At 42.1% G+C, this 54,066-nt stretch carries 51 protein-coding genes; 46 read left to right on the plus strand and 5 right to left on the minus strand.

Annotation, left to right across the window (positions count from 1 at the left end):
- Positions 1 to 235 precede the first annotated feature (235 nt).
- The 36 genes from G5B11_RS11165 (at position 236) to G5B11_RS11340 (ending at position 45,431) form a co-directional block, all read left to right on the plus strand.
- Positions 236 to 418, plus strand: coding sequence for a tyrosine-type recombinase/integrase (locus G5B11_RS11165; RefSeq protein ID WP_226845253.1), 183 nt, complete (start codon positions 236 to 238; stop codon positions 416 to 418).
- A gap of 584 nt (positions 419 to 1,002) precedes the next feature.
- Positions 1,003 to 1,962, plus strand: coding sequence for a DUF6017 domain-containing protein (locus G5B11_RS11170; RefSeq protein ID WP_173728248.1), 960 nt, complete (start codon positions 1,003 to 1,005; stop codon positions 1,960 to 1,962).
- A 24-nt stretch (positions 1,963 to 1,986) separates the two neighbouring features.
- Entirely contained in the window at positions 1,987 to 2,205 is a 219-nt protein-coding gene (locus G5B11_RS11175) for a DUF5348 domain-containing protein (protein ID WP_055201173.1), read from the plus strand.
- A 93-nt stretch (positions 2,206 to 2,298) separates the two neighbouring features.
- On the plus strand, positions 2,299 to 2,781 hold the full coding sequence (locus tag G5B11_RS11180) for a PcfB family protein (protein ID WP_173728222.1): 483 nt from the start codon (positions 2,299 to 2,301) through the stop codon (positions 2,779 to 2,781).
- Complete coding sequence (locus G5B11_RS11185; protein WP_173728224.1) at positions 2,778 to 4,568, plus strand: VirD4-like conjugal transfer protein, CD1115 family; 1,791 nt, start codon at positions 2,778 to 2,780, stop codon at positions 4,566 to 4,568. The genes G5B11_RS11180 and G5B11_RS11185 overlap by 4 nt, the downstream gene beginning before the upstream one ends.
- Positions 4,561 to 4,731: a hypothetical protein gene (locus G5B11_RS11190; RefSeq protein WP_173728226.1), complete on the plus strand. Its 171-nt coding sequence runs from the start codon at positions 4,561 to 4,563 to the stop codon at positions 4,729 to 4,731. Before G5B11_RS11185 ends, G5B11_RS11190 begins: the two co-directional genes overlap by 8 nt.
- 194 nt (positions 4,732 to 4,925) lie before the next feature.
- Complete coding sequence (locus G5B11_RS11195; protein WP_173728228.1) at positions 4,926 to 5,141, plus strand: Maff2 family protein; 216 nt, start codon at positions 4,926 to 4,928, stop codon at positions 5,139 to 5,141.
- A gap of 12 nt (positions 5,142 to 5,153) precedes the next feature.
- On the plus strand, positions 5,154 to 6,023 hold the full coding sequence (locus tag G5B11_RS11200; RefSeq protein WP_027090294.1) for a VirB6/TrbL-like conjugal transfer protein, CD1112 family: 870 nt from the start codon (positions 5,154 to 5,156) through the stop codon (positions 6,021 to 6,023).
- A gap of 23 nt (positions 6,024 to 6,046) precedes the next feature.
- Positions 6,047 to 6,511, plus strand: a complete 465-nt coding sequence (locus tag G5B11_RS11205; protein ID WP_012744297.1) for a PrgI family protein — start codon at positions 6,047 to 6,049, stop codon at positions 6,509 to 6,511.
- Positions 6,393 to 8,849, plus strand: coding sequence for a VirB4-like conjugal transfer ATPase, CD1110 family (locus G5B11_RS11210; protein ID WP_027090295.1), 2,457 nt, complete (start codon positions 6,393 to 6,395; stop codon positions 8,847 to 8,849). Before G5B11_RS11205 ends, G5B11_RS11210 begins: the two co-directional genes overlap by 119 nt.
- Before the next feature lie 18 nt (positions 8,850 to 8,867).
- Entirely contained in the window at positions 8,868 to 8,978 is a 111-nt protein-coding gene (locus tag G5B11_RS11215; RefSeq protein WP_118342920.1) for a DUF3789 domain-containing protein, read from the plus strand.
- A gap of 18 nt (positions 8,979 to 8,996) precedes the next feature.
- A complete protein-coding gene (locus G5B11_RS11220) occupies positions 8,997 to 11,798 on the plus strand; it encodes a CD1108 family mobile element protein (RefSeq protein ID WP_044905510.1) in 2,802 nt (933 codons plus the stop codon).
- Positions 11,779 to 12,141, plus strand: a complete 363-nt coding sequence (locus G5B11_RS11225; RefSeq protein ID WP_012744294.1) for a DUF4315 family protein — start codon at positions 11,779 to 11,781, stop codon at positions 12,139 to 12,141. The genes G5B11_RS11220 and G5B11_RS11225 overlap by 20 nt, the downstream gene beginning before the upstream one ends.
- The gene (locus tag G5B11_RS11230; protein ID WP_023922641.1) at positions 12,095 to 13,525 is read left to right on the plus strand and encodes a CD1107 family mobile element protein; all 1,431 of its coding nucleotides are present in this window, start codon (positions 12,095 to 12,097) and stop codon (positions 13,523 to 13,525) included. The genes G5B11_RS11225 and G5B11_RS11230 overlap by 47 nt, the downstream gene beginning before the upstream one ends.
- Entirely contained in the window at positions 13,526 to 15,598 is a 2,073-nt protein-coding gene (locus tag G5B11_RS11235; RefSeq protein WP_173728231.1) for a DNA topoisomerase 3, read from the plus strand.
- Between the two features lie 68 nt (positions 15,599 to 15,666).
- Entirely contained in the window at positions 15,667 to 21,996 is a 6,330-nt protein-coding gene (locus G5B11_RS11240; protein ID WP_173728233.1) for a SpaA isopeptide-forming pilin-related protein, read from the plus strand.
- A gap of 81 nt (positions 21,997 to 22,077) precedes the next feature.
- Positions 22,078 to 22,218 carry a hypothetical protein gene (locus G5B11_RS11245; RefSeq protein ID WP_005344203.1) on the plus strand — a complete coding sequence of 47 codons (141 nt, stop codon included), beginning with the start codon at positions 22,078 to 22,080 and terminating at the stop codon, positions 22,216 to 22,218.
- A 6-nt stretch (positions 22,219 to 22,224) separates the two neighbouring features.
- Complete coding sequence (locus tag G5B11_RS11250) at positions 22,225 to 23,313, plus strand: DUF5688 family protein (protein WP_173728235.1); 1,089 nt, start codon at positions 22,225 to 22,227, stop codon at positions 23,311 to 23,313.
- Between the two features lie 76 nt (positions 23,314 to 23,389).
- On the plus strand, positions 23,390 to 23,698 hold the full coding sequence (locus G5B11_RS11255; RefSeq protein ID WP_023922639.1) for a hypothetical protein: 309 nt from the start codon (positions 23,390 to 23,392) through the stop codon (positions 23,696 to 23,698).
- 3 nt (positions 23,699 to 23,701) lie between these two features.
- The gene (locus G5B11_RS19850) at positions 23,702 to 31,384 is read left to right on the plus strand and encodes a DEAD/DEAH box helicase family protein (protein ID WP_173728237.1); all 7,683 of its coding nucleotides are present in this window, start codon (positions 23,702 to 23,704) and stop codon (positions 31,382 to 31,384) included.
- A 76-nt stretch (positions 31,385 to 31,460) separates the two neighbouring features.
- Positions 31,461 to 34,217 (plus strand): YodL domain-containing protein, encoded by a 2,757-nt coding sequence (locus tag G5B11_RS11265; RefSeq protein ID WP_173728240.1) that lies wholly within the window; start codon positions 31,461 to 31,463, stop codon positions 34,215 to 34,217.
- Between the two features lie 299 nt (positions 34,218 to 34,516).
- Positions 34,517 to 34,723: a hypothetical protein gene (locus tag G5B11_RS11270; RefSeq protein WP_012744284.1), complete on the plus strand. Its 207-nt coding sequence runs from the start codon at positions 34,517 to 34,519 to the stop codon at positions 34,721 to 34,723.
- Complete coding sequence (locus G5B11_RS19855) at positions 34,701 to 35,891, plus strand: CHAP domain-containing protein (RefSeq protein ID WP_008703824.1); 1,191 nt, start codon at positions 34,701 to 34,703, stop codon at positions 35,889 to 35,891. Before G5B11_RS11270 ends, G5B11_RS19855 begins: the two co-directional genes overlap by 23 nt.
- A 158-nt stretch (positions 35,892 to 36,049) precedes the next feature.
- On the plus strand, positions 36,050 to 36,262 hold the full coding sequence (locus G5B11_RS11280) for a helix-turn-helix domain-containing protein (protein WP_008703822.1): 213 nt from the start codon (positions 36,050 to 36,052) through the stop codon (positions 36,260 to 36,262).
- Positions 36,263 to 36,267: 5 nt separating this feature from the next.
- On the plus strand, positions 36,268 to 36,969 hold the full coding sequence (gene vanR, locus G5B11_RS11285) for a VanR-ABDEGLN family response regulator transcription factor (RefSeq protein WP_004853366.1): 702 nt from the start codon (positions 36,268 to 36,270) through the stop codon (positions 36,967 to 36,969).
- Complete coding sequence (locus G5B11_RS11290) at positions 36,956 to 38,041, plus strand: sensor histidine kinase (RefSeq protein WP_008703821.1); 1,086 nt, start codon at positions 36,956 to 36,958, stop codon at positions 38,039 to 38,041. Before vanR ends, G5B11_RS11290 begins: the two co-directional genes overlap by 14 nt.
- Positions 38,042 to 38,175: 134 nt before the next feature.
- On the plus strand, positions 38,176 to 39,033 hold the full coding sequence (locus tag G5B11_RS11295; RefSeq protein WP_158421990.1) for a hypothetical protein: 858 nt from the start codon (positions 38,176 to 38,178) through the stop codon (positions 39,031 to 39,033).
- Positions 39,034 to 39,037: 4 nt separating this feature from the next.
- The gene (locus G5B11_RS11300) at positions 39,038 to 39,751 is read left to right on the plus strand and encodes an ABC transporter ATP-binding protein (protein ID WP_004853372.1); all 714 of its coding nucleotides are present in this window, start codon (positions 39,038 to 39,040) and stop codon (positions 39,749 to 39,751) included.
- Positions 39,741 to 40,925, plus strand: a complete 1,185-nt coding sequence (locus G5B11_RS11305; protein ID WP_117456454.1) for an ABC transporter permease — start codon at positions 39,741 to 39,743, stop codon at positions 40,923 to 40,925. Before G5B11_RS11300 ends, G5B11_RS11305 begins: the two co-directional genes overlap by 11 nt.
- A 27-nt stretch (positions 40,926 to 40,952) precedes the next feature.
- Complete coding sequence (locus G5B11_RS11310) at positions 40,953 to 41,456, plus strand: hypothetical protein (RefSeq protein WP_015514509.1); 504 nt, start codon at positions 40,953 to 40,955, stop codon at positions 41,454 to 41,456.
- A 43-nt stretch (positions 41,457 to 41,499) separates the two neighbouring features.
- A complete protein-coding gene (locus G5B11_RS11315; protein ID WP_173728242.1) occupies positions 41,500 to 42,456 on the plus strand; it encodes a D-alanyl-D-alanine carboxypeptidase family protein in 957 nt (318 codons plus the stop codon).
- A gap of 65 nt (positions 42,457 to 42,521) precedes the next feature.
- Positions 42,522 to 42,920 carry a winged helix-turn-helix domain-containing protein gene (locus G5B11_RS11320; RefSeq protein ID WP_015514508.1) on the plus strand — a complete coding sequence of 133 codons (399 nt, stop codon included), beginning with the start codon at positions 42,522 to 42,524 and terminating at the stop codon, positions 42,918 to 42,920.
- A gap of 441 nt (positions 42,921 to 43,361) precedes the next feature.
- Entirely contained in the window at positions 43,362 to 43,964 is a 603-nt protein-coding gene (locus G5B11_RS11325; RefSeq protein ID WP_173728244.1) for a hypothetical protein, read from the plus strand.
- A 42-nt stretch (positions 43,965 to 44,006) separates the two neighbouring features.
- Positions 44,007 to 44,591, plus strand: coding sequence for an SOS response-associated peptidase (locus tag G5B11_RS11330; protein ID WP_012744277.1), 585 nt, complete (start codon positions 44,007 to 44,009; stop codon positions 44,589 to 44,591).
- Between the two features lie 23 nt (positions 44,592 to 44,614).
- On the plus strand, positions 44,615 to 45,073 hold the full coding sequence (locus G5B11_RS11335) for a YaiI/YqxD family protein (protein WP_158421993.1): 459 nt from the start codon (positions 44,615 to 44,617) through the stop codon (positions 45,071 to 45,073).
- A gap of 118 nt (positions 45,074 to 45,191) precedes the next feature.
- On the plus strand, positions 45,192 to 45,431 hold the full coding sequence (locus G5B11_RS11340; RefSeq protein ID WP_244092991.1) for a hypothetical protein: 240 nt from the start codon (positions 45,192 to 45,194) through the stop codon (positions 45,429 to 45,431).
- 15 nt (positions 45,432 to 45,446) lie between these two features.
- Here G5B11_RS11340 and G5B11_RS11345 read toward each other — a convergent pair whose 3' ends face one another.
- Together G5B11_RS11345 and G5B11_RS11350 are read right to left on the minus strand one after the other, a co-directional pair.
- On the minus strand, positions 45,447 to 46,826 hold the full coding sequence (locus G5B11_RS11345; RefSeq protein ID WP_015514505.1) for a relaxase/mobilization nuclease domain-containing protein: 1,380 nt from the start codon (positions 46,824 to 46,826) through the stop codon (positions 45,447 to 45,449).
- Positions 46,793 to 47,116 carry a MobC family plasmid mobilization relaxosome protein gene (locus tag G5B11_RS11350; RefSeq protein ID WP_012744273.1) on the minus strand — a complete coding sequence of 108 codons (324 nt, stop codon included), beginning with the start codon at positions 47,114 to 47,116 and terminating at the stop codon, positions 46,793 to 46,795. Before G5B11_RS11350 ends, G5B11_RS11345 begins: the two co-directional genes overlap by 34 nt.
- Before the next feature lie 252 nt (positions 47,117 to 47,368).
- On the opposite strand from G5B11_RS11350, the gene G5B11_RS11355 reads away from it, so the two are divergent.
- Positions 47,369 to 47,743, plus strand: coding sequence for an MmcQ/YjbR family DNA-binding protein (locus G5B11_RS11355; RefSeq protein WP_117539102.1), 375 nt, complete (start codon positions 47,369 to 47,371; stop codon positions 47,741 to 47,743).
- A complete protein-coding gene (locus G5B11_RS11360) occupies positions 47,740 to 48,174 on the plus strand; it encodes a flavodoxin family protein (RefSeq protein WP_117649061.1) in 435 nt (144 codons plus the stop codon). Before G5B11_RS11355 ends, G5B11_RS11360 begins: the two co-directional genes overlap by 4 nt.
- 57 nt (positions 48,175 to 48,231) lie before the next feature.
- Here the strand turns inward: G5B11_RS11360 and G5B11_RS11365 are convergent, their stop codons facing one another.
- Both G5B11_RS11365 and G5B11_RS11370 read right to left on the minus strand, forming a co-directional pair.
- On the minus strand, positions 48,232 to 48,432 hold the full coding sequence (locus G5B11_RS11365; RefSeq protein WP_005344265.1) for a helix-turn-helix transcriptional regulator: 201 nt from the start codon (positions 48,430 to 48,432) through the stop codon (positions 48,232 to 48,234).
- A gap of 56 nt (positions 48,433 to 48,488) precedes the next feature.
- Positions 48,489 to 49,220 carry a helix-turn-helix domain-containing protein gene (locus G5B11_RS11370; RefSeq protein ID WP_008688138.1) on the minus strand — a complete coding sequence of 244 codons (732 nt, stop codon included), beginning with the start codon at positions 49,218 to 49,220 and terminating at the stop codon, positions 48,489 to 48,491.
- Positions 49,221 to 49,414: 194 nt separating this feature from the next.
- Here G5B11_RS11370 and dinB point away from each other — a divergent pair, with 194 nt between their 5' ends.
- From dinB to G5B11_RS11395, 5 genes are all read left to right on the plus strand, one after another.
- Entirely contained in the window at positions 49,415 to 50,662 is a 1,248-nt protein-coding gene (gene dinB, locus G5B11_RS11375) for a DNA polymerase IV (RefSeq protein WP_055059657.1), read from the plus strand.
- A 14-nt stretch (positions 50,663 to 50,676) separates the two neighbouring features.
- Positions 50,677 to 50,889: a DNA-binding protein gene (locus G5B11_RS11380; RefSeq protein ID WP_147599756.1), complete on the plus strand. Its 213-nt coding sequence runs from the start codon at positions 50,677 to 50,679 to the stop codon at positions 50,887 to 50,889.
- A 12-nt stretch (positions 50,890 to 50,901) separates the two neighbouring features.
- Positions 50,902 to 51,141, plus strand: coding sequence for a hypothetical protein (locus G5B11_RS11385; RefSeq protein WP_005344271.1), 240 nt, complete (start codon positions 50,902 to 50,904; stop codon positions 51,139 to 51,141).
- Between the two features lie 250 nt (positions 51,142 to 51,391).
- Positions 51,392 to 51,964 (plus strand): hypothetical protein, encoded by a 573-nt coding sequence (locus G5B11_RS11390; protein ID WP_008688147.1) that lies wholly within the window; start codon positions 51,392 to 51,394, stop codon positions 51,962 to 51,964.
- 9 nt (positions 51,965 to 51,973) lie between these two features.
- On the plus strand, positions 51,974 to 52,345 hold the full coding sequence (locus tag G5B11_RS11395; protein WP_055059686.1) for a hypothetical protein: 372 nt from the start codon (positions 51,974 to 51,976) through the stop codon (positions 52,343 to 52,345).
- Positions 52,346 to 52,421: 76 nt separating this feature from the next.
- Here the strand turns inward: G5B11_RS11395 and G5B11_RS11400 are convergent, their stop codons facing one another.
- On the minus strand, positions 52,422 to 52,628 hold the full coding sequence (locus tag G5B11_RS11400; protein ID WP_008688150.1) for a DUF6219 family protein: 207 nt from the start codon (positions 52,626 to 52,628) through the stop codon (positions 52,422 to 52,424).
- 179 nt (positions 52,629 to 52,807) lie between these two features.
- Here G5B11_RS11400 and G5B11_RS11405 point away from each other — a divergent pair, with 179 nt between their 5' ends.
- The 3 genes from G5B11_RS11405 to G5B11_RS11415 all read left to right on the plus strand — a co-directional run bounded on the left by G5B11_RS11405 (position 52,808) and on the right by G5B11_RS11415 (position 53,924).
- The gene (locus G5B11_RS11405; RefSeq protein WP_008688152.1) at positions 52,808 to 53,125 is read left to right on the plus strand and encodes a helix-turn-helix domain-containing protein; all 318 of its coding nucleotides are present in this window, start codon (positions 52,808 to 52,810) and stop codon (positions 53,123 to 53,125) included.
- Between the two features lie 150 nt (positions 53,126 to 53,275).
- Positions 53,276 to 53,488 (plus strand): sporulation initiation factor Spo0A C-terminal domain-containing protein, encoded by a 213-nt coding sequence (locus G5B11_RS11410; protein WP_029732086.1) that lies wholly within the window; start codon positions 53,276 to 53,278, stop codon positions 53,486 to 53,488.
- 4 nt (positions 53,489 to 53,492) lie between these two features.
- On the plus strand, positions 53,493 to 53,924 hold the full coding sequence (locus tag G5B11_RS11415) for a hypothetical protein (RefSeq protein WP_055059653.1): 432 nt from the start codon (positions 53,493 to 53,495) through the stop codon (positions 53,922 to 53,924).
- Positions 53,925 to 54,066: the final 142 nt, after the last annotated feature.

Genomic DNA, 54,066 nt, shown 5'->3' on the forward strand with positions numbered 1-54,066 from the left:
TTGGGAATTCAGAAGTTCGATACAGAGAAGCTGCGTGAGATTATCAAGGTGATCCATGTTCATAGTCAGGATGAAATTGAAATCGAATGGAATTTTGACGATATTTTTTCGGAACAGAGGTAACTTGAGCAGGACAAGAATGACTTATCAGAAGATAATAAAGGTGCTGGGACTACCTGATGGGAGCGTCGGATAGTTTTCGGCAGAAAAAAATAAAATTTTTTTTGTCCTATACTTGACACATCCACATGTATGTAGGCATACATATTGTTCTAATATGGCGAAAGCTGGAATGAATCCGAAAGCACTCCAATATTTAATGGGACATTCTGATATAGGGGTTACATTAAATGTATATACGCATCTGGGATTAATTGATGCAAAAGAAGAGATGAATAGGATTGCAAAACTGGCATAGTATGATAAAATAATAGAAAAAAGAATTAAAAATAATCTGATTATAAGGTTCTTAGAAAGCCTGTTTTCTAGGCTGATTATTACTAAGAAGTTACTAAATTTGGATAAGAAAATATACGAATTTATGCTGGGATATACAGGAAAATGACAGGATTGAAGATTATCAGAAAATGCTTGCGAACAGCGTAAATACAGCATTTCAAGGAGTTTTAAGCAATGATAAGTGTGTTATTTGTCTGCCATGGAAGTACACTAATCGAGCGCGGAAACCCTTGATATTCCTTGACTTTTTGAAGCTAACAGAAAAAATTTACTACTTATTTACTACCTATCAAAATTATTGATTGCCTTGCCACGATATAAATAAAATTGAACATTATTCGCATGAGCGACGTTACCTTATCCCAACCGGGAAACATGGAACGCCGCTATTTTTTTGCCCTCATGTTACGCAGTAAGGGCAAACAAAGCCTTGATTTATGCGGTTCTTAGAGCGCGGAAATGAGAAAGACAAGGGTTGATACCTTTTCCCTCAAAATCGCGTTTCTACTGCGTAACAAATCCAACCAAAGGAGTGATGAAGCTATGGCAGTTTTCCGCGTGGAAAAGAACAAAGGTTATACGGTTATGAGCAACCACCATTTACGCAACAAGGAGCTTTCCTTAAAGGCAAAGGGCTTGTTGTCGCAAATGCTCTCACTTCCCGAAGATTGGGACTACACCCTTGCAGGGCTGTCCCTTATCAACCGGGAAAGTATCGACGCTATTCGTACCGCTGTATGGGAGCTTGAAAAAGCCGGATATATCACAAGGCGGCAGGGACGCGACGAGAAAGGCAAAATGACCGCTATCGAGTACACCATTTACGAACAGCCACAGCCCCCGGCATTGGAAAATCCAACAGCGGATAAGCCGATATTGGAAAATCCGATACCGGATAACCCGACGTTGGAAAATCCAACGCAATTAAATAAAGAACTATTAAAGACTAACTTACCAAAAAAAGAAAAATTAAATACAGATATATCAAGTACCCATTCCATTCCTTTCCGTTCCCTAAATCCCTCTCCCTTAGAGGACGCGGCACAGCCGCCGGAACGGAAGCGAAAGGAAGCGACAGACGCATACCGAGTATATGAGGAAATTATCAAGGACAATATCGAGTATGAGCATTTCATCAAGCACACTGACTTTGAAAAAGAACGCTTGGACGAGATTGTGTCCCTTATCCTTGAAACGGTCTGCACCAGCCGAAAGACTATCCGTATCGCCGGGGACGATTACCCGGCAGAGCTTGTGAAAGCAAAGTTTATGAAACTCAACAGCAGTCATATTGAGTTTGTCTTTGCTTGTATGAGTGAGAACACCACCAAAATCCGCAACATCAAGCAATATCTGAAAGCGGTGCTGTTCAACGCCCCAAACACCATTGACAGCTATTACACCGCCCTTGTCAACCACGATATGTACGGCGGGCGCACTATCCAGTCGGCAAGAAGCAAGGGCATACCCGACTACACCTGCAACGAGGACGAAAGTCTATAAACCAACCCAAAGGAGGATTTTATGATGACACAGAAAACAGGAGCTTTGATTTTTGATGAAACCGCTGACCGCTACGACATTCGCTTTGACCTTAACGACTATTACGGGGGCTTGCATTGCGGCGACTGCATGGAGGTTTTTGTACGCGGCAAATGGAAGCCAACCCGCATGGAGTACGGGGACAACTGGTATCTTGTGGGTATTCGGGCGGCAGACCTTTCCGGGCTGCGGGTACGGATTTAACAGGGCGGCGTGAAAGCGGACGCTCTTTTTTCATGCCCGCCCCGCTTCCCGACGGCGGGCATACCACCATAGAAAGCGAAAGGAGGACACCCATTGCAGGAGGAAACCAACGAAAAGACCATAGCCCTTTACATCAAGACCGGGAAACTGACCGCGCAGCAGCTCCAAAAGGCTATGAAAGCCCTGCTTGCACAGATGAAAAAGCAGCATGACAAACAGAAAATCCCGCATGGAAAGCAGACACTAAAGCAGCTTATGAAGCAGAACGCGGGCGTTTCAAACATTGAAATCACAAAGGACAATATCAAAGCCTTTGAGAGTACGGCGAAAAAATACGGGATTGATTTTGCCCTAAAGAAAGACAGCACCGAAACCCCGCCCCGTTATCTTGTGTTTTTCAAGGCACGGGACGCGGACGCACTGACCGCAGCTTTCAAGGAGTTTTCCGCAAAGAAGCTGACGCAGGAACAAAAGCCCTCTATCCGCAAGCTGCTTTCCACTCTGAAAGATAAGGCGGCGGCTCTGAACGCACAGCGGGACAAAGTAAAAAACAAAGACAGGGGGATTGCAAGATGAACGCTATCAACTGGAAAAAGCTGCTGCTTCCCAACATTCCCTATCTGCTCTTTGTGTATCTTTTTGATAAAGTCGAGCAGGCGGTACGCCTTGCGCCGGGGGCTGACCTGTCCGGCAAGGTGCTGTCGCTTGGGGAGGGCTTTTCTATGGCTTTTGCAAATCCGCTTCCGAGCCTTGCCCCTATGGATTTACTGATAGGGATTTTCGGCGCGGTGCTTATCCGGCTGATTGTCTATGTCAAAGGCAAGAACGCAAAGAAATACCGCAAAGGTGTAGAATACGGCTCTGCCCGTTGGGGAACTGCCGAAGATATACGTCCCTACACCGACCCGGTATTTCAGAATAACGTGCTGCTGACACAAACGGAACGGCTTACCATGAACAGCCGCCCGAAGCAGCCGAAGTATGCAAGGAATAAAAATATCCTTGTTATCGGGGGAAGCGGCAGCGGCAAGACGAGATTTTTTGTAAAGCCGAATTTAATGCAAATGCACAGCTCATACGTTGTAACCGACCCGAAAGGAACGGTTTTAGTCGAGTGCGGGAAGCTCTTACAGCGGGGCGGCTACCGGATAAAAGTGCTGAACACGATTAACTTCAAAAAAAGCATGAAATACAATCCTTTTGCCTATCTCCGCAGCGAGAAAGACATTTTGAAACTGGTAAATACCTTGATTGCCAACACCAAAGGGGACGGGGAAAAAGCCGGGGAGGATTTTTGGGTAAAATCGGAACGGCTCTTTTACTGCGCCCTTATCGGCTACATTTGGTACGAAGCCCCGGAGGAAGAAAAGAACTTCACGACGCTGCTTGAAATGATAAATGCGTCGGAAGCCCGCGAGGACGACCCGGAATTTCAGTCCCCCGTTGACCTCATGTTTGAACGGTTGGAGGAAAAAGACCCGGAACACTTTGCCGTCCGGCAGTATAAAAAATTCCTGCTGTCTGCGGGAAAGACAAGAAGCTCTATCCTCATTTCCTGCGGTGCGCGGCTTGCCCCCTTTGACATTAAGGAGCTGCGCGACCTTATGGAAACTGACGAAATGGAGCTTGACACCATAGGCGACCGCAAGACCGCCCTGTTTGTTATCATTTCCGACACCGACGATACATTTAACTTTGTTGTGAGTATTCTTTACACGCAGCTTTTCAATCTGCTTTGCGACAAGGCAGATGATGAATACGGCGGCAGGCTGCCCGTCCATGTGCGCTGTCTGTTAGACGAGTTTGCAAATATCGGGCAGATACCGAAGTTTGAAAAGCTCATAGCCACTATCCGAAGCCGGGAAATCTCCGCGTCGATTATCTTACAGTCGCAAAGCCAGTTAAAGGCAATCTATAAGGACAACGCCGATACCATAGTCGGCAACTGCGATACCACCCTTTTTTTAGGCGGCAAGGAGAAAACCACCCTCAAAGAAATGTCGGAAATCTTGGGGAAAGAAACCATTGACAGCTTCAACACTTCCGAGAACCGGGGGCGCGAGGTATCGCATGGGCTGAACTATCAGAAGTTAGGCAAGCAGCTTATGACGGAAGATGAAATTGCAGTCATGGACGGCGGGAAATGTATTTTACAGCTTAGAGGGGTGCGCCCGTTCTTCTCTGATAAGTACGATATTACAAAGCACCCCAACTATAAATACCTGTCCGACTATGACAAGAAAAATACCTTTGATATGGAAAAGCATTTAAGGCGCAGACCCGCCCTTGTGAAGCCGGACGAACCCTTTGACTATTACGAAATCAGCGAAGCAGATTTGCAGGAGGACACCGCCCATGAATAGACGTATCCGAAAGAAACAGGATAAGAAAATCACAGAAGCCATAAACGGGCTTATTTTCATTGCTGAGCGACGGGAGCAACAGCGACAGGCAGCTATCCGGCGATTTGTAAAGCGGTGTGAAGCCCTGTATGAGCAGCAGCGAAAGGAGGAATTGACGCAGTAACAAAGAAACAGAAAACTTACAGAATACGCGCCCCTACTGGAAAATCCATAACGCCCATACTTAAAAACTGAATACCGCCGCGCGGCAGACACATAGGCAGCGCGGGGACTTATGACCGCGGCAGTTACAAAACTGACCGCCGTTTTTTATGCCCTTTTATGGGGCAAGCCGCATTTGCGGCAGAAAGGAGCTTTATGGAATTTTTTAACTCTGCTATCGACGTATTACAGACCCTTGTTATCGCACTGGGCGCAGGCTTAGGCATTTGGGGCGTTATCAACCTCTTAGAGGGATATGGAAACGACAATCCGGGTGCAAAATCACAGGGCATTAAGCAGCTGATGGCTGGTGCCGGAATCATGCTGCTGGGAACTACCCTGATTCCACAGCTGGCAACATTGTTCTCTTAAGAGGAGTAGTAGATGAACACCATCATTGAGAGAATTACGGAAGCGATAAAGGATATCCTGATCGGGCTTATCAAGTCAAGTTTGGATAACATGTTCACGTCTGTCAATGAGCAGGTGGGAACCATAGCCGGGCAGGTGGGACAGACACCGCAGGGATGGAATGCAGGGATTTTTAATCTGATTCAGAATTTATCCCAAACAGTGATTGTCCCCATTGCGGGACTGATCATCACCTTTGTCCTGTGCTATGAATTGATCACGATGGTAACACAGAAAAACAATTTCCATGAATTTGAGACTTACAATATTTTCCTCTGGATCTTCAAAGCGTATGTAGCTATTTATCTGGTGACAAATACGTTCAATATCACGATGGCGGTCTTTGACGTTGGCCAGCATGTGGTCAACAATGCCGCCGGAGTAATTTCCGGAAACACAGCAGTGGACGCATCGGAAGCAATCACAAGGATTGTGGATGCACTGGAAGATATGGAACTGGGGGATTTGTTCCTGCTATCCATGGAAACGATGTTGATCAGTGTTACCATGCACATTCTGTCAATTATCATTACGGTAATCTTGTACGGCAGGATGATAGAAATTTACCTTTATACTTCCATAGCACCAATTCCGTTTGCCACTATGACGAATAAGGAATGGGGCAATATCGGAAACAACTATTTAAAAGGCTTGTTCGCACTGGCATTTCAGGGATTCTTCATGATGGTCTGTGTGGGAATTTATGCAGTTTTAGTAAATGCAATGACCATATCCAGTGACCTTCATGCAGCAATGTTTTCAGTAGCGGCTTATACCGTGATTCTTGCATTTTCATTATTCAAGACCGGAAGCCTTAGCAAATCAATATTCAATGCCCACTAACGGGCAGGAAAGGAGCGCATACCATGGCGTATGTACCAGTACCAAAAGACCTTACCAAGGTCAAAACAAAAGTAGCGTTAAATCTGACAAAGCGGCAGTTGATTTTCTTTTCACTTGCCGCAGTTGTGGGAATTCCGTTTTATCTGTTCATGAGAAAACCAATCGGTTCCAGTATCGCTGCCATTCTGATGGTAACGATCATGCTTCCGTTTTTCTTCATGGCGATGTATGAAAAAGACGGGCTTCCCTTTGAAAAAGTGGTGGCAAATATCATTCGACAGAAGTTTATATGTCCAGCGGTAAGACCATATAAGACAGAAAATTTTTATCAGGAGATTTCCACCCTTGTAAAAAAGGAGGGTGTGCCGGATGGCAAAAAAGACAAAGCAGGAGGCTCAGCAGGAGCGTCTGTCCCTGGCGGAAAAAAGAAACCGTCAGGAAAGAAGAAACAAAAAAAGCAGAAAAGAAAGAGAACAGGAAAAGCGTAGGAAGAAGCAGGAACGGGATCGTAGGAAACAGAAAAACATTCCTACAACTGCACAGCAGAGTATTCCGTATATTCGGATGCTGCAGGATGGTATCTGCCAGGTGACAAAGACCTTTTTCTCTAAGACAATTCAGTTTTATGACATCAATTATCAGCTGGCTTTAAATGAGGATAAGACCACGATATTTGAGAATTACTGTGATTTTTTAAATTACTTTGATTCTTCCATCAGTGTGCAGCTGTCCTTTATCAATCAGCAGGTGGATGTGGCTGAATTTGAGAAAAGTATTGATATTCCGGATCAGAACGATGACTTCAATGCCATTCGTGAGGAGTACCGGACCATGTTGAAAAATCAGCTTTCCAAGGGAAACAATGGTCTGGTGAAAACCAAGTATATCACTTTTGGAATCGAAGCAGAAAGCCTGAAGGTGGCAAGACCAAGGCTTGAAAGGATTGAAGCCGATATCCTGAACAACTTTAAAGTTCTGGGAGCACAGGCACATTCCTTAAATGGTCTGGAGCGACTGGAGATTCTGTATCATGTGTTCAACCAGGATCGGATTGAACCATTTAAGTTCCAGTACAAGATGCTGCCGGAAACAGGATTAAAGACCAAAGACTTTATTGCACCAACTTCCTTTAACTTTTCCAAGAATCAGACATTTCTGATGGGAAAGACCATGGGAAGCGTGAGTTATCTGCAGATCCTGGCACCGGAGCTTACAGACCGGATGCTTGCAGATTTCCTGGATGTGGATGACAGCATCAATGTCAATATTCATATCCAGTCCATTGACCAGAGTTCTGCGATCAAGATGATCAAGAGCAAGATTTCAGATTTGGATAAGATGAAGATTGAAGAGCAGAAGCGGGCGGTACGTTCCGGGTATGACATGGATGTGCTTCCATCGGATCTTGTGACCTACGGGGAAGAAGCAAAGAATCTGCTGGAAGATTTACAGTCCAGAAATGAGCGTATGTTTCTTGTGACAGTGTTGGTGATGAATACCGCAAAGAAGCGTCAGAAGCTGGATAACAATATCTTCCAGGTACAGGGTATCGCACAAAAATACAACTGTTCCTTAAAACAGCTGGACTATCAGCAGGAAGCAGCATTGATGTCCTGTATTCCACTGGGAGTCAATCGAATTGAGATTCAGAGAGGGCTTACCACATCGGCAACAGCGATCTTTGTGCCATTTACGACACAGGAACTGTTCCAGGAAGGGGAAGCTCTTTATTATGGATTGAATGCATTATCCAACAACATGATTATGGTTGACCGGAAGCGTCTGAAGAACCCGAATGGACTGATTCTTGGTACACCTGGTTCCGGTAAATCCTTCTCAGCAAAAAGAGAAATTACGAACTGTTTCCTGATTACGGAGGACGATATTATTATTTGTGATCCAGAAGCCGAGTATTATCCACTGGTGCAGGCACTGCACGGACAGGTCATCCGGATTTCACCGGTATCAGACCAGTATATCAATCCGATGGATCTGAACCTGAATTATTCAGAGGAAGATAATCCGCTGTCCTTAAAGGCAGATTTTATTCTGTCCCTGTGTGAACTGATTGTCGGTGGAAAGAATGGACTGGAACCGGTAGAAAAGACGATCATTGACCGTTGTGTGCGGCTGGTCTATCAGGAATATCTCGCTGATCCGGTGCCAGAGAAGATGCCGATACTGGAGGATTTATATAATCTGTTGCGGAAACAGGAAGAGCCGGAAGCACAGCGTCTGGCAACTTCATTGGAGATTTACGTTACAGGTTCCCTAAATGTATTTAATCATCGCACAAATGTGGACATCAACAACCGTATCGTATGTTTTGATATCAAGGAGCTTGGAAAACAGCTGAAGAAGATCGGGATGCTGATTGTGCAGGACCAGGTATGGAACCGAGTGACGATCAACCGTTCCGCTCATAAATCCACCCGTTACTATGTGGATGAATTCCATCTTCTCTTAAAAGAAGAACAGACAGCAGCCTACAGCGTGGAAATCTGGAAGCGATTCCGTAAATGGGGCGGTATTCCGACAGGAATTACCCAGAACATTAAGGATCTTTTAGCTTCCAGGGAAATCGAGAATATTTTTGAAAACTCTGATTTTATCTATATGCTCAACCAGGCATCCGGTGACAGGCAGATTCTGGCTAAACAGTTGAATATTTCACCAACCCAGCTGTCTTATGTAACCAACAGTAATGAGGGTGAAGGACTTCTGTTCTATGGAAATGTGATTATTCCGTTTGTAGACAGATTCCCGAAGAATTCCCTTTATAAGATTATGACAACCCGCCCGGAGGAAACAGCCGAAGCAGGGTAATACAGGAGGAGTAAAACAATGTTACAGGTAATTTCATATGGATTGACATTTTGTGGCGGTGCTGTATTTGGCATCGCTATTCTCTGTTTATTACAGGCAGGGAAAGGGTATCCGAAGAAGGAGGAGTAATCAGTGGCAGAACAGAGAATGAAAGTCAGGGATAAGAAAGTCCAGAAAATGACCAAGGATGGTCTGGTGGAAGAAAACCTGACGGATAAATCTTCTGTTCGTGTCAGTAACCGTGCCAGTGATGTGCAGATGGGAGGAAAACAGGGGGAAAAAGAAGTAAGCCTTGTGGATAAGTCTTCCCGCCAGTCTGAACGGAGTGGGAAAAATATTCGTCCCTCTGTGCAAAAATCCAGAGATGCACCGGAACTGATACGGGCAGAGAAGCAAAGTGAGGATCTTGGACAGAGTAGAAAACAGCAAAATAGAAAAAGAATCCGTGCTGAAGTCGGAAAAGAATCCAGACTTGCAGAAAAATCCGAAGCCGGACAGTCAGGGAGACTGAAAGAAAAACGTGCGGATCTATCAGAAAACAGAGGAGACAGCCGGAGAAATCAGACCGGTGGTAGCAAAAAGCCAAAACAAAAACAGCGTTTGAAGTTTGCTTATGAGGAAACTGGTGCTTCTGTGAAAAATGATAAAGATATGGAGAAATTGAACCAGATGGATACGGATGGAGTCAATTTCCGACATCAGAAACAGAAGGAAAAAGCCAAAAAGTTTTCTTATGAGGAAGCAAAAAAGAAGAAGGAAGCAAAGCAGCATTCCAAGAAGGCACAGGTCTATCAGGCAAATGATGGAGAAGCTCCTGGAAAGAAGAAATCCCGCTTGAAGTTTGGCGAAGGGGAATCTGTGAAAACAGAAAAAACTTCTGTTGTCAAGAAAGCAGGAAGTGCAGCTTCCGCAGCATTGCACCGTGAGATCAGCAAAAATGAAGACGATAATGCGGCGGTAGAAGGTGCCCATAAGTTAGAAGAAAGCGGCGAAGGTGTTTACCGGCTGGAACAGAGAAGTGCCAGACGCAGGAAACAGAGGGCATTCAGAAAAAGAAGCAGACTTGAAAGACAGGAAGAGAAACAGACACAGGCGGCAGCCCGTCAGGAACAGAAGAAACTGAAAAAACAGATTCAGAAGCAACAGATCAAACGGGATTATGCCAAAGCGAAGCGAAGTGAACAGACAGTAGGAACAGCTACAAAAGGTACGATTGATTATATCAAGAAGATTGGCGGCAAAGTCACCAACTTTTTTAAAGAAAACCGGAAGGTGTATATCAGTGTAGCAGTTCTGATCGGATTGATGTTTCTGATCATAACGAATGTCACGTCATGCTCTGCAGTGTTTTTACAAAATGTGATCACTTACACCGGAACCAGTTATCTGTCATCGGATCAGGCAATCCGGGAAGCGGAACTGTATTACACACAGCTGGAAGCTAATCTGCAGGAGCGGATCAACAATATGGAATCTGAAGAACCAGGACATGAGGAATACCGATATAACATCGGACCTATTGAGCATGATCCGTTTATCCTGATTAGTTATCTGTCTGCAAAGTATGAAGAATTTACTTTTGAACAGGTCAAGCCGGAGCTGGACGCCTTGTTTGCAGAGCAATATCATTTAACTACTGAAGCAGTCAATGAGACTGTAACGGAGACAGCAACAGTAAGAGTTGGAGAATCTTTGGGACAGGTTGTGACCAGTGGATATTGTAACTGTCCAATCTGTTGTGGTATTTGGAGCGGAGGACCGACTGCCAGTGGAGCATATCCAACTGCCAATCATACCTTAGCGGTAGATGCTTCCAATCCGTTTGTTCCAATGGGAACAAAGGTAGTTATGAATGGTGTCGAATATACCGTAGAAGATACCGGAGCTTTCGCAAGATACGGTGTACAATTTGATGTCTATTATGACAGTCATGCGGCAGCATCTGCACATGGACATCAGACCTGGGAATGTTATCTTGCAGATGATAACGGAAGCAATGAAGTCGAAGTGACCAGAATCAGAGATGTGGACACGCTGAATGTAACATTGACCAGTGGAAACCTGATGTCAATCTGTCAGGACAGGTTGGGATTTTTCCAGAAAGAACTGTTCAGTGCCTACAACGATACCAAAGGCAACCTGCAGATGTTTGCAACACCGGTTGATTTTAACTGGTATTCCAGTGTGACCAGCTATTATGGATATCGGATTCATCCAATATCAGGAGCAAATCAGTTACACAATGGTATGGATATCGGAGCACCGGAAGGGACAAAAGTAATGGCAGGGCTGACCGGAACGGTTACAACTTCTGCTTATAACGACAGCTATGGCAATTATGTTGTAATCAAGGACAGTAAAGGCTATGAACTGCGGTATGCACATTTAAGCAGCCGGAGTGTATCTGCAGGTGCATCCGTCACGAAAGGTGATGAGATCGGTCTTGTAGGAAATACCGGAAATTCTACAGGAAGCCATCTTCACATTGAACTTTTGAAAAATGGAGAGCGGTTAAACCCGATCTTTTATCTGGAAACAGGAGAAGGGACAGGCTTTGGTGGTAATGAATATACCAGTGAAGCAGCGCAACGTTTACTGGAAGAGGCTGCAAAATATCTTGGAACACCGTATGTGTGGGGCGGATATTCCCCAAGTGGATTCGATTGTTCCGGATTTGTCAGCTACTGTCTGGTTCATTCCGGGGTAAGAAATACGGGAAGGCTGACTGCACAGGGACTGTACAACATTTGTACGCCAGTATCCCAGTCAGAAGCACAGCCAGGAGATCTGATCTTCTTTACCGGAACCTACGATGCAGGAGAACCAGTAACGCATATTGGAATCTATGTGGGCAATGGTCAGATGATCCATTGTGGGCATCCGGTTCAGTACACGTCCATCAACTCTCCATACTGGCAGAGCCATTTCTATGGATTCGGGCGATGGTAAGGAAAAGGGCGGTATAACAGCCGCCCGGAAAGGAGAAGAGATGAAAAGTCTTGAAAAAGCAACGGCAGATTATGAGAAAGCCAAGGAAAAAATGGAAGCATCTAAAGCCAGATATGAAGCAGATTTAAAGCGGTTCAAGGCTGCGGAGATTGCAAAAACAGAAGCAGAAAATCTGGAAATTGTAAGAATTATCCGTGCAATGGATATGAGTATTCCGGAATTGGAAGCTTTTAAAAAGAAAATGAAAAATGAGTTGCCCGGCAGGGTAGAAATACAGAAGGAGGAAATAAAAGCCGATGATGAATCTGGAAAAAATGAAACAGAAGAAGAGAACAAATACTAAAAGCAGGGTAAAAAAGAGTCTGCTTGCAGCAACGACATTTCTTTGCCTGACAACACCTTTGCTCCAGACACAGACTGCTTATGCAGCTGAGAATACCACGCCTGCAATCACGATTGAGAAACCGGATGGCTGGAAACAGGGAGAAACAACCATTGCTGTTACGGTAGATGCCAGCCATATGCCGGAAGGTTTCTCAATAGCAAAGATTGAAGCAAAAGCAGGAAAAGATGGAAGCTGGCAGGATGTAACTGGAAGCGGAAGTATCACGATCACAGGAAATCAGACAGTGTATGTGCGTGTGACAGATGGTGATGGAAAGGTGTATGAGCAGAATCGTTCTATTAAGTGTTATGACACGGAAAAGCCGACACTCTCTGCTTCCCTGACAGATGGTGTGCTGACGATTCAGGGGAATGATACAGTATCCGGGATTACTGCAGTAACAGTTAATGGCACCACTTATACAGATCTGAAGGATGGAATGCTGAGAGTGCAACTAACACAGAAAGATTTTACTACAAAACAGATTGAGATTACGGTAACAGACGGTGCCGGAAATACTTCTGAAAAGTATGTGTTGCAGAATCCTTATTATGAATGGGCAAAGAAGCAGGCAGAGAAACAGAAAACCTCCAGTGACAGCAATGGTGCAATGGCAACTACGACCAGTGCAGATGCAACGGGAACTGAAAAAACAACGACTTCTCCGCTTCCGCAGGATGCACAAGCTTCTGAGCCAACAGATGCAAAAGGAACTGTGGATGATCGGACAGTGACAGGTATTGAGGAACAGCTTAATAAAGAAGGCGAGACAGCAGATTCTGTTACTAAAACAGCTACGGAAGGCACAAAAGAGTTTTATACCATTTCAACTAAGAGTGGTAAGATTTTTTATCTGATCATCGACAATTCAAAATCTCAGGATAATGTGTATTTCCTTACAGAAGTCAGCGAGAAAGATCTGATGAACTTCACACTTTCTGATTCCGTGACACTTCCGGAAGTAGATACTGTTTATGCAGAACCAGAGAAACAGGCTGAAGAAGAAAAGCCGGAAACAACTGAGACAGCTGAGAAAGATAAGGTAGAGGATGAAATCCAGATGCCAGAAGATAAAAGTCCATTTGGAACGTATCTTCTGATTGCACTGGTTGCAGTAGGAGCTGCGGCAGGAGGATATTACTTCAAAGTCTATAAACCAAAGCATGAATATGATGACGAGGATGAGATGGAAGAGGATGAAGATGAATCCGAAGATTCAGAATCTGAAAAGCGGGAAGTAGACGATGCAGATGAGCAGGAAGAAAGTATAGAACCAGAAATCCTGAGAGACGAGGATTTTGATGATGCTGTGCTGGAAGATGAAGAAGAGGAGCAGGAGTAAATGAAGTTAGTGATTGCAGAAAAGCCATCGGTTGCGATGGCACTGGCTTCCGTGATTGGAGCCAGAACAAGAAAAGATGGCTACGTGGAAGGAAACGGTTATCTCGTTTCCTGGTGCGTAGGACATCTGGTTGGATTATGTGATGCATCAGAATACGATGAAAAATATAAAAAATGGAGATATGAAGATCTGCCGATTGTGCCGGAATGTTGGAAACACAGGGTATTGGAAGGCACGAAAAAGCAGTTTGGAATCTTGAAAAAACTGATGCGAGATTCCAAAGTAGATGAAGTAATCTGTGCTACAGATGCCGGGCGGGAAGGAGAACTAATCTTCCGTCTGGTGTATGAGCAGGCAGGATGCAAAAAGCCGATGAAGCGGCTCTGGATCTCTTCCATGGAGGAACAGGCAATTAAAGATGGATTTGCGTCATTAAAAGACGGTTCGTGTTATGACAGTCTCTATCAGTCAGCACTTTGCAGGGCAAAGGCAGACTGGCTGGTGGGAATCAATGCGAGCCGTCTTTTTTCCGTTCTGTATAACCAGAATCTGAAAGTTGGAAGAGTACAGACACCAACACTTGCCATGATCGTGGATCGAAATCAGAAGATCAAGGAATTTACCAAAGAAAAATATTATATGGCTCATATCAAGTTTGACGAGATGGATGCGGTCACAGAGCATTTTCAGAAAAAAGAAGATGCAGATAGAGTGGCTGCGGACTGTATGGAGCGTATGTGCGAAGTGGAAAAGGATGATGTGAAAGAAAAAACGGTCCGTCCTCCGAAGCTCTATGATTTGACCACTCTGCAGAGGGAAGCAAACAGAATGTTTGGTTATACCGCACAGCAGACATTGGATGCCGTGCAGGAGATGTATGAGCAGAAGCTGGTCACTTATCCGAGAACAGACAGCCAGTATCTGACAGATGAGATGGGAGAAAGCACTGAAACACTGATTCAGATGTTACTTGGGAAAATGCCTTATGCTGAAGGTCTGGAATATCACCCAGACGTGAGTAAGGTATTAAATTCAAAGAAAGTATCCGATCACCATGCGATTATCCCAACCATGGAAGTAGCCAAAGCAGATATTGGTGAACTGAAAGAACGAAACCGCAAGATTTTGTATCTGATCAGTGCCAGGGTTCTGACAGCAACTGCAGATCCTTATATTCATGAAAGCCATAAATGCCAGATCACCTGCAATTATCATACGTTTTATCTCACAGCAAAGAAAACAAAGCAGGAAGGATTCAAGGCGATCGAAAATAAATTGAAACAGTTCTTTGGCGTAAAGATTGAGAAAGAAGAGCCGGAGCTGGATATCTGGGCAGGCAAGCATTACGGTCCCTGTGATTCTTTGGTATCGGAGCATTTCACACAGCCACCGAAACAGTACACAGAAGATACCCTGCTTTCTGCGATGGAACGTGCAGGGAATGAAGAACTGACCGAAGATACAGAAAAGAAAGGACTTGGTACTCCGGCAACAAGGGCAGCAATCATTGAAAAACTGATTCAGTCTGGTTTTGTGAAAAGGGAAAAGAAAAATCTGGTGCCGACAGATGATGGTAATGTATTGATTACAGTTCTGCCAGATGAGATTAAATCTCCGAAGATGACCGCAGAGTGGGAAATGGCATTGAATCACATTGCCCAGAATACAGAGACAGCAGATGAATTCCTAAATGGGATTACAGAACTGATGCAGGAACTGGTTGCCAGGTATCAGGGAATTTCAGAAGAAAAGAAAAATCAGTTTCAGGGAAAGGCAAAAGGAGAAGTCATTGGCAAATGTCCCCGATGTGGAGCAGATGTCCAGGAAGGGAAAGTAAACTTTTACTGTTCTGACCGGAACTGTACTTTTACCTTATGGAAGAATGATAAATTCCTTGCGAGTCAGGGAAAAAAGATGGATAAGACGGCAGCAAAGAAGTTCCTGTCTAAAGGAAAAATCCATTATAAGGATCTGGTATCAAGAAAAACAGGGAGACAGTACGAAGCAACTGTGGAGATGGTTGATCCCGGAGAGGGAAATGTACAGTTCAATCTGATTTTTCCACAACGATAAGTAGTGTATTGCAGGCAGTCTAAGGACTGTCTGTTTTAATACAAATATATGAAAGAGAGGACCTTAGCATGAAGAAAAAAGGTAATTTTAGAAAAGTAGTATCTGGCTTGCTGGCAGGCATGACAATGCTTAGTACAGTGCTATCTCCGATGACGGCATATGCAGCGGAGATCCAGCCAGAGGAGAAACCTCCACTTTATGAGGAAGTGAAAGACCTTCTGGATGAAGATGAGGTGGTGACTGCCAAAGATTATGAAATCGAAACAGGCAGTGTATTTAATGTGAAATCAGATTATACCGGACTGGAAATCAAGGATGATAACAAGGTTAAAGTCACATTTGAGGAAGCAAAGAATGATAAGAATGAGGATTTTACGACAGATCATGCGGACACTTACAAAGCGGTCTATTATGTGGAACCGGTAAATCAGGAGCATCCGAAGTACCAGATCAGCCGAAAGCTGATTGTGCGTGAGAAAGAAACAGAAGTGCAGACAGAAACTGCAGGGAGTGAAGCAGTAACCGAATCAGAAACAGCTGGCAGTGAACAGCAGACAGAGGAAACGGAGAATTCAGAAGCAGACTCGGAATTGCTTCCAACAGAGGAAGTGACGGAAAGCGAGATAGAAGAATTTGATTCTCAGGCAAGCGAACTATTACCGGATATGGAAGAAGATACTGAAAATACAACGGATTCGGAAACAGGTCTTACAGTATCGGATGCAATGGAGCAGGCGGAAGAGGAAGGAATTGATTTATACGCCATGGAAGCTGGTGAAACAGTCACTTTTATGGCAAAGACAAGTGCAAGAAGTGTACAGAAAGTATCTGTTACAAGAGGAACTCTGTATCGTTATGCGGATTATGGTTATGGTTCTTATCTTAACTATCAGTATACGGTTCAGTTTGGAAATGTATCTGCGACTGCTTACTGTGTACAGCCATCAAAACCGGGACCAGGAACAGGTAATTACACGATTAGTAAAGTCGGAGATGGAAAAACATTAGCTAAGGTATGTTATTACGGAACCAAGGCAGCAGGAGATGAAGGATTCTTTACAGAAGAGAATGGTTATGGAAATCTTAGTGCTGGAGCAAAATTCATTCTTGTTCATCTGGCGGCTTCTTATGCTAATGGAAGTGGCGACGCTTTTTCCGGAGCGAATAGTACAGCCAAGAATTTAGCAATGAAATTGTATAATTATTGTGTTTCACAGCCAGAAATACCGGATGTAGCAATGTCATTTTCTGATGGAGATGTAAAAGCTTATGTGGATGGCAATTCACAGAGAACCAAAGATATTACATTCAAAGCAGATAAGCTACAGACAATTACGATGAAGCTTCCGTCTGGTGTGAAACTTCATAATCTAAGCACAGGCACAACAAGTAAAGCTGGTGCAAGTGTAGAAATTTGCGGAGGAACAAAGTTTTATCTTTCTGCACCACTGACACAGGTGAGTGACGTGGCACAGAGCTGGTCTTCTACAATGAAGGGAAGTATTACAAAAGATTACTCTGCTTATAAAATCACCACCGGATCTGACACGCAGGATCTTGCGTTGGTATTTGGTGAAGGTGTGACAGATGAAAAATATATTGATTTCAAAGTGTCTTGGATTGAACAGGCTACGATCGAAATCGTAAAGAAAGACGATACAGCGGATGTCAATCTTGCAGGTGCAGTATTCGGTGTATACAGCGATGAGGCATGTACAAAGCTGATCACTCAGATGCCGGCAACAGATAAGAATGGAAAATCCTCTGTTACGATCATCAAGACACAGGATACCGTTTATCTGAAAGAGATCACAGCGCCACAGGGATATGTAGTAAATGCAACGGCAACAAATGTGAAACTGGTAGCAAGTAAGACCTCGGCTGTGACCGTGGAAAACAAGGAGCAGCTGGCAGAGCTTACCATTTACAAAGAAGGTCAGGTTCTTATCGGTGCAGAAGTCAGTGAGAGTGGAACCGTATTCCAGTATGAGAACCGCAGACAGAAAAATGCAGTATATAACGTGTATGCCGGAGCGGATATCGTAACTGCTTATGGCACAAAAGTGTACAGCAAAGGTGACTTGGTAAAAGAAAATCTGACAACAGGTGAGAATGGTTCTGTCACACTGAAAAACCTGCATCTTGGAACCTATGTGGTAAAAGAAGCAAAAGCACCGGACAATTTCTATAACGGCAGCGAAGAAAAGCCAGTGACTCTGACCTATGCCGGACAGAATAAAGAAGTTGTATTTGCAGATGTGACTTTTAACAACGAGAGACAGAAAGCAGATGTTTCCGTAGTAAAACAGGATAAAGACACCAAGAAACCACTGAATGGCGGTATTTTTGCTCTGTATGCATCCGATGATATTAGAAATGCAGACGGAACCGTTGTTGTGAAAAAAGGAACACTGATTGAGAAAGCAACTACTGGAGCAGATGGGAATGCAAAATTCACAGCGGATCTTCCGATTGGATATTCCTATTTTGTAAAAGAAGATCAGGCACCGGAAGGCTATGTAAGAAATACAGAAGATGTGTATACGTTCAAGTTTTCTTACACCAATGATAAAGAAGCAACCGTATCTTTTGCCCATACCTTCAGTAATGACCGTGTGACAGCAAAGATCAATTTATTCAAAGTTGATAAAGAAACAGGAAAAGCAGTACCGCAGGGAGATGCCACACTGAAAGGTGCAGTTTATGGTCTGTATGCCCGTGAAGATATTGTGCATCCGGACGGAGCAACCGGAACTATTTATAAAGCAGGAGAACAGATAGCTTCTCTTACAACCGATGACAAAGGACAGGCTTCTGTAAATGGCTTGTATCTTGGCAAATATTATATCAAAGAGATTACACCTCCGACCGGATACCTGGCAGATACAGAAGAGCATGATCTTACGTGCAGTTATGAAGGAGATATGACAGCAGAAGTGAAAAGAGAGTGCACTTCCAGTGAGCAGGTCATCAAGCAGCCATTCCAGATTATTAAAGCAGCCAACAATGGAAAGACAGATGCAGATCTGTTATCCGGAGCTGGATTTACAGTTTATCTGAAATCTTCCCTTACAAAGAAAGCAGATGGCAGTTATGATTTTGATTCTGCAAAACCAGTAGTGAGTGGAGAAAAAGGAGCAACTGAGATTTTCACAGATGAAAAAGGGTATGCCTGCAGTATTCCATTACCATTTGGAAGCTATATCGTGCGTGAGACAACAACACCGCACAACTACAAGCCAGTCGATGATTTTGAAGTGAATATCACAGAGCATCATCCAAATGAGCCACAGATCTGGCGAGTGCTTCTGGATGAAGAGTTTAAGGCAAAACTGAAAATCGTGAAAAAAGACGATGAAACAAAGAAATCCGTCCTGATTGCAGGAACAGAATTTAAAGTGTACGACCTGGACAACAAGAAGTATGTGGAACAGGTAACAACTTACCCAGTGACAACAACCCATAAGTCCTATTTTACGGACAGCCAGGGATATCTGATCATGCCGAAGAATCTGAAGATCGGACATTACCGCATTGAGGAAGTCAACGCACCGGAAGGGTACACAATCAACAAGAACTATGTAGAGATTGCGGTGGATGCAAACACAGCATACCAGATGGATTCTGAGAGCGGAGATGCCATTATTACGGTAGATTACGAGAACCATCCGGTAAAAGGAAAGCTGACGATCTATAAAAAAGGTGAAATGCTGACCGGATTCAAAAAGGATTTTGTTTATGAAGAAAGATACCTTAAGGGTGCGGAATTTAATGTCTATGCAGCTGAAAATATCTATACACCGGATTATCAGAAAGATGAAAACGGAAACAGACAGCTGATCTATGCAAAAGATGCACTGGTAACAACGGTAACGACTGGAGAAGACGGAAAAGCAGTTGCAGAGAATCTGCCGCTTGGTTCTTACTATGTGGTAGAAAAGACTGCACCGGAAGGATTCGTACTGAACCATGACAGATCAGAAGTCGCATTTGTCTATGCCAATCAGGATACACCTGTGATCGAACAGGAAGTGACTGTTGGCGATGACCGACAGAAAGTTGCAATCCAGGTAGAAAAACAGGATGCAGAAAATGGTGCAACCGTAGCAGGAGCTGTCTTTGGTATCTATAACAAAGCGGATATCAAGGCAGATGGAAAAGCAATCGTGAAAGCAGACACACTCTTACAGGAAATGACTTCTGATAATGATGGTCTTGCGGCATGTACGCTGGATCTGCCACTTGGACAGTATTATGTGAAGGAGTTAAAGGCACCGGCGGGATTTGTATCCTCTGATGAAGTTCTGAATCTGGATGCTTCTTACCAGGGACAGGATGTGAAGACAGTAAAACTGAAAACTGTGAAAAAGAACCAGCCGACAACAGTAGAAATCACGAAATCTGATGTAACAACAGGTGTGGAGCTGGATGGGGCAAAACTCACCGTTCTTGATAAAGAAGGAAATGTTGTGGATCAGTGGACGTCTGTAAAAGATCAGCCACATGTGATCAAACGCCTGACAGTTGGAGAGGAATACACTCTTCGTGAGGAAATGGCACCTTATGGATATCTGAAAGCAACGGATGTGAAGTTCACTCTGGAAGATACCGCCGAGATTCAGAAAGTAGAGATGAAAGATGAAGTACCGACAGGACTTCTGATCATCAACAAAAATGGAGAGTTTTTGGATAAGGTAACACTTTTGGATCATGTAAAAGGTACCGTGGAGCATCTTTTTGAGTATGTAACCGGAAGCCTTACAGATGTGACGTTCGATGTATTTGCTGCGGAAGATATCAAAGCGGCAGATGGTGTCAGTGAAGATTATTTCAAAGCAGATGAAAAAGTGGGAACCATTACTACAGATTCCAATGGTATTGCACAGATGGGAGATCTCCCGGCTGGAAAATACTATGTGAAGGAAGTAAAAACAGCCCATGGTTATGTGCTGGACAAAGAGCCGAGATATGTTGATCTTTCTTACCGTGATCAGGACACACCAGTCATCACTTATGATGAGAAATGGCAGAATGCCCGTCAGAAAGTAAAGATTACGGTTCTGAAGAAAGAAAAGGATACAGAACGTGTCCTTGCAGGTGGTGTCTTCGGTCTTTATACCAGTGAAAATATCAAAAATGCAAAGGGCGAGGTACTTCTTGAGAAAGACAGTCTGATTGAGCAGCGGGTAACGGATGAAAAAGGACAGATCACTTTTACGGCAGATCTTCCGGTAGACGGAAAATACTATGTGAAAGAGATCTTTGCACCGGACGGATTTGTTACAACAGATGAAGTACAGGAATTTACCTTTGAATATGCTGGAGAAGACCAGGCAGAAGTAAGCTACGACTTTACTTTTGAAAATCAGCCAACCACAGTAGAGCTGACCAAAACAGACCTGACAACAGGCAAAGAACTTCCAGGTGCACACCTGAAAGTAACGGATTCAGATGGCAATACAGTAGATGAATGGACTTCTACGGAAGAATCCCATGTGATCAAAGAACTGGTTGTTGGTAAGGAATACACCATGACAGAGACAAAACCGGCAGATGGATATGTCACTGCAGAAAGCATTACTTTCACAGTAGAGAATACAGCAGAGGTTCAGAAGCATGAGATGAAAGATGATGTGACAAAAGTGCAGATCAGTAAGACGGATATCACAGGAGAAACTGAGATTCCGGGTGCGAAACTGACAATTCTCGATAAGGATGATCAGGTAGTAGAGAGCTGGATTTCCACAGAGGAAGCACACTATATTGAAAAACTGCCAATCGGTAAATACACCTTACGTGAAGAGCAGGCACCGAAAGGATATCTTCTGACAGCCGATGTGACATTTGAGGTGAAAGATACCGGAGAAATCCAGAAAGTGGCTATGAAAGATGATACTGCCAAGGGAAAAGTGATTCTCAATAAGACAGATAAATCGTCAGGAGAACCACTGAAAGGGGTAGAATTTGAACTCCGTGACAGCAAAGGAAAAGTTCTGGAAACTTTAAAGACAGATGCTGCCGGTCATGCAGAAAGTAAGCTGTATGAGATTGCCACATTTAAGAACGGCAAATATGATACAGCGATCAAGTATTATCTGGTGGAAACAAAGACACTGGATGGATACACACTGGATCAAACCAAGCATGAAGTGACATTTGCTTATGCAGATGACAGTACACCGGTTGTAGAAGTTACCTTTAATCTGACAAATGAGAAGCCGGAAGTTCCAGAAACACCGAACACACCGGATACACCACAGTCCCATGAAGAGACGAAGGTATCAAACGCACCAAAAACAGGTGACAGCACAAATATCTGGCTGCCGATCCTGCTTCTGATAATCTCCACAGGAGGTATGGCAGGACTTTATATCAGCAGAAAAAGGAAAAACAAATAAGGAAACCAACGGTTATGATTGGGAGCTTCTATGTGAGGCTCCCTTTTTCATACACAAAATCACAGAAAGGAACAGAAAACTATGATGAAAGCAATGGAAAAAAGACAGGAAGCACGAAAAAACCAGGAGAAAACTTTAAAGAGAATGATGGCTTATCAGAAGAAAGCTGAGCAGATGGTCAGCAGAAAAAGAATGAACCATCACATGATCAGAAAGGGGTAAAAGCGTATGATGAACAGAAAAGAATTTTATGAATATGTCAAAGACAATGTAAAGGAGTATCTGCCAGAGTCTTACAGGGACGCAGAAATTAAACTTCAGGAAGTAGAAAAAAACAACGGTTTGAAGCTGACAGGTATTACGATTCCAAACGGAGATCAGAGAATCGTACCGACGGTCTATCTGGATTCCCTCTACCAGGAATATATCAATGGGAAAGATGTAGATTCTTGTGTTGGGGATGTAGCTGATATGCGTATTGAAGCACAGGGTAAAGCAGAATTTTTTGATATGGGAGTTCCGGATATTCCTGATTATGAAAAGATGAAGGACAAATTACAGATGAGAATTTGTGACAAAGAATGGAATACCGATCGTTTGGCAGACAAAGTAGTCACAGAACACGGAGATTTTGCAGCTTATTATGCAGTAAATCTGGAGGAAAATGGAGAGGGAATCAGCAGTATTCCAGTAACTGTTTCTCTGATGAACGAATGGGGAGTATCTGTCGAACAGATTCAGGCAGATGCGATGATGGCAGATAAGAACAGAGGCGTGCAACTGGTGGATATGACACAGATTATCGAATCTATGATTTTTGGAGGAACACCGAAGAATCTTTTGAATGAAAAACTGGATATGGAAACTGTGGAGAATCCAATGTTCTGCCTTACCAATGAATCTAAGATGAATGGAGCTTCCCTGTTACTGCAGGAAGATATTCGAAAACAGATTGGGGAATGCCTGGGAAGTGATTACTTTGTCATCCCATCTTCCGTTCATGAAGTGCTGATTCTCCCGGATAACGGTATTTTACAGGTTCCAGAATTAAATGCGATGGTACAGGAAGTCAATGAGACACAAGTGGAAAGACAGGAACAGCTTTCTGATAAGGTTCAGTTCTGTGACAAAAAGACCGCAGTATTGGAAAATGCTGAGCGCAGGGAAGCACGTCTGGAGAAAGAAAAAGTAGCCGAAAAAGCGGAAGTAAAAGGTGGAATCCATGGAAGATTGGAGAAAGCTAAGGCAGAAATCAAGGCAAAAGGGACGGATACAATCCCAAAGAGTAAGGCGAGAGATCTTGCTACAGCATTATAAAGTGAAAAGAAAACGATGGCTTATGGGGACTGTGCAGAGCAGTCCCCAATTTTTTGAAGTTGGAGGAGAAAAGAATATGGATTGGTGTTTATATGGTGAAGACAAAAGGAGGGAAATTGATAGAGATTTAAAACCGGAATATCTTTTGGATGATTTACGGAGATATCAGGATGTATTTGGCGAAGAGTTTGGTGTGAAAGAACTTCTTATGCTGGAGGATATCAGGGTAAAGGCTATGATTGCCGGAGCACTTGCAGATATGCCGGAATTTCTTGTTGATCAGATTGGAAAAGCAAATAATAGCAGTAGCTTTCCTTCCGTGACAAGGGCAATGGAACGGATTGCCGATGTTGTAGAAGAAAAGTGGGAAGAAGAAAGGGAGTAACAGATGGCAAATAAATTATATGCAATGGAGCAGCTGACGGAGGAAGTGGCAAAGGACGTTTCCGCTAATCCGCAGGAATGGATGCGGTTCCTAAACACGGCATCCAGACTGTACAAATACACTTTTCCAGAACAGCTTTTAATTTATGCACAGCGGCCGGAAGCAACTGCCGTAGCATCCATGGAAATCTGGAATCAGAAGATGTACCGCTGGATCAAAAAGGGTTCCAAAGGAATTGCCCTGATAGATAACACATCCGGACCAAAAACGAAGTTACGATATGTTTTTGATGTGCAGGATACTTATAAGGTAAAAAATCTTGGCAGAGATCCACAGTTATGGAACCTTAATCCGGAAGGAGAACAACTGGTGGCAGATTATCTGCAGGAACAGCTTGCACTGGAAACAACAGAGGGAGGCTTGCCAGAGGTTCTTCACCAGGCGGCAGAAGAAAGTGTGCAGGCCTGGCTACCGGATGCTTTCGATGAATTGCAAATGGATGTATCAGGTACTTTTCTGGAAGATTTGGACGAGCAGAATCAGAAAGTGGAGTTCCGGGAATTGATGACAAACAGTGTCTGGTATGTATTACTGAACCGATGTGGACTGGATGTACAGGAATATCTGGATGCAGAGGATTTTCGGCATATTACGGATTTTAACCAGTTAAAGGTTATGGGACATCTTGGAAGTTCTGTGAATGAGATCAGCAGACCGGTATTGATGCAGATTGGACGATATGTATTGGATGATCTGGAAAAAGATCTGAAAACGGTTGCAAAAGAAAAGAAAGTAGCTTATAATAAATTTAACACGTTAATTCGTGAAAACAAAACAAATAACACAGAAAATAGAGAAGAAAATAAGGAGGAAACGGACTATGAGAGAGATCAGTTACAGCCAGAACGGAGAGTATCAGATTCCGGATATCAGCCTAGAAGAGACAAGCGGAACAATCGGGAAGTACGGAATGATGCGGAAAGAGTATCTGAGAAGTCACAAAGTAGCCAGGTTCAACATTCTGACACTGCAGAACCGTCTGGACAGTCATCTGATGGAGGTCGACAGTCAGGCAAGACAGAGAGTAGACAACCTGATAAACGAACTTCTGGAGAAAGATCCGGCACCGGACAAGATGGCAGACACAATGGCGTGGACCAGACACATGAACCAGATCAAAGCACAGGCAGAGGAACTGGTGATCCAGGAGATTATTTACAGTTAAGCCTGTTCCCAACAGAAGAAGAACAGTTAGGAGAAATAAGGAAAGCGGCAGCTGCATTAGAACAGCCAGCTGCTTTTCTTATTTCTGATGAAGTGGTAGACGATATTCTCCGAACAGGAAGTGGACAGAAAAATACACTGTTTCACATTACTGCAAGACTGATCGAAGGTCTGGATAATGAAGAAATGCAAAGTTTCCTGAAAGATGAATATGGCACCGGAGGAAAAGGATTTACCATAGATAATCAGAAAATCAGTATCTGGTACGACAACGATGGTATCCGTATCCGGAGAGGTGACTCTGCAAGAAGAAACTTTGACCGTATCGTTACGTGGGAAGAAGCTGCTGACAGGATCCGGGATATGTATGAGGAAGGAAATTACGTTGATAATCTTATCTCCAATAATGCTATCGAGCAGGAGCAGGAAGAAATGACTGATCTTCTGGCACTCCATTTTCGTGATACGAGCAGAAACAGAGAAGAACAGCTGTCTTATTCTGACTGGCAGGACGTAGTGGGAGCAGCTTGGACAGATCCAGAAGAAGCAGCTGCGACTGCCTATCGTTTTGAATGGCTTCAGGAAGATATGGAAAAGAATCCAGAAGATTATCATCGTTGGGAAATCCAGCATAATCCGGAATATTTCCAGCGTTATAAAGATCTCCAGAGGGAGCGTTTCTGGGTGGATCAGCAATTCAAGGTAGAGCGACCGGCACTGTCCTTTATCACACAGGATGAAATTGATGCAGTGTTAAGAAGAGGCGGAATTACTGCCGGAGGACGTAACCGGATTTACGAATATTTCATGGAGCACCATGATATGAAAGATGCAGCTGAGTTCCTGAAAAATGAGTATGGAACAGGTGGTTCTTCACCCGGAATACCAGGAGCAGGTGCTTCCGACGCATCCCATGATGCAAAAGGATTAAAACTTGCAAAAGGGAAAATTGGCAGTCCAGAGGTAGAAGTTTTATTAAAGTGGAACAAAGTTGCAGAACGTGTCTGCCAGTTAATCCGCACAGATGATTATTTGTCACCAGAAGAAATGGAAAAGTACGAAGAGCGACAGGAAGCACAAAGACAGGCAGATCTGGAAGAAGCACAGCAGATGTTAGGAGAACAACAGAAGCAGGATACTTTGACCGCTGAAGATATAACTGATTTGCAATTAGTTGATTCAGAATATATGTCTGGTACCAGAACAACAATTCATGATTTTGATTGCAAAGTTAAGGGAGAAGAGAATCAACTTCAATACACATTAGAATATCATGATGATGGAGAAGGTTTCACGATTCATACGGAAAAAGATGATATTTGGAATCGAATGTCAACACAAGAATTGGAACGCCTGGATGTAAAACTTGGACAAGAAGTACTTTATTATCATTATCACAACAAAACAGTAAATGCGGATACCCTAGATAAATTACGGGAAATCAGGGAAGAAATCATGGAGGAAAAGTCCTCGTATTTCACTGCTATTTCTAATCGTGTGTGGACAGATTATGATAAAAAAGAAAAAGAATTATCTGGAGAAGTTGAGGTATCGGAAGAAAAAGAATCTTTGGAAGAGATTAACGGAATATCAGAACCGATTCCAGCAACGAACTTCCGCATCACAGATGATGAGCTTGGACAGGGTACAGCAAAAGAAAAGTTCCGTGCCAATATCATGGCAATCCAGCTGTTGAAGAAATGTGAGGATGAGAACCGTAATGCGACACCAGAGGAACAGGAGATTTTATCCAGGTACGTTGGCTGGGGAGGTCTTGCAGATGCATTTGATGAAACAAAAGCTGCATGGGAGACAGAATATCTGGAATTAAAGACGGTTCTTACACCGGAGGAATATGCTGCCGCCAGAGCTTCCACCTTAAATGCTCATTATACACAGCCGATTGTGATTGACAGTATGTATCAGGTGTTGGAGAATCTGGGATTTACAAAAGGAAATATCCTGGAGCCATCTATGGGAGTCGGGAACTTTTTTGGAATGCTTCCGGAGAATCTAAACCAGTCCAAACTTTATGGTGTGGAATTGGACAGCATCAGCGGCAGAATTGCAAAGCTGCTCTATCCTGATGCCAATATTCAGATCAAAGGTTTTGAGAAGACAGATTATCCTAATGATTTCTTTGATGTGGCGATTGGAAATGTGCCATTCGGTGCATATAAGGTCAATGACCGTCAGTATGATCGCTTCAATTTCATGATTCATGATTACTTTCTTGCCAAAACGATAGATCAGTTACGGCCAGGTGGTGTGGCTGCGTTGATCACAACAAAGGGAACCATGGATAAGGCGTCACCGGAAGTACGGAAATATCTGGCAGAGAGGGCAGATCTGTTGGGAGCAATCCGACTGCCCAACACAGCTTTTAAGGCAAATGCAGGAACAGAAGTCAGTGCTGATATTTTGTTTTTCCAGAAGCGTGACAGCATGACAAAAGAGATGCCGGAGTGGGTGAATCTTGGAAGTGATACCAATGGAATTACAGTCAACCAGTATTTTGCAGACCATCCTGAAATGATTCTGGGTGAGATGAAAGAAGTATCGGGTCCATATGGTACGGAAACAACTTGTATGCCGATAGAAGGTGCTGACCTTGAACTCCAGCTTGCAGAAGCGGTCAAGAACATTCATGGAAGCATGGTACCGGCAGTAGATGTGGAAACAGAACTGGATGAGATGCCAGAGAGTATTCCGGCAGATCCAAATATCCGAAATTACAGCTATACGGTGGTAGATGATCAGGTATATTACCGTGTCAACTCATTGATGAATCAGGTGAAGATGCCTGCCGCTACTGCAGAACGTGTAAAAGGCATGGTTGCAATCCGTGATACTGTCCGGGAGTTGATCGCCATGCAGATGGAGGAATCCGTCACAGACGAAGAAATCCAGAAACAGCAGGAGAAACTGAATCAGGTATATGATACCTACACGGCAAAGTATGGAGTCATTGGAAGTAATGCCAACAAACGTGCATTTTCTGATGACTCTTCTTATTGTCTGCTGTGTTCACTGGAAGACTTGAACGAAGATGGAACGCTGAAACGAAAAGCAGACATGTTTACTAAGCGAACCATTAAAAAGGCGGTCGCTGTGACAAGCGTTGAGACAGCGACAGAAGCGTTAGCATTATCTTTGAATGAAAGAGCAAAGGTGGATCTGAACTATATGGCACAGCTGACTGGAAAGACAGAAGAAAAAATCACGGAGGAACTGGTTGGAGTTATCTTTAAGAATCCACTGACAGACCAGTGGGAGAGCGGAGATGAATATCTGTCCGGAAATGTCAGGGATAAATTAAATACTGCGAGAACCTTTGCAGAGAATCGTCCGGAATTTACACCGAATGTCCGTGCATTGGAGGCAGTTCAGCCAAGAAATCTGGAAGCATCTGAAATAGAAATAAGGATTGGGGCAACCTGGATTGAACCATCGGATTATCAGGACTTTATGCGGGAACTGCTTCATACCCCGTGGTATCTTGCACAGAAGGAAATACAGGTAAAATACTCTGAGGTCAATGGTGAATGGAGGATTACAGGAAAGAATGCCGACAGTCCGAGAAATGCGTTTGCCTATGCAACGTATGGAACTGAGAGAGCAAATGCCTATAAGATTCTGGAAGATACCCTGAACCTGAAAGATGTACGCATCTATGATAAGAGTGTCAATGAGAATGGTGATGAAATCCGTGTCCTCAATAAGAAAGAAACCATGCTGGCATCACAGAAGCAGGATGCCATGAAAGCAGCATTTAAGGATTGGATTTTTAAAGATCAGCAGAGGCGTGAAAGACTGGTAAAAGTTTACAATGAACGATTTAACAGTATCCGACCTCGTGAATATGATGGCAGCCATCTGACATTCCCTGGAATGAATCCGGAAATTGAGCTTCGCCCACACCAGAAAAATGCAGTCGCACATCAGCTTTATGGTGATAATGTGCTTCTTGCTCATGTAGTAGGAGCTGGGAAGACCTACGAGATGGTAGCGGCTGCAATGGAGAGCAAACGTCTGGGATTATCTCAGAAAAACCTCTTTGTCGTTCCAAACCATTTGACGGAGCAGTGGGGAGCAGAATTCCTGCAGTTATATCCAGGTGCCAATATTCTGGTGGCAACCAAGAAAGATTTTGAACCGGCGAATCGGAAAAAGTTCTGTGCCAGAATCGCTATGGGAAATTACGATGCTATTATTATTGGTCATTCCCAGTTTGAGCGTATACCAATCTCTGATGAGAGGCAGGAAGCTATGCTGCGGAAGCAGATTGATGATCTGGAAATGGCGATTCAGAGTGCAAGGTATGAACAGGATGGCGGACGTTATACCGTCAAACAGATTGAAAAAACCAGAAAGACACTGCAGACAAGGCTGGAAAAGCTGAATCAGAAAGAAAAAAAAGATCAGGTAGTTACGTTTGAAGAACTGGGAGTAGATCACTTGTATGTAGATGAAGCACACAGCTATAAAAATGCGTTTCTCTATACAAAAATGAGGAATGTAGCCGGGATTGCACAGAACGAAGCACAGAAGTCGGCAGATATGTTCAATAAATGTCAGTATCTGGATGAGATTACTGGAGGAAAAGGCATTACTTTTGCCACGGGCACACCAATCAGCAATAGTATGACGGAATTATATGTTATGCAGCGATATCTGCAGAACAGTAAATTACAAAATATGGGACTTGGACTGTTTGATTCCTGGGCTTCCACTTTTGGAGAAGTTGTCACGAGCATCGAACTTGCTCCCGAAGGAACAGGATATCGTGCAAAGTCCAGATTTGCACGGTTTTATAATATCCCGGAACTGATGAATATGTTCAAGGAGATTGCAGATATCAAGACTTCCGATCAGTTAAAGCTTCCTGTGCCGGAAGCAGAATATGAAACAGTGGTGCTGAAACCAACGGAACAGCAGAAAGAAATCGTAGAAAGCCTTGGAGAACGTGCGGAAGTTGTCAGAAATGGCGGAGTAGATGCCGCGGTTGATAATATGCTGAAAATCACCAATGATGGAAGAAAGTTAGCATTGGATCAGCGTTTAGTGAACGAATTATTGCCAGACAATCCGGAAAGCAAGATATCAGTCTGTGCAGAGAAAAGCTATGAAATCTGGAAAGACACAGCAGCACAGAAATCAGCACAATTGATTTTCTGTGATTTGAGTACACCGAAAGGCGATGGCAGTTTTAATGTCTACGACGACCTGAAACGGAAACTGATGGAAAAAGGAGTGCCGGAAAAAGAGATTGCTTTTATTCATGATGCAAATACAGAAGCAAAGAAGACGGAGCTGTTTGGAAAAGTGAAATCCGGACAGGTTCGTTTTTTGATTGGTTCTACAGCAAAGATGGGTGCAGGAACCAATGTGCAGGATCGTCTGATTGCGTTGCATCATCTGGATATTGGCTGGAAACCATCTGACTTGGAACAGAGGGAAGGACGTATTATCCGTCAGGGAAACCATAATAAAAAGGTTCATATCTTCCGGTATGTAACTGAATCCACATTTGACAGCTACATGTGGCAGTTGATTGAGAACAAGCAGAAATTCATTTCTCAGATTATGACCAGCAAAGCACCTGTGCGAAGCTGTGAAGATGTAGACGAAGCGGCACTTTCCTATGCAGAGGTCAAAGCTCTTGCAACCGGAAATCCGGCAGTAAAAGAGAAGATGGCATTGGATGTTGATGTGGCAAAATTAAAACTTTTAAAAGCCAACCACATGAATAACCAGTATCGACTGGAAGATGATATTGCAAGGAATTTTCCACAACAGATTGCAAAACTGACAGAGATCATTGACAGCTACAAGGCAGACATCGCTCATTTTTCTGAGTACAAAATCACAGATCCAGAGCAGTTTTCTATGGAAATCAGTGGCAAAGTGTTCACAGAAAAGAAAGAGGCAGGAGCGGCTCTTCTGGCGGTCTGCAAAGAAATTAAGTCTGTGGATGCAGCTATGGATATTGGAAGCTATCAGGGATTTAACATGAGAATCCAATTCGACAGTTGGAGCAAAGAGTTTATCCTGTCTGTAAAGCATGAATCGGTAGCTAAAGTTCGATTGGGAGCCGATGCTCTAGGAAATATCACTCGTATCAATAATCTTTTAGAAAGTTATCCGGAGAAACTGGCAGAAGCAGAACAACGGCTGGAAACGGTACAGGAGCAGATGACAAACGCCAAAGAGGAAGTCGGGAAGCCATTTCCAAAAGAAGAGGAACTGAACCAAAAACTGGAGCGACTGTCAGAGTTAAATGCACTTCTCAATATGGATGAACGGGAAGATACAGAAACAGAGCAGTCGGAATCAAAAGAGAAAGAAGAAAGACCGGCACGAGGTTCTATCCATGAGAAACTGCAGATTTATAAGGAAAAGAGTCAGCGGGAAAGTGAAACTGGCAAGGAAACCAGAAAACGGGACTTCGGTCTGGAATAAAGAGGAAAGATGGCATAATTTGGTAGAAGAAGGTTCTGTCGGTTATGCCATTTTTTAGAACACAGGAGGAATTTATATGGCAAGAAACAGGATAACGGGTAGAGAAACACAGAAAATGCAGGAATACACGCAGGGACAGATCAGTCAGGCAGAGCGTAGAGGCATAGAATTTCCAACAGATGTAAAAGAACAGCTTTTTGAATATGCGAATCTGATCGGTGAGGAAGAGAAAGTTAGGACTCTGGTAAGAAATCTAGCAGATGCAGTGATCCAGGCAGATGAAGAAGGGGTAGAGGATCTACTGGATGATGCAAGAATGGATATTCAGGATCTACCAGATCCAACCATAGGTAAGCTGGAATTACGTGATTATGGATATACAGCAGAAGACATGGTGCCGCTTAGAAAAGAAGCAGCTTTGGATTATCACAGAATGGGTTCTAAGATTTATTGCCTGGGCAGCGATGGCAGCAAGGGAGAGTATGCAAGTAAAGAAATGATACAGGCGCATGAAGGTCTGTTTGGCATGGAATCGCAGATGTGGGAACGGATAGAGGAGAATGACCTGGATTATGCCGATGAAGATTTTGGAGCATTTCAGGAGCCTATGAGTGTCATTGAGCAGGAAGAAGCACTGAAATTATACGATGCCGGAGCAGATATCTATCTGATCACTAATTTTTCATCACCAATGTATGTCACGGAACGCATGGAAATTGAACGAGGACCGGAGCATTATCAGATGTCTATGACAGAACTGGAGCGTTTCCGTAACCTGGAATGGGAAATGCAGAAATATCCGCAGATTCAGTCTTTGAAAGAGGCAAACCTGTTGTTAGGAACAAGGCGAACCTTTGGTATTTATCAGATCAAGGACGATTCACCGGGCGAAAACTATGCATTTATGAATATGCGCTTTATTGAAAGTCATGGTATGCAGATAAAAAAAGAAGATTATAAGCTGGTCTATGTTGGGGAATTATCGGGAAATATGTCACTGGATGATATTTTTGAAAGGTTCAACATTGATAGACCGGAAGATTTCCGTGGGCATTCCCTGTCTGTCAGTGATATCATAGTTCTGAATGACGGGGAAAAAGTAACCGCTCATTTTGTAGACAGTATCAGTTTTGAACAGCTGGATTCTTTCCTGAATCTGGAAGAACAGGTTCTTAGTGAACTGGCATATGAGGTAGGAGAACGTTACTTTGCTATTCAGAGAACAGAAGAAGGATATGATTATTCGTTTTACGATGAAGATTTTCGTCTGATGGATGGTGGCGTCTATGAAAATGATCAAATTTCTATTGAAGAAGCGGCAGAGGAACTTCTGGAAGACGAAGGCTGGACTGGAGAACGCATCCGTGGAGATTATGATCAGTTGATGGAAAAAGTAGAAGAAATGGATGAAGTTGTAATGGCAGAGATTCAGAAAAGCCAGGGCGAATATAAGCCTTTGGCAAAGGTGGAGGAACTGGAAGAGGCGAATTATAACATGATTGATAACGTCCTTAATAATATGCCACCGAAGAAAGAGCCTTATCTGGAATATTTCGCCACAGAATGTGATGAGTTCCATGATATGGGAGCTTATGAAAAAAGTACCGATGTTAATCAGATTGCTGCGGTCTATGAAAAATATAGGGAGAATCCTAAAACTGCGTATCTGGGATGCTCAATGGGAATTATTTATCGTGATCCGGAAGACAGTTACTATGATGAAGCCGAATTTGCGATCGTTAAAGGGAATACCGTATTCGGAAATCTGATGGATGATGTTCGATTTTATGGAGAACTTGCACTGGTACGGGAAGGGATCGAGAAAATTCATGAAGCATTGCCGGACTACAAGTATGTACCGATGAGGGATGTTCGAGAAGCAATGTATCCTGAGAAAATGACCACAGAACAGCTGGCAGAGGCACTGGATGAGATTGCAGAAGCTTTTGATCCGTATGAGTATCGAGATAATGTGGAGAGGGGAGAAAATACGGTGCAGGAAGTAATGCTGGATTTGAGAAGTGGAAATATTCATTCCTATATTTCATATCTGAAGGATATTGTAGACGAAGAATGCGATCTGTCTGTTCGTGCAGGAGTATTGATTGAAAGACTGAAAGCCTATGAACCTGAACTTCCAAAGGATATGGAACCAATGGTGTATGTAAACTATTGTGAAGAAAGTGATCTCATGAATCCAAGATGTCAGAAGCTGTCTGAGCTGGATGCAAAAACAGCAGAAATGGATAAAGAATGGTATGCAAAACGTGATCCGAAGACAGAGGAACCTACAAAAATTGCAAAGATATATGTGACTGTATATTATGCGGAAAAAGGTGAACAGATGCTGCATCATTTTAAGAAGTCAATGGATATTGGAAATGGACATGGCGGTATTGTGAGTCAGTTGAAGTATGATAATGAAATGAAGCTTACAGATGAGTATTGGATCAATTACCAGAAAGGCAAAGGAAGTGAAGAGTTCCAAAAGTATATGGAAGATCTGACAGACATGCAGAATCATGTGTTTCCGTATCTGCAGAGTTTTTGCAATCTGGAGGAAAAAGGTGTGAAGGAGAGACGAGAACAGCAGATAGCAGAAAGATATGAAGGAAGAGCAGATGAGAGGGTAACAAGTACCGAAGCGAATGAAGTTGTTAAGGATGTAGGAAAAACAGATAGAAAACCGGCACAGCAGAAGCAGGCGGTAGATGGAAAAGATAAGAAATTATCCATTCATGAACGGCTTGAGATCAATAAGAGGATTATTCAAGAAAAGCAGGGAAAAGATAAAACGGAGAGAGGAGTTGATTTGGGTGTAAGGACAGTGTAGAATAAGCAGAACGAGTCGGAGGTCATGGATGATAACGTGGCTTCCGGCTTTATTGCGTATTGTCGGAAGAATTATAAATGGTATAATGAATGTAAATGCGATAAAAGAATGTCGCCTGTTATGCGACTTCCAAATGAGAAAAGTGTGTTATTCTGAGATCAAACAAGAGGCTAATAGAGTCAGGAGGATGACATTATGAGTAAAAAAGGATATAGCAGACCAGGATTCTTTGGATCCATAAACCATTATGATGCAAACGGAAAAAAGTAGGCGAGAGCAGACCAGGATTCTTTGGTGGTATGAACGACTATGATGCAAATGGAAAGAAAATCGGACATAGTTCGCCTTCCTTTTTTGGTGGTATGAATCATTATGACAATAACGGGCATAAAGTAGGTGAGAGTCGACCAGGATTCTTTGGCGGTTTAAACCATTATGATGACAAGGGGCATAAGCGGGGGCATAGCAATCCAGGATTTTTAGGTGGATTCAATCATTACGGTTAAAACTGCACAGAGAGCAGCACAAGCGGCAAGGGCTGCGGCAAAAGCCGCCGTGGTTACGGTAAAGGCGATTGCCAAAGCGACCGCACTTGCCATTAAAGCGATTATTGCCGGAACGAAAGCCTTGATTGCCGCTATCGCCGCAGGCGGCTGGGTGGCGGTTTTGGTTATTATCGTGATTTGCCTGATTGGTATGATCCTCGGCTCAGTATTTGGCATTTTCTTCTCAGACGAAGATTCCGGCACTGGAATGAGTATGCAGACCGTTGTGCAGGAAATCAATACCGAATACGATACCAAGCTGCAAGAGGAAAAGAACTCGGTATCCTATGATGTTCTTGAAATGAGTGGCAGCAGAGCCGTTTGGAAAGAGGTGCTTGCCGTTTACTCTGTAAAAACGAATACGGATCAAGATAACCCCCAAGAGGTTGCCACAATGGACGATGGCAAAAAGCAACTCTTAAAAGACATCTTTTGGGAGATGAATCAAATATCTTCCCGAACAGAGAGCAAGACCGAAACAGTTATTACCGAAACCGATGACGGACACGGTAATATCGTGGAAACTGAAAGCACGGTCACACAAACCTATCTGTATATTACCGTCAGCCACAAGACTGCCGAGGAAATGGCGGCGCAATATGGTTTTAACGAAGAACAGAAAGGCTACCTCGCTGAACTGCTTGCGGATGAAAACAATTACCTTTGGTCACAGGTGCTTTACGGCATTACAGGCGGCGACGGACAGATCGTGACCGTTGCACTCTCTCTGGTTGGCAATGTGGGCGGTCAGCCGTATTGGTCGTGGTACGGTTTTAACTCCCGTGTAGAATGGTGTGCTTGCTTTGTATCTTGGTGTGCCAACGAGTGCGGCTATATCGACGCTGGAGTTATCCCAAAATATGCAGGCTGTGTCAACGGAGTACAATGGTTTAAGGATCGTGGACAATGGCTGGATGGCAGCGCCGAGCCTGCCCCCGGAATGATTATTTTCTTCGATTGGGCAGACGAAAGTGGTCAGGATGGATTATCCGACCATACGGGTATTGTTCAAAAGGTCGAAAACGGCAAGGTTTATACGGTCGAGGGCAACTCCGGCGACAGTTGCCGAGTCAATGAGTATTCTATCGGTTATTACGAGATTCTTGGCTACGGCGCACCTGCCTATTAAAATACACAAGCCGCCTGCATTTTGCAGGCGGTTGGATTACATATCAGAAAGATATTGTGCCGGTTTGAAAACTAAAAGTCTCAAAATACAGACTTAATAATTGCGATTTCACTCTCAAAGTGCTATAATACAAACTATATTTGGGTGGAGGTGCGGAAATGAAAGTACGGTACAACAAACTTTGGAAACTTCTGATTGACAAGGGAATGAAAAAGAGTCAATTACGAGAAGCGGTCGGGGCAAGCAAAAGTACATTTGCGAAACTCGGAAAAAATGAAAATGTTACCCTTCCCGTGCTGTTGAATATATGCGAATACTTAGAGTGTGATTTTGGCGACATAATGGAAGCCGTACCCGAAAATGAGGTGTAGGATCAATGAACAAGAAGATTTTAATTGTGGATGACGAAAAAGAAATCGTTGATCTGCTTGAAGTGTATTTGAGTAACGATGGTTATTCAGTATATAAATGTTATAATGGGTTAGAGGCGATGAAATGTATCAAACAGTCGCAGATTGATTTAGCGATACTTGATATTATGCTGCCGGATATTGATGGTTTTCGACTTTGCCAAAAAATTCGGGAAAAGTTTTACTTCCCTATTATTATGCTTACCGCCAAAATTGAGGATAGCGACAAGATTATGGGGCTTACGATTGGTGCGGATGATTATATAACGAAACCGTTTAATCCTTTAGAGGTTGTGGCAAGAGTAAAGACGCAATTAAGGCGTTATCAGAGCTATAACAGTCCTAATTTGAGCCAATCCGAAGAAAAAGACGAGTATGACATCAGAGGTCTACTGATAAACAGAGTCAGCCACAAGTGCTACTTGTATGGCAAAGAAATAGCCTTGACTCCGTTGGAGTTTTCTATTCTGTGGTATCTGTGCGAACATCAGGGTAAAGTTGTCGCCTCGGAGGAATTATTTGAAGCCGTGTGGAAAGAAAAGTATCTTCGCAACAGTAACAATACGGTAATGGCGCACATTGGGCGGCTTCGGGAAAAATTGAATGAACCTTCAAAAAATCCGAAGTTCATTAAAACTGTTTGGGGGGTAGGGTATGAAATTGAATAAAAAAGAAAAAAACTATCTGCTCTCTACCTTGTTCAAAGGGTATGTAATTCAATGTGCGATTTGCTCTGTGCTTATTTTTGGCGGTACTTTTCTTTTAGGAATTATGGCAGAGGAAATTCTCCGCAAGTATGTTTTGTATTATTACTTGTATTACAGAACAGTATATCTTTATATAGTGGCTGTAATCGTGTGGGGTGGCTGTATTATATACATGACATACCTACTTTTGAAAAAAGTAGTCGCCTATGTGTACGAGGTACAGGCTGCGACAGGAAAAATGTTCGATCAGAATGTCAGTTACATTGAAATGTCCCCGGAGTTGAGTGAAATCGCCGCTAACATCAATCAGTTAAAACAAGAGGCTGAAAGTAATGCAAGGCTTGCAAAAGAAAATGAGCAGCGAAAAAATGACCTGATTATGTATCTTGCACACGATTTGAAAACACCGCTTTCTTCTGTAATCGGGTATCTTACTTTACTGCGTGATGAGTCGCAAATCTCAAAGGAACTTCGAGAAAAGTACCTTTCAATCACTCTTGGTAAGGCAGAACGGTTAGAGGATCTGATTAACGAGTTTTTCGAGATAACACGATTCAATATATACGATATTACATTACAATACACGAAAATCAATTTAACTCGCCTGCTGGAGCAACTTGTATATGAATTTAAGCCTATGCTCAAATCAAAGAATTTGCAATGTAATCTTTGTGTTGATGATGATATAATGCTTCGATGTGACGCAGACAAAATTCAGCGTGTTTTTGATAACCTTTTGAGAAATGCGGTTATCTACAGTTTTGAAAATACGGATATCACGATCAGCGCACAATGTCAGGAAGATACGGTCAGCATTATTTTTTGTAACCACGGCGATACTCTGCCGGAAGAAAAGTTAAACAGGATTTTCGAGCAGTTTTATCGGCTTGACGCAGCGAGAAGTACAAGCAGTGGAGGAGCTGGATTAGGTTTGGCGATTGCAAAGCAGATTGTTGAACTACACAATGGTACAATCGTTGCAGAGAGCCAAGAGGATCAAAACAAGTTTTCAATTACTTTGCCGTTGGCGTAGGAAAATTGTAAGAATTTGCATAGAAAAAAAGAGGAATATCTTACGAGCAATCAAGAAAATACGGGCTTCTGTTTTGGTACAATAAAAGTATCAAGATAGAGGCTCGTATTTTTTGTGATACAGCATAAGGAGGAATGATGAAGTTGCTAAGAAAACAAATGCTGCTATGTTCTATTTTGTTTCTTGTATTTACGCTATCTGCCTGCTCTGCAATTGGGCAGACAGACGAAAACAATCTTACAGATAGCGCAACATCCGCAGAAAAAACGGTATCAGTTGTACGAGGGACAATTACTCCAACCGTTTCAATGCAAACGACTATTGTTCCGGCAGTACCGTTTATTATTTCCTCACCCGAAAATGGCATATTTAATACAGCGGTAGAATTAGAAGAAAAAATCACTGCCGGGCAAATTATTGGAACTGTGAACGGCAAAGAATTGAAATCTCCGGTGGATGGTACAATTACCTCTATTGCCCCATCCAATGAAAGCGTACCGAGTAATTATCCCGTAGCGATAGTGCATTATACAGGATTTGCCCTCAATGTAGAGGCAGATAATTTTTTGAGTACCTTACCGGAGTATGCAGAGTTGAAAGCAAAATTTCAAGTATATGATGGTGTAGGACCAACCGATATGATTGCCGTGGTGTCGCCTGCCGCAGATGAAAATGCGTTTACGGGAATCGTGCCGCAAGAGGGCATTCTGCAATGCTTGATCAGTCAAACAGTCGATGTGAAATCGGGGCAAAGTGCAACGGTAGTCATAACGGCGACAACGAGAAATGATGTCCTTATATTGCCGCTGTCGGTAATAGCGGGTAGACAAGGGACGGGATTGGTTACTGTAATTACTCCGAATGGAGAAAGAGTGGAAACAAAAGTGACATTGGGTGTGACAGACGGAGCCAATATAGAAATACTGTCCGGCTTAGAGGAGGGCGATGTAGTTTCTGCTACTCCGCCAAACCTTGATCCGAGGGGGATTTGATAAAATGAAAGGAATTTCCGAAAAGACTTTAATCAAAATAAAGGATTTGAAAGCAAGCGTCAAATTGAATAATGGCGATATGCTGACAACAGTAACCAACGCTAATATGGAATTGCAACGAGGGCGCAGTTATGCCATTGTCGGAAAGTCCGGCTCAGGCAAAACAAGCCTTATATCCATTATTGGCTTGTTAAATCGGGAATATGAGGGCGAGTACCTTTATGATGGTATATCTATTTCTGCTTTGAAAGACCGTGATCTGTCTATACTGCGAGCCAATAATATCGGATTTGTATTTCAGAACTACTCTCTGATTAAGCACTTGCGGGTATGGGAAAATATCGAATTACCCCTACTCTATGCCAAAAAGTCGTTTACCGCCAAACAGCGTCACGAGATAATTACAGGCTTGCTAAAAAGTGTCGGCTTAGAAAGCAAGGAAAATGATTACCCAATCAATTTGTCCGGCGGTGAACAACAAAGAGTTGCAATCGCAAGGGCGCTTGCAGTATCTCCGGAAGCCATTTTATGTGATGAGCCTACGGGAGCGTTGGATAAAAAGACGGGAACGCAGATTATGGAACTGTTGCACAGCGTCGTAAAAGAAAATGGAATTATGCTGCTGTTGGTTACGCACGATCCTGATATTGCAGATACCTGTGATACGATTTTTGAAATGGATGGAGGGAGGATAACTTGTGCTAAAAATGATACTTAAAGACCTTCGTCTGTCTCCACTTAGAAGTATTCTGACAAGTGTTTCAATGCTTGTAGGCATTATCGCAATGCTTGGATCGGTATTAGTTGGTACGCTTGGACGGGAGTATTTGATTTCCGTAAACGCACAGGTATATGGCTGGTCACCTACTTACTCATTCGTGATAACGGAATCCGATTTTCACGATAGAAATAAAATGGAACAATTATTCCAGAGATTTGAAGCCATTGATGATGTAGCCGCTGTTACTTTTTCTATGGGAGAAGATATTCGATTTGCACCAATGAAAGATTTAACGCCAATACCGCCGAATGATGTTTACCAAAACCTGATGGCTTTTGATTTAGTTTGCACCACGGAGGCATATAGTCAAGTCTATAATCTTCCAATGACATCCGGTAGATGGTTAGAGCCTTCGAGTGAGGGCGGCTCGCTTGAAGTGGTCATAAACAAAGAAGCTAAAAACTATTTTAATGATTCGCCCTATGCTGCAGGAAATGTAAAAAGCACACTTTCGTTAACCCCATTCAATATTGTCGGAGTAGTAAACGATGGCAGGGATTTTCCGACTATCTATGCGGATTCTGCGGCGATCCTCAATTTCGCACCAGCAATGTGGCAAGTACAAAATGCAAATGTGTATTGGCATCCCACAACAGGACTGACAATCGAACAGATACATTCTGCCCTTGGCGACATTTTGACTGATACCATTGGCGGTTACTGGGAAAGTGCTGGGCGGAGTGATATTGGAGATACCTATGATTCGGTATTGTCCATACTGCAATTAGGGCTTTTGGTTACTTCGCTTTTGTTGCTGTTTGTTTCCGTATTAGGGCAGATCAATATCGGACTATCTTCATTGGAACAGCGCACACATGAGTTGCTGATCCGCAGAGCGATAGGTGCTTCACGAACAAATATTGTGGCATTGGTTTTAGGCTCACAGTTGATTTTATCAATATTCGTTTGCTTTGCAGCTATTTTGATTTCGCTGATTTTGGTGCATTGTATTGGAGCGTTGCTCCCTGTGGATTCCCCGGTGGGAACACCGAGTTATCCAATCAGCGTTGCTGTTGTTGCAGTTGCTGTGTCTGTGCTTACAGCATTATTGGGCGGATTATTACCAGCATTGAAAGCAGCAAAATTAGAGCCTGCATTGGCTCTTAGATAATAAAACTCAATTCAAGGAGGAAACAAAATGAAACGAACAATCTCAAAATCCGAAAGACCGTACAGACTGTTATTGTGTGTTATGATTTCTTTGCTGGTGATTATGCTGGCAGGCTGCTCCACTTCTTCGGACTCCGACACAAACACAAGAGGTTTCACGGACTTTGCTACCATTGAAGAAGAATACCTAACGACCATTGAGAGTTTGAATTGGCCGGAGGGCTTTACGCCGCCTGATGCTTTGGAAGGCGAAGATACGGGAGCGTCTTTTCAGATAGGATATGGCGATACAAGAGCATCTAACCTTTGGGAATATTCTTGGATGCAGGAATGGCTTGATACTTACAATACGGATTCGGAAAGGGCGGCAAAAGCCTTAGCTGAACTCGAAAAAGCCTTTGATATGCCTTATATGGGAACAGATCGCTGTGATGACGCCACACGCAAATATCTTCGTGATAATATTGATAAAGCTAAGTTGGGAGATCCGTCTGGATTTACAGAGTGTATTCAGGCAAATTATGCCGATTAAAAATGGCACATAGGAGTTTTGGTGTTGGGAGGTGAGCACATATATGCAGAGAAAACGCCGTAAGAAAAAACGATTTGGAGTATTTTTGTTTTTGCTTGTAGTTTGTATCGGCATAGGTATAATGTTTGTGCCGTGGGCAATGCAGCCGGAAAATTTCAGAGAGGTAAAGAATAAAATAAATGGTTTTCTCTACAAAGAAGATTTTCCTGACTCTTATAATGCAAAATCGCTGATTTTGGTGGATTGTTCTGATGATGAAATATTTGTTTCAAAAAACGAGAACGAGCCACAAATTCCTGCAAGTTTAGCCAAGCTGTTTGTTATTGAGTATGCGTCAACTTTAGCAGACCTTGATAGTATCGTTGTTGCAGACTATGGTGCTATTTCACTCACGAAACCTGGCTCGTCTGTTGCTCAAATCAAGGAAAAAGAATACTTTTTACACAATCTATTTGCGGCAATGTTAGTACCGTCAGGGAATGACGCAGCTTATGTGGTTACTGATTATTGTGGAGGATTACTTTCGCCGCAAGCAGAAAGCTGTCAAGAGCGTGTGAGGATTTTCATGGAGAACTTAAACCTGCATTTGCAACAGCAGGGGTACTTAGACACAGTTTTATATGATCCGAGTGGTTTTGATATGGAGGCACTTACCACCTCTTTAGATTTGAAAGAAGTAGTATATCGGTTGTTGGAATACTCGTGGTTTAGAGAAATTGTATCTCAAAACACTTATACGGCAACACTGCCTGATGGCAGTACACAAATATGGCAGAATACAAACGCCTTCCTTGATCCGACATCCGAATATTACAACGAAAATGTATGCGGAATTAAGACTGGCTCTCTGTCTGACGACTATAACTTGATTGTGCTTTATCAGCAGCACGGAAAAGAGTTTTTGATATGCAGTTTAGGCTCTCAGTCCGATTCCTCTCGTTATGACGATGTGAATTTTATTCTGAAAACGATTGATGAATCGTATTATCTCACGCAATAAATCTTATGTTGTCCAAGACAAAAAAACTAACCAAGGGGGGTGATAATATCGGACGAATCGTAATAATGGAGTTCAAAGCACAAGACTCAACAGCCTTTGACGATATGCTGGCTTTTGTAAAACAGCACCCTGATTTTGAAAAATTAGAGATTTCATATGAGCCGACATTATCCCTTTCCGGCTTAGAAATCAATTTGAGCCGGCGCAGAGTTATCAATAACGGTCAGGAAATTGAACTGACCGTCAAAGAGTACGATATACTCTGCTTGCTCGCAGCCAATAAAGGTCGTGTTCTTACATACGAGCAGATTTATGATAAGGTGTGGGGCGAAATATCAGCAGGCAATGAAAAGGATACCGTAGGCTTTCACATTCGGAATCTTCGTAAAAAACTTTGTGATACAAACTCTCACTTTTCCATAGATAGTGTTCGTGAGATCGGCTACCGCTTTAACAGTCAGTAAGCAGTCCCTCGTAGTTCATAATGAATTGCGAGGGATTATTCATTTTCTAAGACGGTATGTCGGAATTTGATAAATCCCTGCAAATGTTGATTTTATACGACTGTTAAGAGCAATATCGTGTCTAAACTTGCGACTGGACTTTGCATTTTCTACGAGTTATCTTCGTAATATCTCGGCATTATACTACTGGAATGTTTATCATAAACAGGGCATGATTTATGGCAGAATGGGCAGTCGTTCTCGTGCCATTTATTAGGTCTTGCTTGGATACGAATATGTTTAACTCCATTCTTATCAGAGTAAAGATTACAATTTTTTATAACTGTGTTCTTGACATTAAGGACACTTTTGCATAATGTATTAACTGAAGCCACTTGTGAATACTCCTTTTGTGTTTTTCTTCGCAGTTAATACATTAAAGGACACAAGTGTTTTTTCAATATGGTGTTGTTAATTAATGGTGTTAGGCTTCCACCATTATGCCAGAAGCCTCATATAAATTTATTGGGAAGAGTTACCGATCAAGTTTTCTCAGAATCCGAAGAATGGGATATTGATACGGTGTCAGAAACTATTGCATCGGAATATGAAAGAGCAACGAATCTTTCGATAAATAAAGAGAAGCAGAATTTGCCAATAGAAGAAAAACGAACGATAGATGTTAAAGAAATACGAGAATGGCTGAACTTTATTATTACGATTATATCAGTTGTTTTGGGAGTTACGAATTCTTCAGCAACAACGATAAATAATTACAATTATACACAACAAGTCAATAATTATTACATCGTTGGAATGGGATATGATGCGAAGGAGCTAAATACGACTAAATATAGAATCGTTAATAGAGAATCTATTGTACGACTGAAGCATGACTGCCATTCGATTGTAATTGAAAAGCTTGAGGAAGGGAAAGTTGTTAGAATTATAGATAAATATAAAAAGTGGCGACAGATAATTTGGGAGAATGAAGATGGTGAAGAATGTATGGGGTGGATTCAAAATTATAGATTAACTGAGTTTAAAGTGCCTAGAAATAAATGATGTATATTTGATGAAATAGAATCTATAAGTGAAGGAAGTATTATGTGTGGTAGATATTATATTGATTCTGATATGGCAGATGAAATCGAAAAAGTAGTGCATGATATAGACCAACGGATCCGGCAGGAACATTTTGCAGGAGATATCTTTCCAACCAATGTAGCACCGATCATTGAAAAATCAGAACATGGATTGAAACTGGATGTTTGCAAGTGGGGATATCCATTGTCACAAGGAAAGAATCTGGTTATAAATGCAAGAGCAGAATCTGTTATGGACAAACCTTCTTTTCGAAATGGAATCCTCTATCACCGCATTTTGATACCGGCAAGTGGGTTCTATGAATGGAATCGGTTAAAAGAGAAAAATACATTTTCCAGATATGATGCACCAGTATTGTATATGGCTGGCTTCTGTGATTGGTTTGAGAATGAACGACGATTTGTGATTATGACTACAGCAGCCAATGAATCTATGATAAAAGTACATGATCGTATGCCGCTGATATTGGAAAAAGGACAGCTGAAAGATTGGTTCGATGACAGGAAAATGGAGCAAATTCTGCATCAGGTACCGGTTCAGCTAAAACGAGAGGCAGAATACGAACAGCAGAGCTTATTCTTATAATGGTTCAGAGGAGAAATAGAAAGATGCAAATATTTGTTGATGCAGATGCCTGCCCAGTGGTTGCGATCATTGAAAAGATTGCAAAAGATAATAGTGTTCCGGTAATGTTGTTGTGTGATACAAACCATGTTCTGTCATCGACTTATAGTAAAGTTGTTGTTGTCGGTGCAGGAGCAGATGCAGTAGATTATAAACTGATTAGTATCTGCCATAAAGGAGATATTGTCGTATCACAGGACTATGGTGTGGCTGCAATGGCATTGGGAAAAGGTGCTTATGCTATTCATCAATCAGGTAAATGGTACACGGATGATAATATTGATCAGATGCTAATGGAACGTCACCTGAGTAAAAAAGCCAGAAGAAGTTCCCGTAAATGTCATGTCAAGGAACCGAAGAAGCGGACGGAGGAAGATGATGAAAGATTCGCTCAGTCTTTTGAAAAAATGCTTTTGATGGCACGGGAGAAAGAAGGCAGATGAGGAATTGTAGATGCAGAGGAACGACAGAAGCTATAAAGACTTAAAACAAAAACAGAAGAGTGCAATAGCAGATAAAACATACAAAATGCACTTGAAGTTTTATCTTGAGAATCAGCGAATGCCGGATGCTACTGAAATGAATGATATATGCAAAAGTTTGTTTACGGCAGTTCAATCGCTTGCTCCTAAAACGGAATATGAAGAATTTTATAAAATTGTTGAAAAGCGTGAAAAGAGTTATGAAGAACGTATCCTGAGAGACATTCAGAATGGAATTACCTCCGGAGGTGCACCGTATGGTGTCACCTGGGAGGAAATGGGTCTGAAGCCTTGGGAAGATTTGGAAGAGAATAATTGAGTTGTCAGTGCAATCTTATTTATCTCTTGTGACAGAAACAGGTTCCCGTTTTGCCGGAAGTAAGTCTGAATTGATTTCAGGAGCATCGAGCAGCACAGAGAAATTTTGCTGAATGATATCCAGTGTTTTCTGCTTTTTCTGTAATTTCTGTTTTTCCCGGACGGTAGCAGCTTGTTCAGATTCAAGATTTTCAATCCGCTTCTGGATTTTTTCAGAGCTAGGGATTTTGGTAACACCGAGATCCTGAAGCTCTTTTTTTAGTGAATCGTGGAGTTGGTATTCTGCCAGATGCTTGGAACGGTATTCTTTTGGATTTTTTGCAGATTTGCAATCTTCTATCACTTTACGGCAGAGCCGGTAAGAATCACAGTGTTTCTGAATGACTTTCTGCGTGCTTAGCTCACTGGTGATGTGTGCTATTCTCTGATCAGCCGCTTTAACAGAAGCATCAACATCAGAAACATGCTGCCTGAAATCCTCATAATTCAGTAGGTTATTTTCTGAAAGATAGTTGAAGGTGCGGGCTGCCTCTTTTAGATTATTGAGTTTTGCCCAATGTTCAAATCCTTCTCGATTGCCAGTCGTTACATACGTGGAGATATTGATATACAGGCGAGCTTCTCTGGACAGATGTTTTGGAGTTTTCACTTTGCTACGATTTTTAGCTAAGCGGATGCGGACGTTTTCTTCCGTATAATAACTTCCCAGAGATTTCATATAAGTGAAATTTTTTTGTTCCGGTGCACGGAAAGAAAGATGCTTTCCCTGCCGGACTTCATATCCAGCTAACTGCATTTTTTGTAGAAATTCCTCATAGTTGATGGAAGTCCAGATTGCTTTATCAACTGCAACACGTAGCTTGGCTTTCCAACTGGTGCCACGATGATATTCCATGTTCTCTTTATAGCTTTTTCCTTTTTCTCCGGTTGGCATACTGGTGGCAAGTCCATTTTCCAGGCAGATACGATTACTGATTCTGCAGAGTTTATGGTAGCTCCGCTTATTGGAAACATACTTGTGATGATCAACAAAGCTTGCAGCGTTGAAGATGATATGGTTATGAATGTGCTTTTTATCAACATGGGTACTGATCACGTATTCATATTTTCCTTTCAGTACTTCGGCTGCAAATTGCTGTCCTAAGCGATGGGCAGTTTCGGCATCAACTTCTCCAGGTTTAAATGACTGGATCAGATGAAATGCCAGGTTATCACCTTTGTCCATTCCATTCTTTTTTGCCATTTCTCTAGTCATGGAAAATTCGAGATCAGCAGTTTCCGGGGAACAGCCAAAACTGGAAACCAGCAGTTTTTCATCAGTCTTGTCTGGATTCGTGATATAGTCCAGAGCTTTCTTGTCTGTTACTTTAATGGGGAAGATCTTAATATATGCCATAGTTCTTTCACCATCTCTTTCAATTCTTGCATTTCTTCCGGATATAGATCTCCGGTGGTATTTACCTTTTTTGCAATCTGGTTGATATTTATGCCAATCTTGTGCATTTCCTCATACTGTTTCTTCAGAGGAGTTGTATCTGTGTTGACGATGTAGCCGTCGATTGCCATCTTACGCAGATAAGCTCCCATGTTCTTGGTTTTTGATTCTATCATCTTCCTGCGGATTAGCTTTCGTTCTTCTTCTGTGACATAAAAATGAATTTCTTTGTTTCTTTTTCTTTCAGCCATTAGCAGTTTCTCCTTTCTGAGAGGGCAGTAGTATCGTTGCTTTCAGCGTTTTTCAATTCAGGGCAGGGTACCCTAAATTGGGATTTTCCGGAAGTGTATCCTCACTTCCTGTCCTTGCTGCTGTTTTACCCCTCTATTAGTTAAAGTCAGGAGAACCGGGAAAATGCAAAAGAATTTGGCAGGTAGTACGGGATACGAAAATGTGGTATGATTATGGGCAGGATATCAGAAGAATCAGGAGTTGAAAAGATTGTGAAGACGGAAGAAATCTTTGAATACGTGCAGAAACAGTACGGTACAGTTCCAGAATATTTATGGAGTAAATCTCCAGACAGTGTTGTACTTCGTCATAAAAATGGAAAATGGTATGCAGTATTCATGACAGTTGAGAAATCTAAGTTGGGATTAGAGGGAAATGATCTGGTTGCCATCATGGACGTAAAGTGCGATCCAGAAATGACCAGCATGATTATTCAGACTTATGGATTTTTACCAGGATACCATATGAATAAACAGCACTGGATCACGATTTTACTGGATGGTTCAGTCAGTGAAGCGAAGACATTGGACTTTTTGGATATGAGCTATGACCTGATTGACGGAGCAGACAGAAAGGAAGAAAAATGAGAACAGCGATAGTATACGCATCTGTGCATCATGGAAATACAGAAAAATTAGTAAAGAGGATTGCAGAAGAATGTCAGATGGATTTGATTGATGCTGTGAAACAGCCAGATGCAGATCTGAGCAGTTATGATATGATTGGGTTTGCATCAGGAATCTATTTTTCAAAGTTTCATCAGTCGATATTGGAATTTGCAGAGAAGAATCTACCGGACGACAAAAAGATATTTCTGATCTGTACTTATGGTGGGAGTGCGAATTATAAATCCATAGAGCAGATTTTGGATAAAAAACATGCCAGTGTGGTTGGAAAATTTGGCTGTAAAGGGTATGACACATTCGGACCATTTAAACTGGTTGGAGGTATTGCTAAAGGCCATCCGAATGAAGAAGATATGAAAAACGCAGCGGACTTCGTAAAAGGAATACACTGATTTTTGAGCAAAAGGAAAACCGGGGATTTTACTCCTCGGTTTTCTGGATGTTGTGCTTCAGTCTTCAACTTGAAAAATATCTTCTACAGGCACTTTCAGGTAATGTGCCAGCCGGATTGCAATCTCAAGAGAGGGATTACGTTCTCCACGTTCGATGCGGCCTATCGTCTGGCTGCAGGAACCTATGGCTTCAGCCAAATCTGCTTGAATGAGATTCCGTTCTTCACGAATATCTTTTAGTGTATTATTGATTGCCATTCAATCACTTCCTTTGCTTATTGTTATCAGCAGGATCATGAACCTGCTGTTGAAATTTAATGGAATCCCGGAATTTCTGCACCTTTGCATTTCCCGATTACTTTTCCAAAAATCTTAAAAGAGTCAGATTCCAAAACCTGGATAGGACGATATTTTTGATTTAAAGAGATCAGATAAACACCATCTGGCTCATCGTGTAATTCCTTGATGTAAGTATTGCCGTTGAGATAGAAGATTCCAATTTCACCATTAGCAAGAGAATCTTTTTTCTGAATCCATGCAACATCGCCTGTATGATAAAGTGGCTCCATACTGTCACCGGAAATCCGTACACCAAAGTCAGTCTGCTCAGGAGCAAGGTGTCCTACGTCATAGGTTTCTTTTACAGAATCCTCCAGGTAATTTCCAGTACCAGCAGAAACTGGTTCCCAGGTAATTTCTACAGGATGATGGAATGGGATAATCTTTGCAGACAGTGGAGAAAACTTTTTAGAAGCTTTCAAAATATCAGCAAATTCAATCAATTTATTTCTGCCTTCTTCATTCAATCCACTCATAATGTTATATGGGTTTTCTCCAAAGAAGGATTCATATATATCTTCGATATCAAGTAACTGGCAAAGTGTCAGGAAAACATGTAAAGCTGGTTCTCGTGCATTGGTCTCCCATTTGGAGATTGCTTTTGTAGTGACCTGAATACCTTCCTGAGAAAGCAGGTCTACCAGATCTGATTGAGAGTATCCTTTCTTTTTTCTATTTTCTGCTAATATTTCCCCGAAATCACGCATTTGTTCGCCTCATTTCTATTTGAATTTTCTATATGCATTATACCGTATGTTAGAAATAAAATCAACAATAATCTCCGAAATGGAGAAAAAACAACCAAGATGTCGCTTGACTATCTCCGGAATGTCGATATATACTAAACATACAGAAATTGATAAGACATTATGTTGAAGGAAACAGCTGGGAGGTGAAAAGTTTGAGTGAGCGTGTGATCCTGCATAGTGATATGAACTGTTTTTACGCCAGTGTAGAAATGCTGCATCATCCGGAATTTGCCGGAATGCCTCTGGCAGTAGGTGGCGATCCGGAAGCCCGGCATGGAATTGTACTGACAGCAAATTATATTGCCAAGAAAAAAGGAGTAAAAACCGGAATGGCATTATGGCAGGCAAAACAGATTTGTCCGGAAATCATATTTGTACCACCACGGATGGATTTGTATTTGAGATTTTCACAGATGGCAAGAGAAATCTATTCGGAGTATACGGACAAGATCGAGCCATATGGAATTGATGAAGCATGGCTGGATGTATCGGACAGCAGAAATCTGAGAGGAAGCGGAATGACGATTGCAAGAGAAATCAGCCATCGGATTAAATACGAACTGGGTGTAACAGTGAGTATTGGAATTTCCTGGAATAAGATTTATGCGAAACTTGGTTCAGATTATAAAAAGCCGGATGCAATCACAGAGTTTGATCGAGAAAATTATAAAGACAGGATATGGCAGCTTCCAGCGTCAGATTTGCTTTATGTCGGAAGACAGACAAATAAGAAATTGCAAAAATTTGGGATCCGGACAATCGGGCAACTTGCGGAATCAGACGAAAAGTTGTTAGAGAGTCATTTTGGAAAAATAGGAAATGTATTATGGGCTTTCGCAAATGGCTGGGATGAAGATCCGGTTTGCAAGGAAGGATATGAAGCACCAGTAAAGTCGATAGGTAATAGCACTACAACACCGAGAGATCTGGAAAATGATCTGGATGTCTGGATCATTCAAATAGCATTGGCAGAAAGTGTAGCTGCACGATTGCGGAAACATGGATTTAAATGCAAAACAGTAGAAATTACAGTTCGAGATAATGGATTGTATAGTTTTTCCAGACAGATACATTTACGACAGCCAACGAATATTACAAACGAGATTGTAACTGCAGCATTTCAGCTATTTAAAGATAATTATAAATGGGAACATCCCATTAGAAGCCTGGGAATCCGAGCTGCGGATCTTGTGTTAGATGATATTCCCGTGCAGTTGGATTTATTTGGAAATCAGGAGAAAAAGGAAAAGTTAGAGAAGCTGGATCGTACTGTAGATGAGATCAGACGACGGTTTGGTTATTTCAGTATACAGCGAGCGGCAATGTATCAGGATAAAGTCTTATCCCACTTAGACGCTGGTACGCACACGATCCATCCACACAGTTATTTTCATAGGTAATTGGAGGGATAGATTTGAAAAAAGCATTAACCAGAAAACAGAAAGAAAGTTATCAATGTATTTTGAATTATACGAAGGAGCATGGATACCCGCCGACAGTCCGGGAATTTGGAGAGTTGATCGGGGTGAAATCAACATCATCTGCTTTTTCCAGAATCAAGCAGTTGGAGCAAAATGGATATATCCGCAGAATCCCGGCATCACCAAGAGCAATCGAGATTTTATAGTGAGGTGTCGGCATGAACAAAGTATATGTAGATGTAGTGGCAGAGTTTCGGAAAGATGGACAGCTGGTTCCCATATTTTTTACATGGGAGGATGGAAGAAAATATAGTATTGACAGAATTTTGAAAATCGAGCGATGCGCCAGCAGAAAGGCAGGCGGTGTAGGAATGATGTACACCTGTATGATACAGGGGCAGGAAAGCCACTTGTTTTACGAAGTGGATAAATGGTTTATGGAGAGAAAAACAGCATAAGGAGAGATTGGTATAGACGATATTATTTGGATTATTAACCGGCAGGGATAGTCACTTTCCCTTTATATTCCTGCAGGTTTTATATAAGAAGATGGATTCCGGTCAGCAAAGGCAGCTCCCACAATGCCTTTTGGATATCTGCTTCTGCAAATTGTAGTAAGTAATTGCTTCCCATCAAAATCATGGGGAAAGCGAACTGGGCTGAAAGACCGCCAGTTAGTGTGATGATGATAAGGAGATTTTGAAACTGATGACAGACAGAGATTATGCAATTAAATCAATGAAAGAAATTACCTTCCAGATGGCAAGTCATGCACAGGATTATCTGGAAGTTACAATCGAAAGACATTATACTGATATTAAAGAATTGATGACAAGCTATCAGAAATTGATTTTGGAAAATCAGATTGTGTTAGAAGAACTGGATATGGAATGCCAGGAGAAAATCAATGAAGATATGGCATATGCATTGAGTTATCTGAGCATTTATAACAACCAGCTGAATGTGCCAAAGATGCACCGTGAGATGAATAATCTGATGATTATTTATGGATTGTCGGACATGATCTATCGGGGAATGACTTTGGTGAAGTTCTATGCACCGAATGGTGTGATGCTCAGTGAAATCCTTCATTCCTGTTTTTGCAGTCATTATAATAAGACAGATGTGGAAGTACAACAGGAGTTAGGAATAGGCAGGACTTCTTTTTATAAAATGAAGAAGCAGGCACTTGGGTATTTAGGATTTTATTTTTATGAGATCGTGGTACCGCAGGCAAAGGATAAAAGATTTAAACCGTCACTGGGCGTTGAGGAAGAGTAGGTGAATAATATGAGATACGAAGATTCGATGAAAGGTGTAGCTGCTCAGATAATCAAAGAACAGCTGAGAGCCAGTAAAATTAAAAACAATCCAGAAGAGTTCCATTGGCATGATGAATATGCAACGTTGAATTTCTTTCGGTTTATCTGCAAAAATATCGGTAACTTGGGAAATGGAGAAATTGAAAAAATGGTCACACGCTTGAAAAGCATAGATCAGAAAGCAGTGGAAAACCATGTGAATGGTGCTGTTTGGGCATTTGATTATGATAAGATGTTCTGTGTATTGATGGAGAATGAAATTTGCCGAAAGGTGTGTGAAAAGAATAAATATAATAGTTGGATGAAGCTGATTGGACAGTATTGTATCTCAATGGCTTAAAGATAAAGAAAGTTGCTGGAGAGAAAAAATATTCTCCAGCAACTTTGTCTTTGATGAATAAAGGTCAATTTTTTATTTAACTATTCTCACTATTATTTGATTCAGTGATTTTTTTCTTCTTTGGAGAAACCAGTTTGTGACCGGAATAAATGGACATGCCCATACAAAGCAATGAAGAATAGGCAAAGTATTTATGTGCAGTCATAGATTTTTTGATTCCAGAATAAATGCATCCCAACATACAGAAAAGTGCGCCTAAGGACCAGTATTTATGTGATTTCATGATTTGATACCTCCTTTGATTTAACTGATTCAATCATAACGCTTTTTTACGAAAATGCAAAGAAAAACTTTGAATATAGTTCTGTAGAATTAGAACTTGGCTTTGCGATTCTGTATATTTAAGATACCCACAAGTATACTAAATTCAGAACGATTATTCGTTCTGGAGGAGGTGTTACGATGGATTTGAAAGCAGTAGGACAGCGAATCAAATCAGCACGAGAAGCAAAAAATCTCACGCAAGAGGAACTGGCTGCATTAGTAAATTTAAGTCCAACGCATGTGAGTGTAATAGAGAGAGGCTTGAAAGTTACAAAATTGGATACCTTTGTTGCAATTGCAAATGCATTAGATGTTTCAGCAGATACTCTTTTGATTGATGTTGTGGCACATTCAGTTACAGGTGTTACCAATGAGCTGACAGAAAAAATTGAAAAACTTCCGATCAAAGAGCAGAAAAAAATCATCAAAGTAATTCACACATTATTGGAAGAGTGATATGACAAACTGGGAAGAGCGAGTAGCTCTTCTTTTTTTGACCTTTTATTCAGCTTTAAGTTGTAAAGTGTCTTTTCATGATAATAGAAATATGCTAAATTAGTTCTATAGAACAAGGTGTAATTCTGCTTATATATTGGAGGAAAATGAATGAGAGAGAAAACTATTTATGAGAAGATTGCAGAAAAGTACAACACAACACCAGAAGAGGTACGCAGAGAAATGCAGATAGCCATAGATGCAGGATTTGATAATCCCGATCCGGCTGTGCAGGAAGAATGGAAGAAAATGACACTTAAAGGAGACAGACCCACACCGGAAGAAGTAATCAATTACGCAGTAAAAAAACTAAAAGGAAAATAAAAATATGAAGAAAAAGATAATTGCATTGATTTCAGGAGCAGTGATCTTGATAATTGCTGCAGGAAGTATTTATGGGAAATCTGAATCTGGTCATAAGGAAGGCGAACCGGATGTAGTTGGAACATTTTCCGTAAATCGGGATGAAAATCTAACCGTAGTTGCTAACCGGGGACATATCGGGGATAAAGAAGCTTTTGCAAGAGAACTTTTGCAGATGTACAAGGATGATTCATTTTATTCGACAAAATTCTCCACAGACAGGGGATATGCGACGAGCCTTGATATGAACATCTATTTATGGAAAGAGGATATTGAAGATGGGGAATCGGTAATGACAGCCGAATATAGACCTGTAGAATACGGAAAGAACTATGATGTAGTCAATAATCCTGATAAATTTCAACTATATATAGATGGAAAAGAAGTAGAAGAATAACACGGTGAACTTTTTATACTGAAATATGTACGATTCCAATAATGATATGAACTTATGGGAATATATTGCGGATACTTTGTGAACTTTATCCTGATACAATGATTATGCTGATGAAAGAAGGCATAGATAACTGAATACAAGA

The sequence above is a fragment of the Blautia glucerasea genome (assembly GCF_013304385.1).
Taxonomy (GTDB): Bacteria; Bacillota; Clostridia; order Lachnospirales; family Lachnospiraceae; genus Blautia_A; species Blautia_A ammoniilytica.

Bases quoted from the DNA above. Each gene is read 5' to 3' on its own strand.
- G5B11_RS11405 (WP_008688152.1), top strand. From the start codon at position 52,808: ATGGATTTGAAAGCAGTAGGACAGCGAATCAAATCAGCACGAGAAGCA.
- G5B11_RS11350 (WP_012744273.1), bottom strand. From the start codon at position 47,116: ATGGCTGAAAGAAAAAGAAACAAAGAAATTCATTTTTATGTCACAGAA.
- G5B11_RS11360 (WP_117649061.1), top strand. From the start codon at position 47,740: ATGAGAACAGCGATAGTATACGCATCTGTGCATCATGGAAATACAGAA.
- G5B11_RS11330 (WP_012744277.1), top strand. From the start codon at position 44,007: ATGTGTGGTAGATATTATATTGATTCTGATATGGCAGATGAAATCGAA.
- G5B11_RS11225 (WP_012744294.1), top strand. From the start codon at position 11,779: ATGGATTCGGGCGATGGTAAGGAAAAGGGCGGTATAACAGCCGCCCGG.
- G5B11_RS11245 (WP_005344203.1), top strand. From the start codon at position 22,078: ATGATGAAAGCAATGGAAAAAAGACAGGAAGCACGAAAAAACCAGGAG.
- G5B11_RS11415 (WP_055059653.1), top strand. From the start codon at position 53,493: ATGAAGAAAAAGATAATTGCATTGATTTCAGGAGCAGTGATCTTGATA.
- G5B11_RS11300 (WP_004853372.1), top strand. From the start codon at position 39,038: ATGAAAGGAATTTCCGAAAAGACTTTAATCAAAATAAAGGATTTGAAA.
- G5B11_RS11345 (WP_015514505.1), bottom strand. From the start codon at position 46,826: ATGGCATATATTAAGATCTTCCCCATTAAAGTAACAGACAAGAAAGCT.
- G5B11_RS11310 (WP_015514509.1), top strand. From the start codon at position 40,953: ATGAAACGAACAATCTCAAAATCCGAAAGACCGTACAGACTGTTATTG.
- G5B11_RS11220 (WP_044905510.1), top strand. From the start codon at position 8,997: ATGAAAGTCAGGGATAAGAAAGTCCAGAAAATGACCAAGGATGGTCTG.
- G5B11_RS11315 (WP_173728242.1), top strand. From the start codon at position 41,500: ATGCAGAGAAAACGCCGTAAGAAAAAACGATTTGGAGTATTTTTGTTT.
- G5B11_RS11210 (WP_027090295.1), top strand. From the start codon at position 6,393: ATGGCAAAAAAGACAAAGCAGGAGGCTCAGCAGGAGCGTCTGTCCCTG.
- G5B11_RS11335 (WP_158421993.1), top strand. From the start codon at position 44,615: ATGCAAATATTTGTTGATGCAGATGCCTGCCCAGTGGTTGCGATCATT.
- G5B11_RS11320 (WP_015514508.1), top strand. From the start codon at position 42,522: ATGGAGTTCAAAGCACAAGACTCAACAGCCTTTGACGATATGCTGGCT.
- G5B11_RS11385 (WP_005344271.1), top strand. From the start codon at position 50,902: ATGAACAAAGTATATGTAGATGTAGTGGCAGAGTTTCGGAAAGATGGA.
- G5B11_RS11255 (WP_023922639.1), top strand. From the start codon at position 23,390: ATGGATTGGTGTTTATATGGTGAAGACAAAAGGAGGGAAATTGATAGA.
- G5B11_RS11195 (WP_173728228.1), top strand. From the start codon at position 4,926: ATGGAATTTTTTAACTCTGCTATCGACGTATTACAGACCCTTGTTATC.
- G5B11_RS19850 (WP_173728237.1), top strand. From the start codon at position 23,702: ATGGCAAATAAATTATATGCAATGGAGCAGCTGACGGAGGAAGTGGCA.
- G5B11_RS11190 (WP_173728226.1), top strand. From the start codon at position 4,561: ATGAATAGACGTATCCGAAAGAAACAGGATAAGAAAATCACAGAAGCC.
- G5B11_RS11280 (WP_008703822.1), top strand. From the start codon at position 36,050: ATGAAAGTACGGTACAACAAACTTTGGAAACTTCTGATTGACAAGGGA.
- G5B11_RS11390 (WP_008688147.1), top strand. From the start codon at position 51,392: ATGACAGACAGAGATTATGCAATTAAATCAATGAAAGAAATTACCTTC.
- G5B11_RS11340 (WP_244092991.1), top strand. From the start codon at position 45,192: ATGCCGGATGCTACTGAAATGAATGATATATGCAAAAGTTTGTTTACG.
- G5B11_RS11365 (WP_005344265.1), bottom strand. From the start codon at position 48,432: ATGGCAATCAATAATACACTAAAAGATATTCGTGAAGAACGGAATCTC.
- G5B11_RS11395 (WP_055059686.1), top strand. From the start codon at position 51,974: ATGAGATACGAAGATTCGATGAAAGGTGTAGCTGCTCAGATAATCAAA.
- G5B11_RS11200 (WP_027090294.1), top strand. From the start codon at position 5,154: ATGAACACCATCATTGAGAGAATTACGGAAGCGATAAAGGATATCCTG.
- G5B11_RS11265 (WP_173728240.1), top strand. From the start codon at position 31,461: ATGGCAAGAAACAGGATAACGGGTAGAGAAACACAGAAAATGCAGGAA.
- G5B11_RS11215 (WP_118342920.1), top strand. From the start codon at position 8,868: ATGTTACAGGTAATTTCATATGGATTGACATTTTGTGGCGGTGCTGTA.
- G5B11_RS11295 (WP_158421990.1), top strand. From the start codon at position 38,176: ATGATGAAGTTGCTAAGAAAACAAATGCTGCTATGTTCTATTTTGTTT.
- G5B11_RS11290 (WP_008703821.1), top strand. From the start codon at position 36,956: ATGAAATTGAATAAAAAAGAAAAAAACTATCTGCTCTCTACCTTGTTC.
- G5B11_RS11235 (WP_173728231.1), top strand. From the start codon at position 13,526: ATGAAGTTAGTGATTGCAGAAAAGCCATCGGTTGCGATGGCACTGGCT.
- G5B11_RS11175 (WP_055201173.1), top strand. From the start codon at position 1,987: ATGACACAGAAAACAGGAGCTTTGATTTTTGATGAAACCGCTGACCGC.
- G5B11_RS11400 (WP_008688150.1), bottom strand. From the start codon at position 52,628: ATGAAATCACATAAATACTGGTCCTTAGGCGCACTTTTCTGTATGTTG.
- G5B11_RS11170 (WP_173728248.1), top strand. From the start codon at position 1,003: ATGGCAGTTTTCCGCGTGGAAAAGAACAAAGGTTATACGGTTATGAGC.
- G5B11_RS11250 (WP_173728235.1), top strand. From the start codon at position 22,225: ATGATGAACAGAAAAGAATTTTATGAATATGTCAAAGACAATGTAAAG.
- G5B11_RS11370 (WP_008688138.1), bottom strand. From the start codon at position 49,220: ATGCGTGATTTCGGGGAAATATTAGCAGAAAATAGAAAAAAGAAAGGA.
- G5B11_RS11185 (WP_173728224.1), top strand. From the start codon at position 2,778: ATGAACGCTATCAACTGGAAAAAGCTGCTGCTTCCCAACATTCCCTAT.
- G5B11_RS11410 (WP_029732086.1), top strand. From the start codon at position 53,276: ATGAGAGAGAAAACTATTTATGAGAAGATTGCAGAAAAGTACAACACA.
- G5B11_RS11305 (WP_117456454.1), top strand. From the start codon at position 39,741: ATGATACTTAAAGACCTTCGTCTGTCTCCACTTAGAAGTATTCTGACA.
- G5B11_RS11230 (WP_023922641.1), top strand. From the start codon at position 12,095: ATGATGAATCTGGAAAAAATGAAACAGAAGAAGAGAACAAATACTAAA.
- G5B11_RS11240 (WP_173728233.1), top strand. From the start codon at position 15,667: ATGAAGAAAAAAGGTAATTTTAGAAAAGTAGTATCTGGCTTGCTGGCA.
- vanR (WP_004853366.1), top strand. From the start codon at position 36,268: ATGAACAAGAAGATTTTAATTGTGGATGACGAAAAAGAAATCGTTGAT.
- G5B11_RS11205 (WP_012744297.1), top strand. From the start codon at position 6,047: ATGGCGTATGTACCAGTACCAAAAGACCTTACCAAGGTCAAAACAAAA.
- G5B11_RS11270 (WP_012744284.1), top strand. From the start codon at position 34,517: ATGAACGACTATGATGCAAATGGAAAGAAAATCGGACATAGTTCGCCT.
- G5B11_RS11325 (WP_173728244.1), top strand. From the start codon at position 43,362: ATGGTGTTGTTAATTAATGGTGTTAGGCTTCCACCATTATGCCAGAAG.